General features: G+C 45.6%; 67 protein-coding genes and 3 pseudogenes (1 of these 70 only partly in view). 44 read left to right on the forward strand and 26 right to left on the reverse strand.

Annotated features, from left to right (window positions below; genetic code table 11):
- The 29 genes and pseudogenes from FKQ60_RS17815 to rplQ all read left to right on the forward strand — a co-directional run.
- Positions 1-88 (forward strand): annotated as a pseudogene (locus FKQ60_RS17815) (RNA-directed DNA polymerase); the annotation flags it as partial.
- Positions 89-435: 347 nt separating this feature from the next.
- Positions 436-747 carry a 30S ribosomal protein S10 gene (gene rpsJ / locus FKQ60_RS13585; protein ID WP_001181007.1) on the forward strand — a complete coding sequence of 104 codons (312 nt, stop codon included), beginning with the start codon at positions 436-438 and terminating at the stop codon, positions 745-747.
- Positions 748-761: 14 nt separating this feature from the next.
- Positions 762-1391 carry a 50S ribosomal protein L3 gene (gene rplC, locus FKQ60_RS13590; RefSeq protein WP_004394520.1) on the forward strand — a complete coding sequence of 210 codons (630 nt, stop codon included), beginning with the start codon at positions 762-764 and terminating at the stop codon, positions 1389-1391.
- Positions 1392-1407: 16 nt separating this feature from the next.
- Positions 1408-2010 (forward strand): 50S ribosomal protein L4, encoded by a 603-nt coding sequence (gene rplD, locus FKQ60_RS13595; protein ID WP_004394521.1) that lies wholly within the window; start codon positions 1408-1410, stop codon positions 2008-2010.
- Positions 2007-2309, forward strand: a complete 303-nt coding sequence (gene rplW / locus FKQ60_RS13600) for a 50S ribosomal protein L23 (protein WP_004394523.1) — start codon at positions 2007-2009, stop codon at positions 2307-2309. The genes rplD and rplW overlap by 4 nt, the downstream gene beginning before the upstream one ends.
- 16 nt (positions 2310-2325) lie before the next feature.
- The gene (gene rplB / locus FKQ60_RS13605; protein WP_004394524.1) at positions 2326-3150 is read left to right on the forward strand and encodes a 50S ribosomal protein L2; all 825 of its coding nucleotides are present in this window, start codon (positions 2326-2328) and stop codon (positions 3148-3150) included.
- A 21-nt stretch (positions 3151-3171) separates the two neighbouring features.
- Positions 3172-3450, forward strand: a complete 279-nt coding sequence (rpsS, locus tag FKQ60_RS13610; RefSeq protein ID WP_004394525.1) for a 30S ribosomal protein S19 — start codon at positions 3172-3174, stop codon at positions 3448-3450.
- Between the two features lie 10 nt (positions 3451-3460).
- A complete protein-coding gene (gene rplV / locus FKQ60_RS13615) occupies positions 3461-3793 on the forward strand; it encodes a 50S ribosomal protein L22 (protein WP_004394526.1) in 333 nt (110 codons plus the stop codon).
- 19 nt (positions 3794-3812) lie between these two features.
- Positions 3813-4511 carry a 30S ribosomal protein S3 gene (gene rpsC, locus FKQ60_RS13620; protein WP_004394527.1) on the forward strand — a complete coding sequence of 233 codons (699 nt, stop codon included), beginning with the start codon at positions 3813-3815 and terminating at the stop codon, positions 4509-4511.
- 11 nt (positions 4512-4522) lie between these two features.
- Positions 4523-4933, forward strand: coding sequence for a 50S ribosomal protein L16 (rplP, locus tag FKQ60_RS13625; RefSeq protein WP_004394529.1), 411 nt, complete (start codon positions 4523-4525; stop codon positions 4931-4933).
- A complete protein-coding gene (gene rpmC / locus FKQ60_RS13630) occupies positions 4933-5124 on the forward strand; it encodes a 50S ribosomal protein L29 (protein WP_072670434.1) in 192 nt (63 codons plus the stop codon). Before rplP ends, rpmC begins: the two co-directional genes overlap by 1 nt.
- Positions 5124-5378, forward strand: a complete 255-nt coding sequence (rpsQ, locus tag FKQ60_RS13635; RefSeq protein ID WP_072670433.1) for a 30S ribosomal protein S17 — start codon at positions 5124-5126, stop codon at positions 5376-5378. Before rpmC ends, rpsQ begins: the two co-directional genes overlap by 1 nt.
- Positions 5379-5538: 160 nt before the next feature.
- Entirely contained in the window at positions 5539-5910 is a 372-nt protein-coding gene (rplN, locus tag FKQ60_RS13640) for a 50S ribosomal protein L14 (protein WP_004394532.1), read from the forward strand.
- A gap of 13 nt (positions 5911-5923) precedes the next feature.
- On the forward strand, positions 5924-6241 hold the full coding sequence (gene rplX, locus FKQ60_RS13645; RefSeq protein WP_004394533.1) for a 50S ribosomal protein L24: 318 nt from the start codon (positions 5924-5926) through the stop codon (positions 6239-6241).
- Positions 6242-6263: 22 nt separating this feature from the next.
- Complete coding sequence (rplE, locus tag FKQ60_RS13650; protein WP_004394534.1) at positions 6264-6803, forward strand: 50S ribosomal protein L5; 540 nt, start codon at positions 6264-6266, stop codon at positions 6801-6803.
- Between the two features lie 17 nt (positions 6804-6820).
- A complete protein-coding gene (gene rpsN, locus FKQ60_RS13655) occupies positions 6821-7126 on the forward strand; it encodes a 30S ribosomal protein S14 (protein ID WP_004394535.1) in 306 nt (101 codons plus the stop codon).
- Positions 7127-7155: 29 nt separating this feature from the next.
- Positions 7156-7548, forward strand: coding sequence for a 30S ribosomal protein S8 (rpsH, locus tag FKQ60_RS13660; protein WP_004394536.1), 393 nt, complete (start codon positions 7156-7158; stop codon positions 7546-7548).
- 16 nt (positions 7549-7564) lie between these two features.
- Complete coding sequence (gene rplF, locus FKQ60_RS13665; protein WP_004394537.1) at positions 7565-8098, forward strand: 50S ribosomal protein L6; 534 nt, start codon at positions 7565-7567, stop codon at positions 8096-8098.
- 9 nt (positions 8099-8107) lie between these two features.
- Positions 8108-8461: a 50S ribosomal protein L18 gene (rplR, locus tag FKQ60_RS13670; protein WP_004394538.1), complete on the forward strand. Its 354-nt coding sequence runs from the start codon at positions 8108-8110 to the stop codon at positions 8459-8461.
- 14 nt (positions 8462-8475) lie between these two features.
- Positions 8476-8979 (forward strand): 30S ribosomal protein S5, encoded by a 504-nt coding sequence (rpsE, locus tag FKQ60_RS13675; protein ID WP_004394539.1) that lies wholly within the window; start codon positions 8476-8478, stop codon positions 8977-8979.
- Between the two features lie 6 nt (positions 8980-8985).
- Positions 8986-9162 carry a 50S ribosomal protein L30 gene (gene rpmD, locus FKQ60_RS13680; RefSeq protein ID WP_000201159.1) on the forward strand — a complete coding sequence of 59 codons (177 nt, stop codon included), beginning with the start codon at positions 8986-8988 and terminating at the stop codon, positions 9160-9162.
- A gap of 5 nt (positions 9163-9167) precedes the next feature.
- Positions 9168-9602 (forward strand): 50S ribosomal protein L15, encoded by a 435-nt coding sequence (gene rplO / locus FKQ60_RS13685; protein WP_004394540.1) that lies wholly within the window; start codon positions 9168-9170, stop codon positions 9600-9602.
- Positions 9603-9622: 20 nt separating this feature from the next.
- Positions 9623-10957 carry a preprotein translocase subunit SecY gene (secY, locus tag FKQ60_RS13690; protein WP_004394541.1) on the forward strand — a complete coding sequence of 445 codons (1335 nt, stop codon included), beginning with the start codon at positions 9623-9625 and terminating at the stop codon, positions 10955-10957.
- A 38-nt stretch (positions 10958-10995) separates the two neighbouring features.
- The gene (gene rpmJ / locus FKQ60_RS13695) at positions 10996-11109 is read left to right on the forward strand and encodes a 50S ribosomal protein L36 (protein ID WP_000868186.1); all 114 of its coding nucleotides are present in this window, start codon (positions 10996-10998) and stop codon (positions 11107-11109) included.
- Between the two features lie 149 nt (positions 11110-11258).
- On the forward strand, positions 11259-11615 hold the full coding sequence (gene rpsM, locus FKQ60_RS13700) for a 30S ribosomal protein S13 (protein WP_004394544.1): 357 nt from the start codon (positions 11259-11261) through the stop codon (positions 11613-11615).
- 19 nt (positions 11616-11634) lie between these two features.
- Positions 11635-12024, forward strand: a complete 390-nt coding sequence (rpsK, locus tag FKQ60_RS13705; RefSeq protein ID WP_001118870.1) for a 30S ribosomal protein S11 — start codon at positions 11635-11637, stop codon at positions 12022-12024.
- Positions 12025-12051: 27 nt separating this feature from the next.
- Complete coding sequence (gene rpsD, locus FKQ60_RS13710) at positions 12052-12672, forward strand: 30S ribosomal protein S4 (RefSeq protein WP_040903976.1); 621 nt, start codon at positions 12052-12054, stop codon at positions 12670-12672.
- A 24-nt stretch (positions 12673-12696) separates the two neighbouring features.
- Positions 12697-13689: a DNA-directed RNA polymerase subunit alpha gene (gene rpoA, locus FKQ60_RS13715; protein WP_004394549.1), complete on the forward strand. Its 993-nt coding sequence runs from the start codon at positions 12697-12699 to the stop codon at positions 13687-13689.
- Positions 13690-13715: 26 nt separating this feature from the next.
- On the forward strand, positions 13716-14102 hold the full coding sequence (gene rplQ / locus FKQ60_RS13720) for a 50S ribosomal protein L17 (RefSeq protein ID WP_001216361.1): 387 nt from the start codon (positions 13716-13718) through the stop codon (positions 14100-14102).
- A 151-nt stretch (positions 14103-14253) separates the two neighbouring features.
- Here rplQ and FKQ60_RS13725 read toward each other — a convergent pair whose 3' ends face one another.
- Positions 14254-14745 carry a DUF2780 domain-containing protein gene (locus FKQ60_RS13725; protein ID WP_154170020.1) on the reverse strand — a complete coding sequence of 164 codons (492 nt, stop codon included), beginning with the start codon at positions 14743-14745 and terminating at the stop codon, positions 14254-14256.
- A gap of 179 nt (positions 14746-14924) precedes the next feature.
- Positions 14925-15545: an FKBP-type peptidyl-prolyl cis-trans isomerase gene (locus tag FKQ60_RS13730; protein ID WP_072670429.1), complete on the reverse strand. Its 621-nt coding sequence runs from the start codon at positions 15543-15545 to the stop codon at positions 14925-14927.
- Positions 15546-15775: 230 nt separating this feature from the next.
- On the opposite strand from FKQ60_RS13730, the gene FKQ60_RS13735 reads away from it, so the two are divergent.
- Positions 15776-16402, forward strand: coding sequence for a LysM-like peptidoglycan-binding domain-containing protein (locus FKQ60_RS13735; protein WP_004394552.1), 627 nt, complete (start codon positions 15776-15778; stop codon positions 16400-16402).
- A gap of 18 nt (positions 16403-16420) precedes the next feature.
- Here the strand turns inward: FKQ60_RS13735 and FKQ60_RS13740 are convergent, their stop codons facing one another.
- Positions 16421-16873 (reverse strand): GNAT family N-acetyltransferase, encoded by a 453-nt coding sequence (locus FKQ60_RS13740; RefSeq protein WP_040903979.1) that lies wholly within the window; start codon positions 16871-16873, stop codon positions 16421-16423.
- 299 nt (positions 16874-17172) lie between these two features.
- Between FKQ60_RS13740 and dbpA the strand changes: the two genes are divergently transcribed.
- The gene (gene dbpA, locus FKQ60_RS13745) at positions 17173-18558 is read left to right on the forward strand and encodes an ATP-dependent RNA helicase DbpA (RefSeq protein WP_158144645.1); all 1386 of its coding nucleotides are present in this window, start codon (positions 17173-17175) and stop codon (positions 18556-18558) included.
- A gap of 33 nt (positions 18559-18591) precedes the next feature.
- On the opposite strand, the gene FKQ60_RS13750 is transcribed toward dbpA, so the two are convergent.
- Together FKQ60_RS13750 and cpdB are read right to left on the reverse strand one after the other, a co-directional pair.
- Positions 18592-19167, reverse strand: coding sequence for a Crp/Fnr family transcriptional regulator (locus FKQ60_RS13750; RefSeq protein ID WP_040903982.1), 576 nt, complete (start codon positions 19165-19167; stop codon positions 18592-18594).
- A gap of 237 nt (positions 19168-19404) precedes the next feature.
- Entirely contained in the window at positions 19405-21366 is a 1962-nt protein-coding gene (gene cpdB, locus FKQ60_RS13755; protein ID WP_170904263.1) for a 2',3'-cyclic-nucleotide 2'-phosphodiesterase, read from the reverse strand.
- 351 nt (positions 21367-21717) lie between these two features.
- Here cpdB and cobA point away from each other — a divergent pair.
- The 4 genes and pseudogenes from cobA to cysC form a co-directional block, all read left to right on the forward strand.
- Positions 21718-22503 (forward strand): annotated as a pseudogene (gene cobA / locus FKQ60_RS13760) (uroporphyrinogen-III C-methyltransferase); the annotation flags it as partial.
- Positions 22504-22569: 66 nt separating this feature from the next.
- Positions 22570-23481 (forward strand): annotated as a pseudogene (gene cysD, locus FKQ60_RS13765) (sulfate adenylyltransferase subunit CysD); the annotation flags it as partial.
- 17 nt (positions 23482-23498) lie between these two features.
- Entirely contained in the window at positions 23499-24932 is a 1434-nt protein-coding gene (gene cysN, locus FKQ60_RS13770; RefSeq protein WP_154170026.1) for a sulfate adenylyltransferase subunit CysN, read from the forward strand.
- On the forward strand, positions 24932-25549 hold the full coding sequence (cysC, locus tag FKQ60_RS13775) for an adenylyl-sulfate kinase (protein WP_154170028.1): 618 nt from the start codon (positions 24932-24934) through the stop codon (positions 25547-25549). Before cysN ends, cysC begins: the two co-directional genes overlap by 1 nt.
- Before the next feature lie 70 nt (positions 25550-25619).
- Here cysC and FKQ60_RS13780 read toward each other — a convergent pair whose 3' ends face one another.
- From FKQ60_RS13780 to msrA, 9 genes are all read right to left on the reverse strand, one after another.
- Positions 25620-26516, reverse strand: a complete 897-nt coding sequence (locus FKQ60_RS13780) for a TIGR03899 family protein (protein ID WP_154170030.1) — start codon at positions 26514-26516, stop codon at positions 25620-25622.
- Positions 26517-26823: 307 nt separating this feature from the next.
- Positions 26824-27324 (reverse strand): DUF3299 domain-containing protein, encoded by a 501-nt coding sequence (locus tag FKQ60_RS13785; protein ID WP_158144649.1) that lies wholly within the window; start codon positions 27322-27324, stop codon positions 26824-26826.
- A gap of 13 nt (positions 27325-27337) precedes the next feature.
- Complete coding sequence (locus FKQ60_RS13790) at positions 27338-28597, reverse strand: FtsX-like permease family protein (protein ID WP_154170034.1); 1260 nt, start codon at positions 28595-28597, stop codon at positions 27338-27340.
- Complete coding sequence (locus FKQ60_RS13795; RefSeq protein ID WP_158144650.1) at positions 28594-29310, reverse strand: ABC transporter ATP-binding protein; 717 nt, start codon at positions 29308-29310, stop codon at positions 28594-28596. Before FKQ60_RS13795 ends, FKQ60_RS13790 begins: the two co-directional genes overlap by 4 nt.
- Before the next feature lie 80 nt (positions 29311-29390).
- Positions 29391-30005, reverse strand: a complete 615-nt coding sequence (locus FKQ60_RS13800) for a DUF2796 domain-containing protein (protein WP_170904262.1) — start codon at positions 30003-30005, stop codon at positions 29391-29393.
- Between the two features lie 59 nt (positions 30006-30064).
- Positions 30065-30358: a DUF2607 family protein gene (locus FKQ60_RS13805; protein WP_233268182.1), complete on the reverse strand. Its 294-nt coding sequence runs from the start codon at positions 30356-30358 to the stop codon at positions 30065-30067.
- A gap of 66 nt (positions 30359-30424) precedes the next feature.
- The gene (locus FKQ60_RS13810) at positions 30425-30982 is read right to left on the reverse strand and encodes a YtfJ family protein (RefSeq protein ID WP_170904261.1); all 558 of its coding nucleotides are present in this window, start codon (positions 30980-30982) and stop codon (positions 30425-30427) included.
- A complete protein-coding gene (locus tag FKQ60_RS13815) occupies positions 30979-31656 on the reverse strand; it encodes a hypothetical protein (protein WP_154170043.1) in 678 nt (225 codons plus the stop codon). The genes FKQ60_RS13810 and FKQ60_RS13815 overlap by 4 nt, the downstream gene beginning before the upstream one ends.
- Positions 31657-31751: 95 nt before the next feature.
- Positions 31752-32375 (reverse strand): peptide-methionine (S)-S-oxide reductase MsrA, encoded by a 624-nt coding sequence (msrA, locus tag FKQ60_RS13820; RefSeq protein ID WP_154170045.1) that lies wholly within the window; start codon positions 32373-32375, stop codon positions 31752-31754.
- A 295-nt stretch (positions 32376-32670) separates the two neighbouring features.
- Between msrA and FKQ60_RS13825 the strand changes: the two genes are divergently transcribed.
- Genes FKQ60_RS13825 through FKQ60_RS13835 form a run of 3 tightly spaced genes read left to right on the forward strand, consistent with a single transcriptional unit; the run spans position 32671 to position 38503 of the window.
- Positions 32671-34389: an autotransporter assembly complex family protein gene (locus tag FKQ60_RS13825; RefSeq protein ID WP_170904260.1), complete on the forward strand. Its 1719-nt coding sequence runs from the start codon at positions 32671-32673 to the stop codon at positions 34387-34389.
- Entirely contained in the window at positions 34386-38144 is a 3759-nt protein-coding gene (locus FKQ60_RS13830) for a translocation/assembly module TamB domain-containing protein (RefSeq protein ID WP_170904259.1), read from the forward strand. The genes FKQ60_RS13825 and FKQ60_RS13830 overlap by 4 nt, the downstream gene beginning before the upstream one ends.
- An 11-nt stretch (positions 38145-38155) precedes the next feature.
- Entirely contained in the window at positions 38156-38503 is a 348-nt protein-coding gene (locus FKQ60_RS13835; RefSeq protein WP_154170047.1) for a gamma-glutamylcyclotransferase, read from the forward strand.
- An 80-nt stretch (positions 38504-38583) separates the two neighbouring features.
- On the opposite strand, the gene ppa is transcribed toward FKQ60_RS13835, so the two are convergent.
- Entirely contained in the window at positions 38584-39114 is a 531-nt protein-coding gene (gene ppa, locus FKQ60_RS13840; RefSeq protein WP_004394570.1) for an inorganic diphosphatase, read from the reverse strand.
- A 254-nt stretch (positions 39115-39368) separates the two neighbouring features.
- Complete coding sequence (fbp, locus tag FKQ60_RS13845; RefSeq protein WP_004394571.1) at positions 39369-40382, reverse strand: class 1 fructose-bisphosphatase; 1014 nt, start codon at positions 40380-40382, stop codon at positions 39369-39371.
- Positions 40383-40683: 301 nt separating this feature from the next.
- On the opposite strand from fbp, the gene mpl reads away from it, so the two are divergent.
- From mpl to thiQ, 5 genes are all read left to right on the forward strand, one after another.
- Positions 40684-42045, forward strand: coding sequence for a UDP-N-acetylmuramate:L-alanyl-gamma-D-glutamyl-meso-diaminopimelate ligase (gene mpl / locus FKQ60_RS13850; protein ID WP_170904258.1), 1362 nt, complete (start codon positions 40684-40686; stop codon positions 42043-42045).
- Between the two features lie 31 nt (positions 42046-42076).
- The gene (locus FKQ60_RS13855) at positions 42077-42697 is read left to right on the forward strand and encodes a flavin prenyltransferase UbiX (RefSeq protein ID WP_170904257.1); all 621 of its coding nucleotides are present in this window, start codon (positions 42077-42079) and stop codon (positions 42695-42697) included.
- A gap of 253 nt (positions 42698-42950) precedes the next feature.
- Positions 42951-43964 (forward strand): thiamine ABC transporter substrate binding subunit, encoded by a 1014-nt coding sequence (thiB, locus tag FKQ60_RS13860; RefSeq protein WP_170904256.1) that lies wholly within the window; start codon positions 42951-42953, stop codon positions 43962-43964.
- 3 nt (positions 43965-43967) lie between these two features.
- Positions 43968-45560: a thiamine/thiamine pyrophosphate ABC transporter permease ThiP gene (gene thiP, locus FKQ60_RS13865; RefSeq protein ID WP_161438759.1), complete on the forward strand. Its 1593-nt coding sequence runs from the start codon at positions 43968-43970 to the stop codon at positions 45558-45560.
- Between the two features lie 3 nt (positions 45561-45563).
- Complete coding sequence (thiQ, locus tag FKQ60_RS13870) at positions 45564-46277, forward strand: thiamine ABC transporter ATP-binding protein (protein ID WP_004394576.1); 714 nt, start codon at positions 45564-45566, stop codon at positions 46275-46277.
- A 113-nt stretch (positions 46278-46390) separates the two neighbouring features.
- Here the strand turns inward: thiQ and yjgA are convergent, their stop codons facing one another.
- Positions 46391-46918: a ribosome biogenesis factor YjgA gene (gene yjgA / locus FKQ60_RS13875; protein ID WP_154170055.1), complete on the reverse strand. Its 528-nt coding sequence runs from the start codon at positions 46916-46918 to the stop codon at positions 46391-46393.
- 111 nt (positions 46919-47029) lie between these two features.
- On the opposite strand from yjgA, the gene pmbA reads away from it, so the two are divergent.
- Positions 47030-48373 carry a metalloprotease PmbA gene (gene pmbA / locus FKQ60_RS13880; RefSeq protein ID WP_170906661.1) on the forward strand — a complete coding sequence of 448 codons (1344 nt, stop codon included), beginning with the start codon at positions 47030-47032 and terminating at the stop codon, positions 48371-48373.
- Positions 48374-48444: 71 nt separating this feature from the next.
- Here pmbA and mgtE read toward each other — a convergent pair whose 3' ends face one another.
- The 9 genes from mgtE to lptC form a co-directional block, all read right to left on the reverse strand.
- The gene (mgtE, locus tag FKQ60_RS13885) at positions 48445-49800 is read right to left on the reverse strand and encodes a magnesium transporter (protein ID WP_004394579.1); all 1356 of its coding nucleotides are present in this window, start codon (positions 49798-49800) and stop codon (positions 48445-48447) included.
- A 158-nt stretch (positions 49801-49958) separates the two neighbouring features.
- Complete coding sequence (locus FKQ60_RS13890; protein WP_154170059.1) at positions 49959-50237, reverse strand: HPr family phosphocarrier protein; 279 nt, start codon at positions 50235-50237, stop codon at positions 49959-49961.
- Positions 50238-50243: 6 nt separating this feature from the next.
- Positions 50244-51104 (reverse strand): RNase adapter RapZ, encoded by an 861-nt coding sequence (gene rapZ / locus FKQ60_RS13895; RefSeq protein WP_154170061.1) that lies wholly within the window; start codon positions 51102-51104, stop codon positions 50244-50246.
- Positions 51105-51112: 8 nt separating this feature from the next.
- A complete protein-coding gene (ptsN, locus tag FKQ60_RS13900) occupies positions 51113-51565 on the reverse strand; it encodes a PTS IIA-like nitrogen regulatory protein PtsN (protein ID WP_004394582.1) in 453 nt (150 codons plus the stop codon).
- A 1-nt stretch (position 51566) separates the two neighbouring features.
- On the reverse strand, positions 51567-51854 hold the full coding sequence (gene hpf / locus FKQ60_RS13905; protein WP_004394583.1) for a ribosome hibernation promoting factor: 288 nt from the start codon (positions 51852-51854) through the stop codon (positions 51567-51569).
- Positions 51855-51877: 23 nt separating this feature from the next.
- The gene (locus FKQ60_RS13910; RefSeq protein WP_161438763.1) at positions 51878-53332 is read right to left on the reverse strand and encodes an RNA polymerase factor sigma-54; all 1455 of its coding nucleotides are present in this window, start codon (positions 53330-53332) and stop codon (positions 51878-51880) included.
- Between the two features lie 99 nt (positions 53333-53431).
- Positions 53432-54157, reverse strand: coding sequence for an LPS export ABC transporter ATP-binding protein (gene lptB / locus FKQ60_RS13915; RefSeq protein ID WP_004394585.1), 726 nt, complete (start codon positions 54155-54157; stop codon positions 53432-53434).
- 2 nt (positions 54158-54159) lie between these two features.
- Positions 54160-54657 carry a lipopolysaccharide transport periplasmic protein LptA gene (lptA, locus tag FKQ60_RS13920; protein WP_040904005.1) on the reverse strand — a complete coding sequence of 166 codons (498 nt, stop codon included), beginning with the start codon at positions 54655-54657 and terminating at the stop codon, positions 54160-54162.
- Positions 54638-55194 carry the 3' portion of an LPS export ABC transporter periplasmic protein LptC gene (gene lptC / locus FKQ60_RS13925; protein ID WP_040904008.1) on the reverse strand. Its footprint extends 7 nt past the window's final position, so only the last 557 of its 564 coding nucleotides appear in the window; its start codon lies beyond the right edge, outside the window; its stop codon occupies positions 54638-54640. Before lptC ends, lptA begins: the two co-directional genes overlap by 20 nt.

The following is a 55194-nucleotide window of genomic DNA, read 5'->3' on the forward strand; positions in this document are numbered from 1 at the left end:
GGGGTTATACTCATTGTTGGAAGGGTATGAAACATTGAAAATCTATTCGGAACCGCCGTATGCGATCCACGCTTGTACGGTGGTGTGAGAGGACGGCGGGAGTGATCCCGCCTCCTACTCGATTTCGCCTCATTCGTTTATTTTTCCAACACCCCCTTGCAAGTCAATCTGTGATCTGTATAATGCACCCCCACTGGTTAAGCCAGTTGTGAACCAATGAGCAGCGAGGAGCAAGCTTGTGGCAACACAGGTGAGGTAACGTATACTCAGCTTATGTTCGCAGTTAATAGGATTAGCTTTAGTTAATTTAATTAGCTGACAATGTGCCCAATCGGGGTACTACGGTTTCACATAAATCAATCGACATTCACCCGCCATGGCAGGTTCGAATGGCGATATTGTTTGTGTAATTTTTACTTATTGGAGCTCTGTCTCATGCAGAACCAACGCATCCGTATCCGCCTTAAAGCTTTCGATTACAAACTAATCGATGCTTCTACAGCGGAAATCGTTGAAACAGCTAAGCGTACCGGCGCACAGGTTCGTGGTCCAATTCCACTGCCTACTCGTAAAGAGCGTTTCACTGTTCTTATCTCTCCACACGTAAACAAAGATGCACGTGACCAGTACGAAATTCGTACTCACAAGCGTCTGATCGACATCGTTGAACCAACTGACAAGACTGTTGATGCACTTATGCGTCTTGATCTTGCTGCTGGTGTTGATGTTCAAATCAGCCTAGGTTAAGGGAGATTAGAAGAATGATTGGTCTAGTCGGACGTAAAGTGGGTATGACCCGCGTATTTACTGAAGAAGGCGTTTCTATCCCAGTAACTGTTGTTGAGGTTGAAGCGAACCGTGTTTCTCAAGTGAAAACTCTTGAGACTGACGGCTATGCTGCTATTCAAGTAACAGCTGGAACTAAGAAAGCTAACCGCGTAACTAAGCCAGAAGCTGGTCACTTTGCGAAAGCAGGTGTAGAAGCTGGTCGCGGTCTTTGGGAATTCCGTTTAGAAAACGGCGAAGAGTTCGAAGTTGGTGCTGAACTGACTGTTGAACTGTTCAACGAAATTAAGAAAGTAGACGTTACTGGTACATCGAAAGGTAAAGGCTTCCAAGGTGCTGTTAAGCGCTGGAACTTCCGTACTCAAGATATGACTCACGGTAACTCTTTGTCTCACCGTGCTCCTGGTTCAATTGGCCAATGTCAAACTCCAGGTCGCGTATTTAAAGGCAAAAAAATGGCAGGTCACATGGGTGCTGAGCGTGTAACGACTCAAAACCTAGAGATCGTACGTGTTGACGCTGAGCGCAATCTGCTTCTTATTAAAGGTGCAGTCCCAGGTGCAACTGGCGCTAACGTGATCGTCAAACCAGCTATTAAAGCATAACGTCTAGGAGTAAGTAATGGAATTGATGGTTAAAGGTGCTAACGCACTAACTGTTTCCGAAACTACTTTCGGACGTGAGTTCAACGAAGCTCTTGTACATCAAGTAGTTGTTGCGTATGCAGCAGGTGCTCGTCAAGGTACTCGTGCTCAAAAGACACGTTCAGAAGTTTCTGGCGGTGGCGCTAAGCCATGGCGTCAAAAAGGTACTGGCCGTGCACGTGCTGGTACAATCCGTAGCCCAATCTGGCGTACAGGTGGTGTTACTTTTGCTGCGAAACCACAAGATCACAGCGTTAAAGTAAACAAAAAAATGTACCGCGGCGCTATGAAAAGCATTCTTTCTGAGTTAGTTCGTCAAGAGCGTTTAATCGTTGTTGATAACTTCTCGGTTGAAGCACCAAAAACGAAAGAGCTAGCGGCTAAGTTGAAAGAACTTGAGCTGAACGATGTTCTTATCGTGACTGGCGAAGTAGACGAGAATCTATTCTTAGCTGCTCGTAACCTGTACAAAGTTGACGTGCGTGATGTAACTGGTATTGATCCAGTGAGCCTAATCGCATTTGACAAGGTTCTAATGACTGCTGCTGCAGTTAAGCAAGTTGAGGAGATGCTGGCATGATCCGTGAAGAGCGTCTACTAAAAGTTCTACGTGCACCGCACATCTCTGAAAAAGCCACTATGGCTGCTGAAAAAGCGAACACGATCGTTTTCAAAGTAGCAAAAGATGCAACTAAGAAAGAGATCAAAGCAGCTGTAGAAAAGCTATTTGAAGTTGAAGTTAAGTCTGTAAATACTCTTATTCTTAAGGGTAAGACCAAACGTCAAGGTCTACGCCAAGGTCGCCGCAGCGACGTTAAAAAAGCGTATGTGACTTTGAAAGAAGGTCAAGATCTTGACTTTGTTGGCGGCGCGGAATAACAGGAGTAGTTGAATAATGGCTATTGTTAAATGTAAGCCGACTTCCCCTGGTCGTCGTCACGTTGTTAAAGTTGTTAACGCTGACCTCCACAAGGGTAAGCCATACGCACCTCTTCTAGAGAAAAACTCTAAGAATGGTGGTCGTAACAACAACGGTCGTATCACAGTACGTCATATCGGTGGTGGTCATAAACAACACTATCGTTTGATTGACTTCAAACGTACTAAAGACGGTATCCCAGCGAAAGTTGAACGTCTAGAATACGATCCAAACCGTAGCGCAAACATCGCTCTCGTATTATACGCAGATGGTGAACGTCGTTACATTATTGCACCTAAAGGCCTCCAAGCTGGTGATACTATCCAGTCTGGTGTTGATGCGCCAATCAAAGCAGGTAACACCCTGCCATTGCGCAACATCCCTGTTGGTTCAACGATTCATAACGTTGAGTTAACTCCGGGTAAAGGTGCACAGCTAGCTCGTTCTGCTGGTGCGTATGCTCAACTTGTCGCTCGCGACGGTGCATACGTTACTATCCGTCTACGTTCTGGCGAAATGCGCAAAGTACTTTCTGAAGGCCGTGCAACAATCGGTGAAGTTGGTAACTCTGAGCACATGCTACGTGAGCTTGGTAAAGCGGGTGCTTCACGCTGGCGCGGCGTACGTCCAACCGTACGTGGTGTAGTAATGAACCCTGTTGATCACCCACATGGTGGTGGTGAAGGCCGTACTTCTGGTGGTCGTCATCCTGTATCTCCATGGGGCGTACCAACGAAAGGCTACAAAACTCGTAGCAACAAACGCACTGACAAGTACATCGTACGTCGTCGTAATAAGTAATCTATTTAAAGAGGAATCGCCATGCCACGTTCTCTCAAGAAAGGTCCATTTATTGACCTACACTTGCTGAAGAAGGTAGAGAAAGCGGTGGAAAGCGGAGACAAAAAGCCTATTAAGACTTGGTCCCGTCGTTCAATGATCATTCCAACAATGATCGGTTTGACCATCGCTGTCCATAATGGTCGTCAACACGTTCCAGTTTTTGTAACTGACGAGATGATCGGTCACAAACTGGGTGAATTTGCCCCAACTCGCACTTACCGCGGCCATGCTGCGGATAAGAAAGCTAAGAAGCGTTAAGGAGTAGATGATGGAAGCATTCGCTAAACATAACTTTGCTCGCATTTCGCCTCAGAAAGCTCGCTTAGTTGCAGATCAAATTCGTGGTAAGTCAGTTGACCAAGCTCTAGAAACGTTAACGTTCAGCAACAAAAAAGCGGCTGAACTTATTAAGAAAGTTCTAGAGTCAGCAATCGCTAACGCGGAGCACAACGAAGGTGCTGACATTGACGACCTACGTGTCGCTAAAATCTTCGTAGATGAGGGCCCAACCATGAAGCGTATTATGCCTCGTGCAAAAGGTCGTGCGGATCGTATCTTGAAGCGTTCAAGCCACATCACTATTGTTGTCGCAGACCGCTAAAAGACTAGGAGAGTAAGCAATGGGTCAGAAAGTACATCCTAATGGTATTCGTCTAGGCATCGTTAAGCCTTGGAATGCTACATGGTTTGCTAATACCAAAGATTTCGCTGACAACCTAGACGGCGACTTCAAGGTACGTCAATACCTCACTAAGGAATTGGCAAAAGCGTCTCTATCACGCATCGTTATCGAGCGTCCTGCTAAGAGCATCCGTGTGACTATTCACACTGCTCGCCCAGGCGTTGTTATCGGTAAGAAAGGTGAAGACGTTGAGAAGCTACGCGCAGCAGTAGCGAAGATTGCAGGTGTACCAGCTCAGATTAATATTTCTGAGGTACGTAAACCTGAGCTAGACGGTCAGCTAGTGGCTGATAGCATCGCGTCTCAACTAGAGCGTCGTGTTATGTTCCGTCGTGCTATGAAGCGCGCGGTACAAAACGCTATGCGTCTAGGCGCTAAAGGTATCAAAGTGGAAGTAAGTGGCCGTTTAGGCGGCGCTGAAATTGCACGTTCTGAGTGGTATCGTGAAGGCCGTGTGCCTCTACACACTCTACGTGCTGACATTGATTACGCAACTTCTTCGGCTCACACTACCTATGGTGTGATTGGTGTTAAAGTCTGGATCTTCAAAGGTGAAATCCTAGGCGGTATGCCAGCTGCTAACGCAGTAGAGCCAAAGGCTGACAAGCCTAAGAAGCAGCGCAAAGGCCGTAAGTAAGGAGTCGACAGATGCTACAACCTAAACGTACCAAGTTCCGTAAGGTTCATACAGGTCGTAACCGTGGTCTAGCAAAAGGTACTGAAGTAAGCTTCGGCACCTTTGGTTTGAAAGCTGTAGGCCGTGGTCGTCTAACTGCTCGTCAAATCGAAGCGGCACGTCGTGCTATGACACGTCACATTAAGCGTCAAGGTAAAATCTGGATCCGTGTTTTCCCAGACAAACCAATCACAGAAAAACCACTTGAAGTTCGTCAAGGTAAGGGTAAAGGTAACGTTGAGTACTGGGTAGCCCAAATCCAACCTGGCAAGGTGATGTACGAAGTTGATGGTGTACCTGAAGAATTGGCTCGTGAAGCGTTCCGCCTAGCGGCACGTAAACTGCCATTCAAGACTACATTTGTAACTAAGCAGGTGATGTGATGAAAGCACAAGATCTACGCGAGAAAAACGTTGAAGAGCTTAATGCAGAGCTACTAGGTTTATTGAAAGAGCAGTTCAACTTGCGCATGCAAGCGGCGACTGGTCAACTTCAGCAAACTCATACTCTGAAAGCTGTCCGTCGTGATATCGCACGTGTGAAAACTGTTTTGACTGAGAAGGCAGGCGCATAATGAGCGATAAAATTCGTACCCAACAAGGTCGTGTTATCAGTGACAAGATGGACAAATCTATCGTTGTTGCTATCGAACGTTTCGTGAAGCACCCAATTTACGGTAAATTCGTTCGTCGCACGACTAAAGTACACGCACATGATGAAAACAACGAGTGTGGCGCAGGCGATACCGTTGAAATCCGTGAGTGTCGTCCATTGTCTAAGACTAAGTCTTGGACTTTGGTAAAAGTAGTAGAAAAAGCGAAAATTTAATTGAGCTTTTAATGCGAATACAGCGGCCCCGATTATTTTTGGGGCCGCTTGTTTTTTGACTACCCAATCACAAAAAAGGGTGGTACAATTCGCGTCCCTTTAAAGAGGCAGCCCGACCCGAGATGGGTCTAGTTTTTTTAATATTTAGCGGAGCACTAACATGATCCAAATGCAAAGTATGCTGGACGCAGCTGATAACTCAGGCGCTCGCAGCGTAATGTGTATTAAGGTTCTGGGTGGCTCTCACCGTCGTTACGCCCATGTTGGCGACATCATCAAAGTTACTGTGAAAGAAGCAATTCCTCGCGGTAAAGTGAAAAAAGGTGATGTATTGAAGGCGGTGGTAGTTCGCACCCGTAAAGGCGTACGTCGTCCAGACGGTTCTGTCATTCGCTTCGACCGTAATGCTTGCGTATTGCTAAACAACAATACCGAGCAACCAATCGGTACACGTATCTTTGGTCCAGTGACTCGTGAGCTTCGTAACGCGAAATTCATGAAGATTGTGTCACTAGCACCTGAAGTTCTGTAAGGAGCGGCAAAAAATGGCAGCTAAAATCCGTCGTAATGACGAAGTGATCGTTCTTGCTGGGAAAGACAAAGGCAAGAAAGGTAAAGTAACTAAGGTTCTAACAACTGGTAAAGTTATCGTTGAAGGTATCAATCTAGTTAAGAAACATCAAAAGCCAGTTCCTGCGCTTGGTATCCAAGGTGGTATCGTAGAGCAAGAAGCAGCGATTGATGCATCTAACATTGCGATCTTTAATGCAGCAACCGGTAAAGCGGACCGTATCGGTTTCCGTTTCGAAGATGGTAAGAAAGTTCGTTTCTTTAAGTCTAACAACGAAATCGTTTCTAACTAATAGAGTAATTTGGAGTTCTACTATGGCGAAACTGCATGATTACTACAAGTCGTCTGTAGTCGCTGAACTGGCCAAACAGTTCGGTTACACAAGCGTCATGCAAGTCCCTAGAATTGAGAAAATCACCCTCAATATGGGCGTTGGTGAAGCAATCAACGATAAGAAACTACTAGAAAACGCAGCTTCTGATATGGCGACCATCTCTGGTCAAAAGCCACTTATCACTAAAGCTCGCAAATCTGTAGCTGGTTTCAAAATCCGTGAAGGCTACCCAATTGGTTGTAAAGTAACCTTGCGTGGCGAGCGCATGTGGGATTTCTTAGAGCGTTTGATTTTTATCGCTCTACCACGTGTACGAGATTTCCGTGGTGTTAGCGCTAAGTCTTTTGACGGACGCGGTAACTACAGCATGGGCGTTCGCGAGCAAATCATCTTTCCGGAAATCGACTACGATAAAGTCGATCGTGTACGCGGTCTTGATATCACTATCACGACGTCTGCTGGTACCGATGAGGAAGGCCGTGCTCTGCTGGCTGCCTTTAACTTCCCATTCCGTAAGTAAGGTGAAGGGTTACTGTTATGGCTAAACAATCAATGAAAGCACGTGAAGTAAAACGTGCCAAGCTAGTAGTTCAGTACGCAGAAAAGCGTGCAACACTTAAAGCTATCATCAGCGATGTAAACGCATCTGAAGAAGATCGTTGGAATGCAGTTCTTAAACTGCAATCACTTCCACGTGATTCGAGTGCATCACGTAAGCGCAACCGTTGCAACCAAACTGGTCGTCCACACGGTTTCCTACGTAAATTCGGTCTGAGCCGTATTAAAGTTCGTGAAGCTTGCATGAAAGGCGAGATTCCTGGACTTCGTAAGGCCAGCTGGTAATTGCCACTTAATCATTTGGAGTAAAGTTTATGAGCATGCAAGATCCGATTTCGGATATGCTGACCCGTATTCGTAACGGTCAGGCAGCAAACAAAGTTGCTGTTAAAATGCCTTCTTCAAAGCTTAAAGTTGCAATTGCTGCACTACTTAAAGCTGAAGGTTATATCGCAGACTTCGCTGTTGAAGGCGAAGCAAAACCTGAGCTAGAAGTTACTCTTAAGTACTTCCAAGCTAAACCAGTAATCGAGCAAATCAAGCGCGTGTCTCGTCCAGGTCTTCGTGTTTATAAGAAGAAAGACGAACTACCATCAGTGATGGGCGGTCTTGGTGTTGCTGTTGTTTCCACTTCCAAGGGTCTCATGTCAGACCGCGCTGCACGTAAAGCAGGTCTTGGCGGTGAAATCATTTGCTACGTAGCTTAATAAATAGGAGTAGAACATGTCTCGTGTTGCTAAAGCACCTGTCGCTATTCCAGCTGGCGTAGAGGTGAAACTAAACGGCCAAGAGATCACGGTTAAAGGTCCTAAAGGTGAACTATCTCGTGTAGTTCATACTGGCGTCGTGATCGCACAGGAAGAAAACAACCTAACGTTCGGTCCTCGTGAGGGAATCGCAAACGCTTGGGCTCAAGCAGGTACTGCTCGTGCTCTAGTGAACAATATGGTTGTTGGTGTTACTGAAGGCTTTACTAAGAAGCTCGTTCTTAAGGGTGTAGGTTACCGTGCTGCTATGAAAGGCAACGCTGTAGGTCTAACTCTAGGCTTCTCTCACCCAGTTGAGCACGAGTTGCCAGCGGGTGTTAAAGCCGAATGTCCAAGCCAAACTGAAATTGTCCTAACTGGTTGTGATAAGCAAGAAGTTGGTCAAGTTGCGGCTGACATTCGTTCTTACCGCGCGCCTGAGCCTTATAAAGGTAAAGGTATTCGTTACGCAGATGAAAATGTGCGTACTAAAGAAGCTAAGAAGAAGTAAGGTAACACTATGGATAAGAAAGCATCTCGCATCCGTCGTGCTACACGCGCACGTCGTAAGATTGCAGAACTGGGTGCAACTCGCCTAGTAGTACACCGTACTCCTCGTCACGTGTACGCTCAAGTGATTGCAGCTAATGGCTCTGAGGTTATCGCCGCAGCTTCTACTGTAGAAAAAGCGATCCGTGAGCAAGTGAAGAATACTGGTAACATCGATGCAGCAAAAGCAGTAGGTAAAACTGTTGCTGAGCGTGCGCTTGAAAAAGGCGTATCGTCAGTTGCGTTTGATCGTTCTGGTTTCCAATACCACGGTCGAGTAGCCGCGCTAGCAGAATCTGCTCGCGAAGCTGGTCTGAAATTCTAAGGTAGGGTTGGAAGATGGCTAAAGAACAACAAGTTCAAGCGAATGATTTGCAAGAAAAATTAATCGCAGTTAACCGTGTTTCTAAAACGGTTAAAGGTGGTCGAATCATGAGCTTCACTGCACTAACAGTTGTTGGTGACGGTAATGGTCGTGTAGGTTTCGGTTACGGCAAAGCACGTGAAGTACCTGCAGCGATTCAAAAAGCAATGGAAAAAGCGCGTCGTAACATGTTTACTATCGCACTTAACGAAGGCACTCTTCACCATCCAGTGAAAGGTCGCCACTCGGGCTCTAAAGTTTACATGCAGCCAGCTGCAGAAGGTACAGGTGTTATCGCCGGTGGTGCGATGCGTGCTGTACTTGAAGTTGCCGGTGTACATAACGTTCTATCTAAAGCATACGGTTCTACGAACCCTATCAACATCGTTCGTGCTACGATCGATGCTCTAGTAGATGTTAAGTCACCAGAAATGGTTGCAGCTAAACGTGGTCTAACTGTTGAAGCGATTTCGGAGTAAGAACACATGGCAACGATTAAAGTAACTCAAACTAAAAGCTCAATTGGTCGCCTACCAAAGCATAAAGCTACTTTGCGCGGTTTAGGTCTTCGTAAAATCAACCATACAGTAGAACTTGAAGATACACCGTGTGTACGCGGTATGATCAACAAGGTTTACTACATGGTTAAAGTTGAGGAGTAATCAGAATGCATTTGAATACTCTATCGCCGGCTGCGGGTTCTAAGCCTTCTAAGAAGCGTTTAGGTCGTGGTATCGGTTCTGGCCTTGGTAAAACTGGTGGCCGTGGTCACAAAGGTCAAAAGTCACGTTCTGGTGGCGGTGTTCGTCCAGGTTTTGAAGGCGGTCAGATGCCTCTGAAACAACGTCTACCTAAATTCGGTTTCACTTCTCGTAAGAGCCTTGTGACTGCTGAAATTCGTCTAGCTGAGCTAGCGAAAGTAACGGGTGATGTTATTGATCTAAACAGCTTGAAAGCAGCAAACCTTGTAACGAAGAATATTGAATTCGTTAAAGTTGTTCTTTCTGGCGAGATCAATAAAGCAGTGACTGTTAAAGGTCTACGCGTGACTAAAGGCGCTAAAGCTGCAATCGAAGCTGCAGGCGGTAAAATCGAGGAATAATCTCGAGGATTGAGGTACAGATGGCTAAGAAACCAGGACAAGATTTTCGTAGTGCTCAGAGCGGCTTAGGTGAGTTAAAGTCGCGCTTATTATTCGTAATTGGTGCACTTTTAGTATTCCGAGCGGGCTCTTTTGTGCCGATTCCTGGTATTGACGCTGCTGTACTTGCCGATTTGTTCGAACAGCAAAAAGGTACCATCATAGAAATGTTTAACATGTTCTCTGGTGGTGCTCTTGAGCGTGCATCTATATTAGCACTGGGCATCATGCCGTATATTTCGGCGTCAATTGTTGTCCAGTTGCTAACTGTAGTTCATCCAGCGTTAGCCGAGCTCAAAAAAGAGGGTGAAGCAGGCCGTCGTAAGATAAGCCAATATACACGCTACGGCACGCTTGTACTTGCAACATTCCAAGCGATAGGTATTGCAACAGGCCTACCAAACATGGTCAACAATCTGGTTGTTATTGACCAAACCATGTTTACCCTGATTGCGACCGTGAGTTTAGTAACCGGTACCATGTTCTTGATGTGGTTAGGTGAACAGATTACAGAGCGAGGGATTGGGAATGGTATCTCCATTCTTATATTTGCAGGTATTGTTGCTGGATTGCCATCGGCAATAGGACATACTATCGAGCAAGCGCGTCAAGGTGAACTGCATGTGCTTCTTCTGTTGTTGATTGCGGTATTAGCTTTTGCTGTTATCTACTTTGTTGTTTTCATGGAGCGTGGTCAACGTCGTATCGTTGTTAACTACGCAAAACGTCAACAAGGTCGTAAAGTTTTTGCAGCGCAAAGTACTCACTTGCCATTAAAAATCAATATGGCTGGTGTTATACCTGCAATTTTTGCATCAAGCATTATTTTGTTCCCAGGAACACTCGCTCAGTGGTTTGGTCAAAATGGTGAGAGCCAATGGTTCGGTTGGTTAACCGACGTATCATTAGCGCTTAGCCCTGGTCAACCATTGTATGTAATGCTTTATGCCGCAGCGATTATTTTCTTCTGTTTCTTTTATACGGCGTTGGTTTTCAACCCACGTGAAACAGCTGATAACCTGAAGAAGTCAGGTGCATTCGTACCCGGTATCCGCCCAGGCGAACAGACAGCAAGATACATTGATAAAGTAATGACTCGTTTAACCCTAGCCGGTGCGTTATACATTACCTTTATCTGTCTGATCCCTGAGTTCATGATGGTCGCGTGGAACGTACGTTTCTACTTCGGCGGTACATCATTACTGATTGTAGTAGTGGTTATTATGGACTTTATGGCACAGGTACAGACTCATTTGATGTCAAATCAATATGACTCTGTGTTGAAAAAGGCAAATTTAAAAGGCTATGGCCGCTAATACGGTCGCCATTTAAGTTAGATTTACGGAGTTTAGCAATGAAAGTTCGTGCTTCCGTTAAAAAAATCTGCCGTAACTGTAAAGTTATCAAGCGTAACGGTGTCGTTCGCGTGATTTGCAGTGAGCCAAAGCACAAGCAGCGCCAAGGCTAATAAGCAGAAATTTTTACTTGAAAATTAAAGGGTGGTCGAGTATATTTCTCGGCCTACCTTTTGCGTGCAAAAGAAGTAGTATCCCGCAGCGTATCCTCGACGGGCTTTGCTGCGGATAATTCTTTTATAGAAAGTACTAGGAGTGAATAGTGGCCCGTATAGCAGGCATTAACATTCCTGATCAAAAGCATGCTGTGATCGCATTAACTGCAATCTACGGCATCGGTAAAACCCGTTCAAAAGCTATCCTAGCTGACGTGGGTATTGCTGAAAGTGTTAAGATCAGTGAACTAACTGAAGAGCAGATCGATCAACTGCGTGATGGTGTAGCTAAATACACTGTAGAGGGTGATCTTCGTCGTGAAGTTTCCATGAACATCAAGCGTCTTATGGACCTTGGTTGTTACCGTGGTCTTCGTCATCGTCGCAGTCTACCACTACGTGGACAGCGTACTAAAACCAACGCTCGCACCCGCAAGGGTCCGCGTAAGCCGATCAAGAAATAATCGGGAAGGGTAGAGTACAATGGCTAAACAACCAACTCGCGCACGTAAGCGTGTACGCAAGCAAGTTGCTGATGGCGTAGCGCATATCCACGCATCTTTCAACAACACAATCGTAACCATCACTGACCGTCAAGGTAACGCATTAGCTTGGGCTACTGCTGGTGGTTCAGGTTTCCGCGGTTCTCGTAAATCAACACCGTTTGCTGCACAGGTTGCTGCTGAACGTTGTGCTGAAATGGCTAAAGAATATGGCCTAAAGAACCTAGAGGTTATGGTTAAGGGTCCAGGTCCAGGTCGTGAATCTACAGTTCGCGCACTGAATGCTGCTGGTTTCCGTATCACAAACATCGTTGATGCGACACCAATCCCTCATAACGGTTGTCGTCCACCTAAGAAACGTCGCGTTTAACGTTTCTGGGAACATTGGAGAAAGATCATGGCAAGATATTTGGGTCCTAAGCTGAAGCTTAGCCGCCGCGAAGGTACTGACTTGTTCCTTAAGTCAGGCGTTCGTGCGATTGATACCAAGTGTAAAATTGATAACGCACCAGGTGTACACGGCGCTCGTCGCGGTCGTCTATCTGAGTATGGCGTTCAGCTTCGTGAGAAGCAAAAAGTTCGTCGTATCTATGGCGTTCTAGAAAAACAATTCCGTAACTACTACAAAGAAGCTGCTCGCCTAAAAGGTAACACAGGTGAAAACTTACTTCAGCTTCTTGAAGGCCGTTTGGACAACGTAGTTTACCGTATGGGTTTTGGTGCGACTCGCGCTGAAGCTCGTCAGCTAGTTAGCCATAAAGCTATCCTAGTAAACGGTAGCGTTGTAAACGTACCTTCTTTCAATGTTGCGGCTAACGACGTTGTTGCAATCCGTGAGAAAGCGAAAAAGCAATCTCGCATTAAAGCAGCTCTAGAAGTTGCAGAACAACGCGAAAAACCAACTTGGATTGAAGTAGATGCAAGCCAGATGGAAGGTACATTCAAGCGTAAGCCTGAACGTTCAGACCTATCTGCTGACATCAACGAACAATTGATCGTCGAGCTTTACTCTAAGTAAGGTTTAAACTAAAGAGAGGACACAATGCAGGGTTCTGTAACAGAATTTCTTAAGCCACGTCTTGTTGATATCGAACAGGTCAGCACGACACACGCAAAAGTAACTCTTGAGCCATTAGAGCGTGGTTTCGGCCATACTCTTGGTAATGCACTTCGCCGAATTCTTTTATCATCTATGCCGGGTTGTGCCGTAACAGAGGTAGAAATTGAAGGCGTACTTCATGAGTACAGTACCAAAGAAGGTGTACAAGAAGATATCCTTGAGATTCTTCTTAACCTGAAAGGACTGGCTGTTCGCTTAGGCGAAAATAAAGATGAAGTGTTCATTACATTAAATAAATCAGGCTCGGGCCCTGTGGTTGCAGGTGACATCACCCATGATGGTGATGTAGAGATCGTAAACCCTGAACACGTTATTTGTCATCTCACTGATGACAACGCTGAGATCGCTATGCGTATCAAAGTAGAACGTGGACGTGGTTATGTTCCTGCTTCTGCTCGTATTCATACTGAAGAAGATGAACGTCCAATCGGTCGTTTGCTTGTCGACGCAACATTCAGCCCAGTAGACAAAATTGCCTACTCTGTTGATGCTGCTCGTGTTGAGCAACGTACAGACTTAGACAAACTCGTCATCGATATGGAAACGAACGGTACTCTAGAACCTGAGGAAGCTATCCGCCGTGCAGCAACGATTCTTGCTGAACAGTTGGATGCGTTCGTAGATCTTCGTGATGTACGCGTTCCTGAGGAGAAGGAAGAGAAGCCAGAATTCGATCCGATCCTACTGCGTCCTGTAGACGATCTTGAACTAACAGTTCGCTCTGCTAACTGTTTGAAAGCAGAAGCGATTCACTACATCGGTGATCTAGTACAGCGCACTGAGGTTGAGCTACTGAAAACGCCTAACCTTGGTAAGAAATCTCTTACTGAGATTAAAGACGTGCTTGCATCACGTGGTCTTTCTCTGGGCATGCGCCTAGAAAACTGGCCGCCAGCGTCAATCGCTGAAGATTAATCGATATTAGTTAGAAGGATTTGGTCATGCGCCATCGTAAGAGTGGTCGTCAACTCAACCGCAACAGCAGTCATCGCAAAGCGATGTTCAGCAACATGGCTAGCTCTTTAGTACGTCATGAAGTTATCAAGACTACTTTGCCAAAAGCGAAAGAGCTGCGTCGCGTCGTTGAGCCTTTGATTACACTAGCTAAGACTGACAGTGTTGCTAACCGTCGTCTTGCATTTGCACGTACTCGTGATAACGAAGTTGTTGCAAAACTATTTAACGAATTAGGTCCACGTTTTGCTGCACGTCAAGGTGGCTACACTCGTATTCTTAAGTGTGGTTTCCGTGCTGGCGATAAAGCTCCAATGGCTTACATTGAGCTTGTTGACCGCCCAGAAGTAGCTGTTGAAGCTGCTGCTGAGTAATCAGTTCGCGAATAAAAGGCCGAGCATTAGCTCGGCTTTTTTATTACCCTATCGGGGTATCTTATCTATAGCTCACGTGAAACATAATCTTGTCTTCCGATCCTCTGCTTGGATTTTCTTTGTCCTTTAATATTGGACCGTTCTCTTATTGTTATTTCCAGAGACCTTGCAACGCACCAACTAAACTGCTTCCAGCGCCCTGACTTGTTAAATACTGAATAATAATTGGTGTAAATTGTCCGATCATATTGGCATCCAAACCTAATTGGTTAAAGACATGAGTAACGTCGCTGAGATTAGCCATCCTTGCTGGCGATAAACCGGTTGTCGATAAGCCTAATTGAGTGAGTTGCTCAAGATTAGGGATTAATCCGTTAAGTTCAGTTTGATGTTGATCCGCTAATTGATTCTCGGCGAGGGCTAATAATGCTGCTATTCCACCACCAGCCTGTTGGTCTGAGATTGGAAGTTGACTTTTTACTTGGTTAATCAGTGTGGTATGTTGCTTGGTTTCCAATAAGCCACTACCAACTAATGTGGCTAGGTCTTGATTTGATTGTCCACCAATTTTGATAAAAGCCATGCTAGGTGTACTACTGAGTAACGTTGAGATCAGTAGTGTACGGAATAAGGTTTTGTTCATGGGGGGATAGGCTCCTAAAATGCTATTGATCACTTTTTGTCGTAAATAGAGGTTATGTGTCTGAACAGTGTAGCAAACCTATGATGACTGATTCATCTCTGGCGATTAATCTCAGAAAATTCGTATAAAAAAAGCGGTGCATTGCACCGCTTAACAATAGAATAGCGTATTAATGATGATTAAAGAATATCGAGCAATTCTACTTCAAACACGAGTGCGGCAAAGGGTGGAATTGCTGCGCCAGCGCCACGTTCACCGTATGCGAGATCATGTGGAATATACAGTTTCCACTTTGAGCCTACAGGCATCAATTGTAGGGCTTCGACCCAGCCTTTAATAACGCCAGTTACAGGGAACTCTGCAGGCTGGCCACGAGAAACTGAACTATCAAAAACGGTACCATCCGTCAGCTCACCATGATAATGGACACGGACAGATTTGTCAGACGTCGGAATTTCACCAGAACCTTGAGTGATCACTTCATACTGTAAGCCTGAGTCAAGCACGGTAACTTCTGAGCGTAGAGCATTATCTTTAAGGAACGTTTCACCTTCTGCAGCAGCGACTTTAGCGGCCGCTTGCATTGCTTCTTCAGCACGCATATGCATCGCTTGTAAGGCTTGGTTAATTTCGTCGATTTCAATTGCCGGCATATCACCGACAAGCGCTGTCGCGATACCAGCAGCAATGGCATCCACATTTAGCCCTTCAAGGCCGCTGCCCGCTAGTTGTTGGCCCATTTGTAGACCAATGCCGTAGCTGGCTTTTTGTTCTACGGTTTCAAATTTTACGTCAGACATACACGTCACTCTTTGTCACAAAAAGAAAGCCCACAGAATACCAGCTTCAGCGCTATGAGGAAATGCTTGACGAAGATTCATGTTATAAAGGTGCCAAGGTGTGATTCAGATCGAGACTTCAAGCTTTAATCTTCAAGATTGTGTCAACCTTTGGTTGAAGCAGGGTCATGCTCTATACTCTTAGCGCATGAGTTTTTATACTGTACCAAGTCAATGAAGGGCGGATAAAAATGAATCGTCGACACAGAAAAAAGCAACAGCCCCATTCTCTGGGGAAAATAAAACAACAATGGTTGCATCAGTGGGCGGCTATTGATTGGCGATCTTATGCTAAGCGGCTGGCTCAGTATCCTATCTGGTTACGTCTTAAGCTTCTTTGGGGGCAACTGCCTGTTTATCATCAACGCGGCTTAATGGTTTTGATTCCGGTTGTGATCTTGTTGTTATTTTTCCCTTCCTCACCGAAACAGGATGCTCCAACTCGTACTCCCGCACCAGCCAGTACTCGAGTCTCGATTGCTCTTAATACCCAAGGTTTAAGTGAACAAAGCGTCGAGCAACCTACAGCGGTGACAATCTCTGCTACTCCTCAGGAAAAGGTATGGCAAGAATATATTATTAAGCAAGGGGATACTTTGTCACAGGTGTTTAGAAGCAACAACTTGCCCTTAGCTGATCTTAATGCGTTAGTGAGAATTGAAGGTAGTGATAAGCCCTTGAGTCAAATACAGCAAGGGCAACGGATCCGTTTTAAGTTAGCCGCAGATGGGCAACTGGATATTTTACAGTTAGAACGTAATAATCAGTCAGTGATGTTTTTCCGATTATCGGATGGCGGTTTTGGGCGCAGTCAATAATCGAGAGTGATAAACACGCTACTTAACCAGCTTCATATCGATGTGAGGAATACCATCTTCTAAGTAGACAGCAGAGGTTGGTTGGAAACCATAGCTCTGATAAAAATTCTCTAGATAATGCTGTGCACCGATTTCTATGTCCTTATCTGGCCATTGATGTTGGCACTCGACCAATGCTTGATCTAGCAATTGACGTCCAAGGCCGTTTCCCCTTGCTTGTTGTTGGGTGGCGACTCTGCCAATACTTGCAGAAGGGTAGCTGATTCCCGGAGCGAGTAGTCTTGCATAAGCAATCAAGGATTGATCTTGATAGCCTAACAAATGCCATACGTCAGACTGAATATCTTTATCATCGAGTTCCGGATAAGCGCAGGCTTGTTCGACGACAAACACATCCACTCGCAGTTTGAGTAATTCATACAATTGTTGAGTGGTTAAACCCGTAAAGGGAAGGCATTGCCAAGTGATCATCGTGAGCTTCCTTTGAAAATGAAAACTTGACTCTAGCAAGCTTAACAACAGGATTCATTAACAAAGGTTAATATTGATGAAGAATTTCACCGCTATCCCCTTTCTACTTGAAGCTGCGGGGTGTTGGCTACGTTCGTTCACCCCAATCATAGAGTCTTTCTATGTTCATGGAGATGAACTCACTTGCCGCCCATCTGCAACTCCACGTTGTTTGGGTATAGATCATTAAAGATTCACTAGCCACACGAGGTTAAATAACGATAATAGACGTTTAATTTCGTCTAACCAAAGGACGCCCCTTGAGTAATTGTGCATTTTCGACCGTACCACTAAAACCTGAACTACTTTCTAACCTTGAGACGTTGGGATACACCCAAATGACTCCCATTCAGGCATTAAGTTTACCGACCATTTTAGCGGGCAGGGACGTTATCGGCCAAGGAAAGACAGGCTCAGGGAAAACGGCCGCTTTTGGATTAGGCGTTTTATCCAATCTTGATGTCAAACGCTTTCGCGTGCAAGCGCTAGTGCTCTGTCCTACTCGTGAGTTAGCCGATCAAGTGGCGACTGAAATCCGTACGTTAGGTCGCGCTATCCATAATATTAAAATTCTCACCTTGTGCGGTGGTATGCCGATGGGGCCGCAAATCGGTTCATTAGAGCATGGCGCGCATATTCTGGTTGGCACACCAGGACGTATTTTGGATCATCTTGAAAAAGGACGGATTGATCTTTCCGAGCTGAACACTTTAGTACTCGATGAAGCAGATCGAATGTTGGAGATGGGCTTTCAAGATGCATTAGATGCGATTATTGCTCAAGCGCCAACAGTCAGACAAACCTTACTATTCAGTGCCACTTTTCCTGCACAAATCAAGCAGGTGGCTGAGCGGATCATGCGTAATCCGGAAATGGTTAAAGTTGAATCTACCCATAGCTCAACCACAATTAAACAATACTTTTATAAACTTGAAGGTGCGGAGGCGCGAGATAAAGCGTTAGCCCAGTTGTTATTGCATCATCAACCAGAATCAGCGGTGGTATTTTGTAATACCAAAAAGGAAGTCACTCATGTTGCCGAGCAGTTAAAGCATAAAGGGTTCAGTGTGATTGAGCTACACGGTGATTTAGAGCAGCGCGATCGTGACCAAGCCTTGGTGCAGTTTGCCAATAAAAGTATCTCGATTTTGGTCGCTACCGATGTGGCCGCTCGTGGACTGGATGTCGATAACTTAGATGCCGTGTTTAACTTTGAGTTGTCCCGCGATCCTGAAGTGCATGTGCATCGTATTGGTCGTACGGGGCGCGCTGGTAGTCAAGGATTAGCGATCAGTTTCTTTAGCGACAATGAGATGCATCGCGTGGCGATGATTGATGAATACATGGATATGCCGATTGAGCCAGCTCAATTGCCAGACATGAGTGGACAGAATGCCGCGCCTTATCAAGCGAATATGGTGACGATCCAGATCGATGGTGGTAAAAAACAAAAAGTTCGTCCAGGTGATATTTTAGGCGCTTTAACCAGTGATGATGGGATCGATGGCCAGTTCGTCGGTAAGATTAATGTTTTGCCGATGCGCGCTTATGTTGCCGTGCATAAGTCGGTGGCTAAACGAGCGTTGCAGAAAATGGAAACCGGGAAAATGAAAGGCCGCCAATTTCGCGCTCGTTTATTGAAATAAAGCCGCCCTGCGGTGTTGCGACAAGGCCAGCGTTTAATCGCTGGCTTTTGCGTTTATGCGGGCTTTAATTCGACTTAAGCTGATGGGAGTGATCCCTAAGTAGGCGGCAATCTGACCATTGGTCAACTGTTTTTTAAGGGCTGAAAAATGGTCATTAAAAAGTTGATAACGTTCTTCGGGGCTATAAAGCAGCATAAAGCGTTCTTTATTTTCTTTATGCATCAACTGAGTTTCCAGTAGTTTGAGGTAGAGAGAGTGACGAGTTGCGCGCCAAGAATGTAAGATGTGGATCGGCAATTCAATTAAACGCACCGGGGTTAACGTTTCTAATAAATAGGGAGAAGCTTGATGCTTGATGAGACTTTCAAAACCAATTACCCAGTCTTGAGCCCAATAAAATTCTTTACTGAACGACTTACCTTGCTCGGTTAGATAGCAAGCATGACACACGCCCTCTAACACGAAATAGATCTGTTGGGGGATGTCGCCTTGGTGAATTAAAATATGTCGCGTCGGTAGTTCAAGTGGTTGGCTGCATGAAATTAATTGATTGATCTCATGTGGTTCAAATCCATCACTTGAGAGTTGTTGTTCAAACTCAACATACATATCAGGCTGTCCAATTGAAATAAGAAATTGATATCGCCATATTACCTGAAATTGTAGCGGTATTGGTTAGCTTCGTTCGCTCAATGACATCGTTATTGATACTGATAGAGATAGCTTTATTTAGCGTCGACTGGCAATGTCATGTTGTGTGGTGAGACGAGACGAACTTGAAGGTCAGTTAACATCATCAAAACCCATGAACCTCATTATTCGGTTCATGGGTAAGCGATAAAAAACTTATTGGGTGAGATCAATCCGGTAAATAGCAAAGCCGAGTGGATCGCGAGCGACTTTTTGCATGGGGTACTGGCCTTTGGCCTCAATAAATTGTGCCGCCTTGTCGCTAGGCGAGGTTTCAAAACGCACATCTAAGCGAGCATTGGTTTTGATAGGCGCAAATGACCAATTGTTATCAGCACTAGGGGTAACGTGGCCTTTTTCTGCGCTGATGCGCGAAATATAGCTTGCTACCACGGTGCGGTTTTCATCCGGTGAATCAAAGGCAACAAACTCACTGCCCGTACCAGCAAATTTATTACTGTAGGCGCGATAGTTATTGGTAGCAACCAAAAAGGTTTGCTTAAGATCCAGCGGTTGACCTTGATAAGTTAAACCGACAATACGCTCAGCCTCTTTATTGATTAGCTTACAATCACCGTCGTATTTTGCCGGTTGAGTGATATCAATTTGATAATTGACCCCATCGATGACATCAAAATTATAAGTACGGAAACCCTGCCAATTAATCAGACTTTGTGGCTCTGCACTGTGTGGGTCAATCTGATTAAATTGACCAGCACTGCACTCTAACCACTCTTTGACCTCTTTACCGGTCATTTTCAGCGCCACCAGTGTGTTAGGGTAGAGATAAAGATCCGCCGCGTTACGGAAGGTCAGTTGTCCAGCTTCGACTTCAGTGAAGCCATTAGGATCATCTTTGCGACCCCCGACTTTAAAAGGGGCAGCTGCTGATAAAACGGGTAATCCAGCCAGATTAGCATCGCCTTGAATAAAGCGCTCGATATAATCTTTTTGGGCTAAGTTGACGATTTGTATGGTTGGGTCATCTTGCACTAGAGCTAAAAAGCTGTACATCACATCATCGGCTTTACCGATGGGTTGATTGACAAACTCTCGTGTTGCTTGATGGTCATTAGCTAAGGCTTTGACGATATTCTTATCTGCCGACACCAGTGCTTGTTGCGTTTTACGATCGAAAATTGGCCGTGCTTCTGCACGTCCATTGACCACTTGCCATTGGCCATGTTCATTTTTTAAGGTTAAATCCATCACGCCGACATGGCTACCCCAACGACCGGGCATCACAGCAGGAATGCCATTGATAGTACCTTGATTAATATCAGCACCTGGTAAGTTGGCATAGTCTGCACTTGGGAATACCGCGTGTGAGTGTCCAAAGGCGATTGCATCAATACCTTTGACTTGGGTGAGATAATAAACCGAGTTTTCCGCCCCAGCTTGATAAGGATCGGTCGAGATCCCTGAATGAGGAATCGCGATGATCACCTCGGCGCCTTGCTGTTTCATTTGTGGAATGAGCGTTTCTGCGGTTTGCTTAATGTCTTTAGCAAACACTTTGCCTTCAAGATTTTTCTTATCCCAGACCATGATCTGCGGAGGGACAAAGCCAATGTAACCCACCTTCACGGTTTGAGATTGACCACTTTGATCAGTAAAAGTATGGGTTTTAATCAAATAGGGTTGGAAATAGTGCTTGCCAGTGTGTTGATCAAACACATTGGCATTAATGTAAGGAAAGTCCGCTCCCTTGATCGCCTGCTGGAGAAAATCTAAACCGTAATTAAACTCGTGGTTACCAATATTGCCCACATCGTAGCCGAGTTGATTCATTGCTTTATAAGCCGGGTGAATCTCGCCTGGAGTGATGCCTTTTGCCGCCATATAGTCACCCATAGGGCTACCTTGCAGTAAATCACCGTTATCGACCAGTACCGAGTTGGTCACTTCTTGCTGAGCTTGCTTGACTAAGCTTGCCGCACGAGCCAACCCTAATTGTTTGGATGGCATATCTTTGTAGTAATCATAATCCATTAAATTGGTATGAATATCAGTAGTTTCAATAATCCTGAGTTGGAGTGTTTCCGCCATTGCTGGTCCTGCCATGCTTAAAAGACCCGTTAACACGGCGATGGATAAAGAGTGATGTACTGATGGCATAGGTAATTTCCTGTTGATTATCTGGGGTACGGTTTGAGTTACCTCATTGGCAATGGCTGCAAATGTAACAAATTGTGATGCAATGTGTCGGACTGAACATCACAAAGTGTGAGTTATTCCGGGTCTTTTACCGCTTAAAAGTCAGGTGAGTGACTGCTTATCAGCTTTTAGTATAAAAAATGAAATTTTAGAATTTCGAGTAATAACATCCACCGCTCATAATGACGTCATCAATTTGAGTTAAGGATGACAACGATGGCGGGTTTTCAACACGTTACGACCACAAAGGTCAAACAGGCAACGCTGGTGGCATTGGATGGAGGGGCAACATCGAGCCCTTATACTCGCCTGTCTCGTAGTCAATTGCGCGCCGGCGAAGTGGCGTTGATTGGTGCCGGTCCTGGCGATCCTGAACTGCTGACGGTCAAAGCGCTCAATTATCTACAACAAGCGGATGTTGTGCTCTATGACTATTTGGTCTCAGAGGACATTATGGCGCTGATCCCCAGCACAACCATTTTAGTTTGTGTGGGGAAACGGGCTGGTCATCATAGTGTTCCACAAGAAAAAACCAATCAACTGCTGGTCGATTTTGCCCAATTGGGTCATCGCGTGGTGAGGATCAAAGGCGGTGATCCTTTTATGTTTGGTCGTGGTGGTGAAGAGTTGGAAGTGTTGGCGGATGCTGGCATCGCATTTCAAGTGATCCCTGGTATTACTGCAGCAGCAGGAGCGACCGCGTACGCTGGTATTCCATTAACCCACCGTGATTATGCACAATCGGCTTTATTTATTACCGGACACTTAAAAAATGACACCATTGATGAGATGGAGTGGCCGACCTTAGCGCGCGGTCATCAAACCTTAGTCATCTATATGGGATTGATGAATGCCACGATGATCACGCAACAACTCCTCCTACATGGACGTCAAGCCTCGACGCCGATTGCGATCATCGAGCGCGGTACTCAACAAGCCCAAAAAGTCTTTCGAGGCGTTTTGCAAGATTTACCCCAATTAGCGACTCAAGCGCAATCACCGGCCTTAATTGTGATTGGTGAGGTGGTCGCGTTAGCCGATAAATTGGCTTGGTTTGGAGAGCAAACTGAGCGTCCCACTCACTACCACTATGCCTAATTGATTATTTTACTCTTGCCATTTTCTTGTTCGAGACAATGACGAGGCAGCGAAAAGGAAACCGACAGAATGGATCCACAACGTTTAACCCATTTACAGCAGCTTGAGGCGGAGAGTATTCATATTCTTCGCGAGGTGGCAGCAGAATTTGCGAACCCAGTGATGATGTACTCGATAGGTAAAGACTCCTCCGTGATGTTGCATCTGGCTCGCAAAGCATTTTATCCGGGAAAAATTCCTTTTCCTTTACTGCATGTGGATACGGATTGGAAATTTCGCGAGATGATCGAGTTTCGTGATGCGGCAGCTGAAAAGTATGGCTTTGAGCTTTTGGTACATAAAAACCCAGAAGGATTGGCGATGGGGATTAATCCTTTTGTGCATGGCTCCTCGAAACACACCGACATCATGAAAACTCAGGGGCTTAAACAAGCGCTGAACCATTATGGGTTTGATGCCGCTTTTGGTGGTGCTCGTCGTGATGAAGAAAAATCCCGAGCTAAAGAGCGAGTGTATTCGTTTCGAGATCAAAACCACACTTGGGATCCGAAAAACCAACGTCCAGAGCTATGGAAAACCTATAACGGGCAAATTAATAAAGGGGAAAGTATTCGCGTATTCCCTTTATCGAACTGGACGGAATTGGATATTTGGCAATACATCTATCTAGAAAACATCGATATTGTGCCGCTGTATCTTGCTGATGTCCGCCCGGTAGTTGAACGAAATGGCATGTTAATTATGGTCGATGATCAGCGGATGCCATTGCAACCGGGTGAAGAGGTTCAATACAAGCGAGTTCGGTTCAGAACCCTCGGCTGCTATCCCCTAACCGGAGCCGTAGAATCTGAAGCCGATACGTTGACCGGGATTATTGAAGAGATGTTGGTGGCAACGTCCAGTGAGCGACAGGGGCGGGCGATCGATCACGATCAGTCTGGATCGATGGAACTGAAAAAACGCCAGGGTTACTTCTAAGGATTTGAGGAAAGAAAATGAACAGTGCAGTGCATGCTCAACTTGCTGAGCTGGGTATTGAAGGATACCTCAGCCAACATCAACATAAATCATTATTACGCTTTCTAACCTGCGGCTCGGTTGATGATGGAAAAAGTACGTTAATTGGTCGTCTGTTGCATGATTCTAAGCAGATCTATGAAGATCAGCTCGCCGCGGTTCATTCGGACAGTCAGCGCGTGGGAACCACCGGAGAGCGGCCCGATCTTGCGCTATTGGTCGATGGCTTACAAGCCGAGCGTGAGCAAGGAATCACTATCGACGTCGCTTATCGCTATTTTTCCACTCAAAAACGCAAATTTATCATTGCCGATACCCCAGGGCATGAACAGTATACGCGTAATATGGCTACCGGGGCGTCGACCTGCGACTTAGCGATTATCTTGATTGATGCTCGTAAAGGGGTATTAGATCAAACCCGCCGACATTCGTTTATTGCCCATTTATTGGGGATCAAACACTTTATCGTCGCGATCAATAAGATGGATTTAGTGGATTATTCCCAAGCGCGATTTGAAGAAATTGCTCAGCAATACGCTGATTTTTCAAAGCATCTTGCCCAAGATATTGCTATTCAGTTGATTCCTATCTCTGCGCTAGAAGGTGACAATGTCGTCGAGAAAAGCCAATTTATGTCTTGGTATCAAGGTGAATCACTGCTCGAGCGACTAGAAAACGTGCAGATTAAGCCACCGAGTCTCAACGCAGATTTTCGTTTTCCCGTTCAGTATGTCAATCGTCCCCATTTAGATTTTCGTGGTTTTGCTGGTACGGTTGCCGCGGGCACAATTCATGTTGGTGATAAGGTCAAAGTGTTACCGTCTGGAAAAACCTCTGCGATTACGCGGATTGTTACTTTTGACGGAGACTTAAGCCATGCCAATGCTGGACAAGCGGTCACCTTGACGTTACAAGATGAGATCGATATCAGTCGTGGTGATCTGTTAGTGTTGGCCGATGCTGATGTTTCGCTAACCTCGCAACTCGTCGCGGATGTGGTATGGATGACAGAGCAGCCACTACAACTTGATCGTGAATACGACATTAAAATCGCAGGTAAGAAAACTCTGGGTCGAGTGACCAACATTGAGCATCAATACGATATTAATCAGCTAAGCACCTTCAATACTGAACAGCTACCACTGAATGGTATTGCCCGTTGTCAATGGCGCTTTACCCATCAACTGGCGGTGGATAACTATCAAGATTGTGCGGATACTGGCGGTTTTATTATTATTGATCGTTTGACTAACGTCACGGTCGGAGCGGGTTTGATTCGCGAGTCGCTGCAAGCCGTAGATTTACCAACTGCAACGGGATTGTCGGCTTTTGAGTTAGAATTTAATGCGTTGGTCCGAAAACATTTCCCTCATTGGGATGCGAAAGATCTCAGCCAGTTCAAGGGGCAATAATGCACACTATCGATAATGTCACTGAACCGACGATCGTTTGGCATGAGCATCATGTTGATAAAGCCCATCGAGCACGATTGAAACAACAGCGCCCAGCGGTATTGTGGTTCACTGGGCTATCTGGAGCTGGAAAGTCAACCATTGCGGGAGCTCTAGAACAACGCCTTGCTGAGCTTGGTTACCATACCTATTTATTGGATGGCGATAATGTGCGTCACGGATTGTGCGCAGATTTAGGTTTTTCAGAGCAAGATCGCCGGGAGAACATTCGCCGCATCGGTGAGCTTGCCAAGTTAATGGCCGATGCAGGATTGATTGTGTTAACGGCTTTTATCTCACCGCATCGTGCTGAAAGGCAACGAGTTCGAGCATTAATGCCTGAAGGTGAATTTTTGGAAGTGTTTGTGAATACTCACTTAGCGGTGTGTGAGCAGCGTGATCCAAAAGGGTTGTATAAGAAAGCACGAGCGGGTGAACTGACTCAGTTTACTGGGATTGATTCGGTGTATGAAGCGCCGCTGGAGGCAGAGATTGATTTGCCCGCTGGTGAAGAGCCGGTCGAGGCATTGGTTGAGCGCTGCATTGTGGCGTTACAGCAACGAGGGATTATTGGTTAAAGCGATACCACTCACCCTTTGATCGTGAAAGCCATTCATCCTGATGAGTGGCTTTTTTTATGTGTGCGATTTATACCGTGTGATGAATGGTACTGCTGGCGTCACTATGGACAATAAATTTTTGTCCTAACAGAGCGATCAGTTGATCATAGTAACCACTATTGGGTTTATTGCCTAATAGTCGGCAGAGTTCATTGCCGGTAGGAGTGAAGCGATAGTACAGCAAGTGCACCCCTTTGGCAGTGACGTTTAATGTGAGCTGTTTACCTTGGTAGCTTAGCGTTAGCGGCGGATCAAATTCAATTGCCCCCGATTCTAATTCTGTGGCATGCAGTAAGCCAAGTTCGATTAATACCAGTAAGCTGGAATAAGGTAATTGGTGACTACCAATATTTAATGTTGAGGTGATATTGCGTTTGCCTAAACTAAAAATACTGTTTTGTACTTTAAGACCAAACAGTAATTTTAAACTCGGATCGCTGCCGAAACTGCAACTCAAACCGGCGGCACGTTGTAAAATTTGCGCTTCTTTGGGAGTCATGTTTTGCAAAATACTCAGTGCTTTCATTGAAGTAAACCCTGGGTTGGTCACTTCACGTTTCAGAACTTGCGCCCACAGACGCTGCATTGATGAGTTATGAATATCTTGCGCCATATCGAAGAAACGGTATAGCCAGTCTTGGTCAGGGTCTCCCGCCGTTTCGTTATGACACGAGAGATGTGCAAGACGTACGATTTGCTCCAGATTTTTTTGTCGCTGCTCTTTTCTCTCTCGCTCACGTTTTAACGCTCTATCTAACGGCGTTTTTTGCGGCTTCTCATCCAGTAATAAGGCATCTAACCCATGTTGCTGAGCAATCGATGAGATACGACTCGCGCTATCTTTTAGATAACTGGATTTTTTCTCTGTATTGGAATGGGTTGTGGTTGGATGCTCAATCACAACCGAGGATTTCAGCTCAGCCATGGGTTACCAAATTTTACCATTGAATCATACTCTAAAATGTACCGTGGATTGGCTAAGGTAACCAGTGAAACTCTTGGTGATAGCGCACAAATTTGCGCTATCATAAATGATAATAACTTGTTAAAATTGTTATCAACAACTGTGGGGGCACACTGACGCAATGAAGTACGATAAAGAAAATCGCTGGTTTAAGCATATATCGACCACTTTACTGTTTTTGATCTATTTGGGGTTATTAAGTTATTTAGCCAAATACATGATGTAACGAGTAAGGTGGTCTTTGAGTTAGCAATTATTTAACAAATGGTTACATGTCATCGTAATCTTCGATCGCGGTTCCTTCAATCAGATAGGCGGTTTCCGCCAGCTCAGCACTAACCACTTCGGTTTTCAATGTTCCTATCACATACACCACATCCCATAACTGTTGAATCGGAGCCCCTTGAGGGTACTTGACGTAAATGATCTGATTCGGTGGCGGTGGGGGGACATGAATACAGGCCCCAAAATAGGGAACCAGTAAAAACTCGGTGATGGAGTTTTCGTCTCCCTCAAGAGGAATGACAAAACCTGGGATTTTTACCTGACTGCCATTGAGCTCACTGCGTACACTGCCCACTTTGATTTGTTGGGCGGGTAGATCGAGGTTGTGATCGATCATTGGCATGCCCATCGCGTTAAATTGGTTGCGCTCATTTTCTGGAATGAGATCAATCCAGTCTAATTGCAGCGGTTCACCATTGGCGTAGACGTTAAAGCTTATCGCCGTAAGTAGTGGCACCAATAAGCTCAGTAACCATTTATACATCTTATTGTTTCTCCTAGAGTCGTATCGTCATACCATCACTGAGTGATTGACGGTAAGCACGCAGTGCAGGAATAAAGCCTATCATGGTGCCAGCCACTTGCACATAGCCCAGCAGTTGCCACTCATAATGAGTCAGGGCCTGGAGTTGCAGTTGAATACCATATTGACTCGCGACGATAGGGGAAGCGACCGCAAGAACAAGATATAAGCCGATTAAACCGGTGACAATGCCTAATAAGGTTAAAACACTCGCTTCGCTGATCAGTAAGGCAAAAATGTGTTTTGGTTGTGCCCCCATCGCACGTAAAATCGACATTTCGCGACGACGTTCTTGCAGGCTAGTCAGTAAGCTACTTAGCATGCCGAGTAACCCGGCAATAACGACAAAAACCGACACCGTCATTAACGCTTGCTCTGCAACGGACATCATTCCCCACAGTTCATGCAGTGCTACACCGGGTAGAATGGCACTTAATGGTTCCGCTCGGTATTGGTTAATTTGTCTTTGTAGCGCAAAGGTCTGAATTTTTGAATGCAAACCGAGTAGCATCGCCGTGATTTGCTGCGGTTCAAATTCACGCTGCTTTAACTCTTCTTTGCTCGGGGTATTGCCTAAATTAGCCCCAGACTCCCAGCCAACATGGATAGCTTCAATGGCTTCAAGAGAGACGTGGACGGTTTTATCTACCGGCGTGCCGGTTGGCGCTAAAATACCGACGACAGTAAAAGGCAGATTATCGTGCCGACTGAAGCCGACATCGCTGATGCCATGAGCGATAATGATCTCACTGCCTAAGTGATAACCGAGTTGTTTGGCGACGTCGGCACCGAGTACAGTCTCAAATAAGCCGGAAAACTCTCTGCCTTGAGAAAAAGTAAGTGGTTGCTTACTTCCATAGCGAAAGTGTTCAAAGTAGTTATGGTTGGTGCCCATGACACGAAAACCACGGTGCGAATCGCCCAGTGAAATCGGGATAGCCCATTTTACGGCGCGATGCTGGCTAAATTCTTGATAGCTTTTCCAATCAATATTATTGGTCGCATTGCCAATCCGAAATACCGAATAAAGCAGAAGATTCACTTGTCCTGAACGCCCTCCGACAATCAGATCGGTACCTGAAATGGTATTAGCAAAACTGCTCTTTGCTTGGGTGCGAATGCGCTCAACGCCCATTAATAAAATGACGGAAATCGCTACGGTAAGAATGGTTAATAAAGCGGTAGTTTTGCGATTCAGTAAGCTTTTCCACGCTAACTTGGTGACTACGCTCATGCAACACCTCGTGCTTGATTAATAGTAGGTAAGTACACACTTCGTTCAAACAGTTTCTCTAAAGTTGGATCGTGGCTAACAAAAACCAGGGTTGTGCCGACACGATTGGCTTCATCTAATAACAGTTCGATAAAGGCACTGCGGTTATCGTAATCGAGTGCGGAAGTGGGCTCATCGGCAATCAGTAGTGGCGGATCGCCAATCAATGCCCTTGCCGCGGCGACGCGTTGTTGTTGACCGATACTTAATTCCGTCACCGGCTTATTAAGCAGTGTGTCACTGAGCTTCAGTTGAGCGAGTAACTGTTTGGCTCGCTCGCGAATATCTCCAGAGACGTTCGCGCGGCGATGAGCTGAAAATTGACAGGGTAGGATGACGTTATCAATCACTGATAAGTAAGGTAATAAGTTAAATTGTTGGAAAATATAACCAATATTGTCAGCGCGAAATTTATCTCGTTGGCGAGATTTGAGTTTAGCTAAGTCATGACCGAGTAAGTGGACATGGCCTTGAGTGGCGGTATTAATTCCGGTCAGTAAGCTTAGTAAGGTCGATTTACCACAACCACTTGGCCCCTTTACAAACAGATGTTGCTTGGCAAGCACGCTCAAAGCATCAATATGGAGGGTCGGTTGAGGATTATTTGGCCACTGAAATTGTACATCGATAAGGTCAATTACGGGAGTGGCGCTTGGCAGCGGTTGGCTGTTCATCACTTATCCTTATTTGATGGAAAATCGGGTAAGCCAGGCTTACCCGATTGGGGCGTGAACGCTTACATCGGTTGATGCATTTACAGTGACAGACGAGTTTGTTGCTTGGTCAGCTCAACGGCAGTTTGTGTACGCTCGGTGAGTAAATTGACCAGCATTTTTTCCGTGCTTGGGAATAAGGCGAACCATTCTGTGTTGATCTGAGTGAGCGCGCCAACATTTTCACATTGATAGTGATATTGCGCAGTAAATTCACCGTGTTGATGCTTGTGATCGTGATGCTTATGATGGTCATGGTCATGGTCATGCTTATGATCATGTCCGTGATCATGATGAGCATGATCGCTATGATCATGGTTATCTTTGTCGCCACTTAGGGTGTGGCTAACATGGGTTTCTTCCAATTGACATTTCGCTGCCGAGCTTAAGGTAAACAGTGATTCTGCTTGTCCTAAGATATCTAATGCGCGATTAAGTGCTTGAACTTGGGTTTCGTTGTGTGGTGCGTGCTCAAAACCCACCACATCTGCGCCCGGAGCAGTGATCTCAATCAGCAAATCCGTGCCATCTTGAGCGATGTTAAGCTCAACTTGTCCATGAACATGAGCATCGTGTTGACGAAATTCTTGATGGGCAAACGCGGCGGTTGATAATACGGCAGAAATACTTAAGGCAAGCAAAGGTTTAGTTAGCATAGTGTTGATTCCATAACATAGGGATAGTAAATATTGTGTTGGTTAATGTATTGAACGGTTCAACGTTTTGGTGGTGAACGTGCTACATAAGTAATGTAGTCGAGTACCAAACAAAATGGGCTAACGATGGCTGGTATAAAACCCTGTGCTGGCCAAATAGGGATGATCAGAGTGGCATGCTCAAGGCCGTGTTTCATTACGGAAAACAGTTGGCAATGATGATCGGTATGTTGAGTTGGATGAATGTCTAATTGATGATTTATCACGGCGATATTGAGCCACAGCACCAACAATACGGCCAGTATACTGACAGTGTTGGTCGATAGACGTAAAGGCTGTGGTTTGACCATCATCTTATACCCAATACAACAAGAAGATTGTTATAGTATAACAATCTTCTTGTCTGGCAAGCCTTAAGGTTATTTTTCTAGCTGTTGTTGAATGAGCGATAGTACGTTTTGAATAGCATCGTCATTTAAAGCTCCTTCTTGGACAAATTGCACGATACCCTGTTTATCGAGCACGATGATCGCTGATGAGCGGTTTTGTAACTGCCAACTTTGTGCCACGATACCCGCTTGGTCAAGGACAATCGACGACCAAGGGAAATCGGTTTTGCTGCTTTGAGCCGATGATTTTACAAACGAGCCCGTTCCCCATACCGCATCATTTTGATTAATGATCGTTGTAGTTTGGTATGCATCACGAGGAAACTCTGCTGCGGTGAGTGCGGCCATGAGAGGGGCGTTCATTTCCTTGGCGGCGCTTCGACCAGCAATAGCTTGAATCACTCGAACCTTACCTGGGAGTTGAGTGCTACTCCATGGTACAAACTGAGTGTCTTTACCCTCCAATATCACTTCGCCATATTTTGCGACGTCGACGGCTGGGAGTGGCTGACCGAGTACTAGATTGTGTGCTGACGCAACGAGACTATGAGTGGCGATCAATAGAGTGAGTAGTATTTTTTTTATCATGGTAAGTCCGTTTTAGTAAATAAGTGGTTTAAGTTGATGGTGTATCGGTATGCAAGGACCGCATTGTGTTCTTGAAATTGGTAATTACTGTTATTGACGTAGGGACTAAAATTATAGAGCAAGAACGCATGTTTGCCTTTTTTGATCTCTAAATAAACCCCGACCGCCTGACCAAACTCACTAAGTTTGATGTTTTTTGTCTCGCCAAACTCGGGATGTAGGGGCTGAGTAATTTGATAATTACCACTCAGATTAAGATAACCTAGCCCAATACCAATCCCCGTTTTTACTTGCCATTTCTCTGGCTGGTGGCGATTAAAATGGTAAAAAAATAATGGCATCGCATACAGCGCATAGCCAGATATTTTGGTATCAAGATTGGTTAGCTGATTGTTTTGATGAAGCGTTTGTCGATTAACTTTGACGAGATTGCCATCCAGTTGAAATTGTACGCCCAACGAGCTTTGCTCTGAAAGATAATAGCCTTTTGATAAGAGAGAGACCGTTGGAGAAAGAGCGAGCTTATTATTCATTTGTGCAATGTTTTGATCGGATTCGTCGCGCACATCAATGTTGTTGGTGGTTAACTGTAGACCCAGATTGAGCTCAATAGCGCAAATTGGGAGGCTATAGCAAAGAGTAAAAATAACGCTCGTTCTTAAATAATTGATCATAACAGAATGCTCTTTCATCATTTAATGAGCCATTAATCAGCTCGCTTCGTTGATATTGCTGAAGCGAGCGTTATATTAGTGAGCTCGATTATTACTCACAAAAAGCACACCCCTGTGCCACCAAGGCCACAATATCCTTGCGGGTTTTTAGCGAGGTATTGCTGGTGAGAACTTTCCGCAAAATAATAAGCGCCAGCAGGAGTAATTTCGGTGGTGATCTCCGTTTTATGGTGTTCGTTTAGCAAAGCTTGATATTCTGCGCGGCTTTGCTCTGCTAGCGTTTGCTGTTCATCGGTGTAAGTGTAGATCACAGAACGATATTGAGTTCCTAAATCATTGCCTTGGCGCATACCTTGGGTTGGATCGTGATTTTCCCAGAAGGCTTGCAACAGTGTTCTCAAGGGTAACACCTTAGGATCGTAGATCACTCGGACGACTTCCGCATGGCCAGTTTTACCCGTACAAACTTCTTGATAGGTTGGGTTTGGAGTAAAGCCGCCAGCATAGCCGACAGAAGTAGAAACGACACCGTCTAAACGCCAAAATAAACGTTCCGCTCCCCAAAAACAGCCCATTCCAATCAGTAATTGCTCTTGTCCCGCGCTAGGTTTGCTGCTTAGGGGGGTATGATGGATAAAATGTTTGTCTTCAAACTCGATGGGAGTAGCACGGCCTGGTAAGGCTTGATCCGCTGAAATAAGCGAAGATTTGTTGAGCATAGCAATTCCTTATTAGTCATAGTCAATGGAACGTTGAGTGAAATTCTGTGTCTCACTGATACAATTTTTATTCAACATCGGATGCGATTGATCCAGAGTATTGTTCTGGAATATCAGCATTGATGATGTGATGACGTTCGTTGTTCGTCTTACGTGCCGAGATCGCTTTATCGCCACATCTGCGTGTAATCTATTGGCGCGTGAGCGATTATCCTACAGACTTCTTATCCTATAGTCGGTATGATTTAAAGTCTATTAACCTGAATTGCGGTAAGGCGCTTAACCACTATTTAACATGAGATCACTCCAATTCTATGTACTATTCGCGACGTTATTCTTCTCCTGCACTGTGTTGGCGAAAGTCGATTTAACCATTCGAGGATTAAGCGGCGATCTAAAAGATAACGTCGATGCCTATCTGTCCTCAATATCGACCAGCGATTACTCGACCCAGTTACGTTTTCAGTCGCGTCTAGAACAAAGGATAACCGCTGCATTAAATGCGCTAGGTTATTATCACCCGACGTTTGTTTTTGAAGTCACGGAACCGGATCGAGCGATGACGGTGCATGTTTCTCCCGGAGAAGTGGTACGTTTGGCGGTGGTTGAGATCGTGATTGAGGGAGAAGCGCAGCAAGATGCGGATTTTGCTCGCGTGATTGAACGTAGTGGCTTAAAGGTTGGTGAGACACTGAATCATAGCCAATACGATAGCCTTAAATCCTCCTTGCGTAACTTAGCGCTCCAAAAGGGGTATTTCGATGGCGATTTTCAGTTAAGTCGTTTGGAAGTGGTTCCCGATCGGCATCAAGCATTTGTTCGTTTACACTTTGACAGTGGCATTCGCTATCATTTTGGCGCCACGTCGATCTCTGGGAGTCAAATTGAAGAGGTTCGTGTTCGTTCACTGCAACCGTTTAAACAAGGCGATCCTTATTTAGTCTCACAAGTTGGTCAATTTAACCTTAACCTAGCCAATACGGATTGGTTTTCATCGGTATTCGTCAAACCCGATTTGGAACAGTTAAATCCTGATCAGCGTGAATTACCTATGGTGGTTGCTTTAGCGCCCAAAGCGCGTAATCAACTAGAAACGGGTATTGGTTATTCAACCGATGTTGGCGTAAGAGGCTCATTAAAATGGAAGAAGCCGTGGTTAAATGAATATGGCCACAGTTTTGATAGTAGTCTATCGATATCGGGTCCTGAACAGAGTATTACCGCAGGGTATAAAATTCCTCTCGAAGATGTACTTCGGCAGTATTACCGTATCCAATATGGGATGAAGCATGTCGATAATCGAGATACTGAAAGTCTTGAATCTAATCTCGTGCTAGAGCGTCATTGGTTGCTCGATAGTGGCTGGCATCGAACGGTGTTTTTGCGCTATCTAATTGAAAGTTATGAGCAGGGTTTACAAGATGATGGAGCGCAATTTTTAATGCCAGGCATTACTTATACCCGTACTCGTACAAGGCTGAATCGCTCGTTATTAACTTGGGGCGATAAGCAAACCATCACCTTAGAATACGCCGATCCCTCAGTAATTTCGGAAACGCGAGCCACTCGAGTCCAAGCTGGTAGCTCTTGGGTCAGAAGCTTAGGTGAGCGTCATCGTGGTCTATTCAGAATTGACGGTAGTGCCAACTTTGCCGACGAGTTCGATAAGCTCTCCCCTTCGCTGCGTTTTTTTGCAGGTGGAGACAACAACCTACGTGGTTATGGTTATCAATCTATTTCGCCGCGGGATGCCAGTGGCTCGTTAACGGGGGCTAAATACATGGCCACCAGCTCATTAGAATATCAATATCGAATTGGTGGTAATTGGTGGGCTGCGCTGTTTGTCGATTATGGTGACGCCTTTAATGACACCCCTGATTGGAAAACAGGGACCGGATTTGGTTTGCGTTGGGTTTCACCCGTGGGGCCGCTGCGACTTGATTTTGCATGGGGATTAGATTCTGAACCCGGCGATCGATTCAAACTGCATTTTACGTTAGGGCCTGAATTATGATTAAGCGAGCGATGAAATGGACCGGTTGGTTATCCGCAAGCTTGGCTGGCATTGTCACGCTTTTGTTGCTGTTGTTTGCTGGGTTATTTTTTACCAACAGTGGCTTAAATGTCTTAGTCTGGGGTGCTCAAAAAGCGTTACCCGATTTCTCGGTTCAATCGACCCAAGGGGCTATTTTCCCCCGTTTCACTCTTTATGGCATTGAATATCAAGAGCCATCATCCGCTATTGATCTGCAGCTTGAGCAGTTAACGCTCGCGGTAAATGCGAACTGCTTACTCGAACCGATGATCTGTATTAATGAGGTGATTGTCTCGGGATTGCAGTTTAATTTTGAATCTATTGCCGATTCAACGAATGAGTCGGCAGAGGTGGCATCAGTTCCAGTGACCGCGATTTCTACACCCGTGCCAATCAAATTGGGCCGATTAACCTTGAATAATATTCAGCTTAATCTGCTTGGTAATCAGATTGACTGGCAGCACTTTACGACCAGTGGCTCACTACAAGGCGATCGATTAACGATTGATCGCACGTTATGGCGAGGCGTACGCATTGCATTGGCTGAAGAACAGACGGAGCCGTCGGCTGCGACGAGCGCTTCTTCATCCGATGCGCTGCCGATAAGCTTACCTGAGGTTATTATTCCATTGCGAATCGAGCTGAGTCGCTTTGAATTGCGCGATTTTCTCCTCGAGCAAGCATCACCGATCGCCATTAATCACTTGGTGCTACAAGCTCAAGCCTTTCAGTCTCAAATTGACGTAAAAAACATAACCCTTGATATGCCAGAGCTGGACGCCTCTCTAACGGGGCGGGCGACTTTGCGAGGTGATTATCCTCTGAATCTCACTTTTCAGTCATTGCTGAAGTTACCAGAAGCGAAGGGACAAACTTTACAATTAAAGGCCTCAGGCAGTATGGCCGATCTCGCTTTGGAGGCGCAACTTGCCGGACTGGCACAGGCCCAGTTGCAAGCGAAATTAAAACCGCTACAACCCGATATGCCTTTTGATATCAAGGTGCAGCAGCTAAAAGCCCAGTGGCCGCTGGTCGGTGAAGGCGATTATGTTGTGCAAGCCCCTTTGCTTAACGCAAAGGGGAAGCTCAATGATTATCAGCTAGCCATCGAAGCAACACTAGCAGGACTGGATCTCCCTGAGATGAGCTTGGCAGTTCAAGGACAGGGTTCATTGACCCAGATAGCCTTGCATTCACTGCTTTTGAAGACCCTAAATGGTGAGATTGAGGGCGAACTGCAAGCCAACTGGCAACCAAACATTGATTGGCAAGCCAAGCTCAACGTTAAGCAGATTAATCCCGGTTTGCAATGGCCTGAAGCACCAGGGATGATCAGCGGCCAGTTAATCACTTCTGGCAAGTTGACCGAGCAAGGCGGCTTTGAGATTGGCCTGCCATTACTGGCTATTAATGGTGATTTTCGTGGCTATCCGTTGGATATTAAAGGGCAACTCAACGCCGCCGATCCGCGAGGTCAAGGGGAGTATCGCATCTCTACCTCTGGGTTAACGTTCGCGCACGGACCGAATCTCTTGACCGCCAAAGGTCAATTAGACCAACAGTGGCAAATGGATGTGGCTTTATCGTTAAAAGATTTAGCGAAAACAGTGCCGGATCTATCGGGGCAAGTAGCAGGTCACGTAACGCTACGTGGGCAACTGACAGAGCCAGATATTCAGCTGGATTTGCGCGCAGATCAGCTGGCTTGGTTAAACGAGGCAACGATTCGCGAATTATCGTTAGTTGGCCAGTTAACACCGCTGCCCTTACCACAAGCAGATTTACATCTCTCGATGACGGATGTCCGTTACCAAGAGCAGAACATAGAATCACTGCTATTGTCGTTGAATGGTCAGCAAGAGCAACATCATTTGACGTTAGAGGTTAAATCTCCCCTTGTGTCTAGCCAACTGGCGATATCAGGACGGCTTACCGAGTCGACCGCTTGGCGTTGGGATGGCCAGCTTGAGCGTATGAATATCGAGTCCATACAAGGGCCATGGCAGTTGAGTCATGCTACGGATATCAATGTTGACCTCGACCAAGCTCGTGCGATGATAGCGCCGCACTGTTGGTTACAAGCGGATGCCTCTCTGTGTCTTGAAGAAAGCGCCAGTGTAGGGGATAGCGGTGCAGTTCAACTCGCTATCAACCATTTCCAATTCAGTCAAATTCAAGGATTACTGCCATCAGAAACCCAGATAAAGGGGGAACTGAATGGTCAGTTATCGGCTCAGTGGTCAGCACAGGCGGCACCACAAGTTAAGCTTTCCGTTACCTTACCAGCCGGCGAAGTGGAGCAAAATTTGTCACAACCGATTATTTTGGGATGGGATGCGATGCAGCTTAATGCTGAATTAGCCAATAATTCCTTACAAGCGGACTGGTCGTTGCAAGTGACAAATAATGGTCAGTTTTCTGGTCATGTACAGATCCCCGATGTCACTGCAGAAGAAAAACAGTGGCAGGCCGGACTAAAACTGACCCCCTTTCATCTTGATTTTCTACAGCCATTAGTCGGTGAGTTTAGTCAAGCGGATGCGACGATAACGGCTGATTTAAGTTTGCAAGGGGCCATGCTTCATCCTCAAGTGCTGGGTAATATTGAGTTGACGGGGTTGCAGCTCAAAGGTGATATCTCTCCGGTTGATATGGATTCGGGCCAAGTTACGCTAGACTTTTCTGGTTACCAAGCGGCGCTGCATGCACAAATTGGTACGCCCGAGGGCTTACTGAATGTCACTGGTGATGCTGATTGGCACAACATGGCTGAGTGGCGAGTGAACAGTCGAGTGTTTGCCGATTCGCTGTTGGTGGATATGCCACCGATTGTAAAAATGAAGGTGATCCCTGATTTAACCTTAACCATGCAACCAGATGTGGCACAAGTCACCGGTTCTATCCATCTTCCTTGGGGACGGATTACGGTCGAAGAGCTACCTCCGAGCGCCATCGAAGTGTCTAAAGATCAAGTCATACTGAGTAAAGATTTACAGCCTTTAAGTGAGCAGAGCCGTTTACCACTGCGCATTGAAACGGATGTTGAGATCGTAATTGGTGACGATGTTCGTCTGAGTGCTTTTGGCTTAGAAGGCGGGCTACGAGGCCGATTGAATGTCACGCAGCGCGATCGTGGGCCATTGGTGATTGGTGAAGTTAATATTTTGCAGGGTCAGTATCGATCGTTTGGTCAGGATTTACAGATCCAAGAAGGTAAAATTTTAATGAATGGCCCAGTCGATCAGCCTTTTGTGTCGATTAAAGCGATTCGTAATCCAAATAATACTCAAGATGGTGTGATTGCCGGTATCCAAGTAACAGGGTCCGCTGATGAGCCGATGATCACCATTTTCTCTGAGCCAGCGATGCCACAAGCGAATGCTTTATCTTATTTATTACGTGGACAAGATATTGATGGTGAAGCTGGCGGTAATGCGATGACCATGACGCTGATTGGGCTAAGCTTAGCGCAAAGCGGTAAAGTGGTGGGTCGAATTGGCGAGGAGTTTGGCGTACAAGATCTGCAATTGGATACTGCCGGTTCGGGGGATGATGCACAAATTACTGTGAGTGGCTATATTTTACCTGGTTTACAAGTTAAATATGGGGTGGGAATTTTCAACTCTGTCGGTCAATTTACCATTCGTTATCGTTTAATGAGGGACCTCTATTTGGAAGCGGTCTCTGGAGTCGATAGTGCGATTGATTTGCTCTATCGCTTTGAATTTAACTAAGGAGGGTTATATTGCTGTCTCTAGTGTTTGTTTATGGCACCTTACGACAAGGGCAAAGCCATCACGATTATTTAAGCGCAAGTAAGCTTTTGGGTTATTTTGAAACACCGCCAAGCTATGCGTTGCATGATCTTGGTCCGTATCCGGGATTGATTGCTGGTCAGCAATCAATCAAAGGGGAAGTGTATCAAGTCGATGAGCGCACATTGGCAAAACTTGATGTATTAGAAGATGTCCCCGTTGAATATCGACGTGAAACGATTGATACTCCTTACGGTCTGGCTTGGATATACATTTATCAAGAGGCGTCGCGGCTTGATTCTGAAATTGAATCTGGCGATTGGTGCCAACGTATTTAAGCCGTGTTTTCTCAATGAAAAAAGCCAGCAATGCTGGCTTTTTGAGCTTATTCACCCTGACTTAATCAGGGGAAAGAGCCTTATTTTTGCTGTGCACGCTCGTAAGAAGAGAGGATTTCAGCACGCGCAGAAGCGGCATCTTCCCAACCTTCTACTTTTACCCATTTACCGCTTTCTAGCTCTTTATAACGCTCGAAGAAATGCGTGATCTGAGCTTTCAGCAGTGCTGGAATATCATTCACATCTTGAATGTGGTCGTACTCTTTAGACAGCTTAGAGTGTGGAACGGCGATGACTTTGGCATCTTCACCTGACTCATCACTCATCTTCAGAACACCCACTGGACGACAACGAATCACAGAACCCGGGATTAATGGGTAGGGTGTTGGAACCAATACATCAACTGGGTCACCATCAAGAGATAGTGTGTGGTTCACATAACCGTAGTTACATGGGTAGAACATAGGCGCAGACATAAAACGGTCAACGAATACAGCACCAGAATCTTTATCTACTTCGTATTTGATTGGATCAGCGTTCGCTGGGATCTCAATCACTACATAGATATCATCTGGCAGAGATTTTCCTGCTGGCACATTATTTAAGCTCATTACGGTTTCCTTTTGGTTAGCCGGATTTTAAAAAGTGTCGCTCATTATTATGCAAACTGCACGTCGGTGCAAAACCGACGTGCAGAAAAAGGCGAAGTTTACCTGTAAAAAGCCGGATACCCAAGTAGCAGTGCTCAACTCGATGGGCTTTTAGCTCCTGCTAACTTTAAGGATCAGCGCTATGGGTTAGATTTGTTCTATAGTTGTTCGATATTGATCGACAACGCTCAGTCAGTTGAGTCCCGTTCAGATGACTATTCATCTGGGTAGGTTTCAAGGAACTGAGAGACTTTTTCAACCATCTGTTTTGAACCGACAAAAAACGGCACACGCTGGTGTAACTCGGTAGGTTTGATATCAAGGATACGTTGTCTGCCATCTGTCGCTAAGCCCCCCGCTTGCTCAATCAATAGCGCCATCGGGTTGCATTCATACAGCAAACGCAGCTTACCGTTGGGGTGACTTTGAGTGCTTGGATAAAGATAGATGCCGCCTTTGAGTAAGTTGCGGTGAAAATCGGCAACTAATGAACCAATATAACGTGAGGTGTAAGGGCGGTTATCTTCCGGTACGCTCTCTTGACAGTATTTAATGTATTTTTTAACGCCGGTTGGAAAACGAATGTAGTTACCTTCGTTGATGGAGTAAATTTTGCCCTGCTCTGGGATGCGCATATTTTCATGAGAGAGACAAAATGAACCAATCGACGGGTCGTAAGTAAAGCCATTGACGCCATTGCCGGTGGTGTACACCAACATAGTCGAGGAGCCATAAATCACATAGCCAGCGGCTACTTGTTTATGGCCGGGCTGAAGGAAATCTTCTGCGGTTGGTGGTCCGCCAACGGGAGAGATGCGGCGATAAATCGAGAAAATGGTCCCCACTGAAACGTTGACATCAATATTCGATGAGCCATCGAGCGGATCCATTAACACGACATATTTCGCATTTTGGTTGAGCTCTTTATTGAAGGCGACCGCCTCGTCTTCTTCTTCACTAGCCACACCGCAGACTTGATCGCGCGCTTCTAAAGCCGCTTTAAACTTATCGTTAGCGTAGACATCCAGTTTTTGTTGCTCTTCACCTTGAATATTATCGTTACCCGATGCGCCAGTAATATCAGCTAATCCAGCTTTATTGATTTCTCGGTTAACGATTTTAGCGGCAAGACGAATGGACGCAAGTAGAGAGGAGAGTTCACCGCTTGCATGGGGGAAGTCGTGTTGTTTTTCAACAATAAACTCACCAAGGGTGCGCATCTTCGACATGTTATTTCCTTAACACTTATTGGTTCTGGGGGAGAAAGGTAACGCGAAAGAGTAGGGTCATCAGCGTTGGTGTTCTTACTCCTTGAGAAGAAAGCAAATTTAGCTACCTTTTCAAGGTGTTTCGTTATAGCGGTGATTTTAAATCCTAGAACTTTTTACGAGTAATAAACTAACTGCCGAAGATCTCAATTTAGATGTCGACTTTCGATAAATTACATTATGGCGATTTGCGGTACTCGCTTTTATGGTATGGATCAGGATAATGGTCAGGCAGACAAACAGCACAAGTGAGATCAGGTTGATGCATATTCATATTTTAGGGATTTGTGGCACTTTTATGGGCGGATTGGCGATCCTCGCTCGTCAGTTAGGTCATCAAGTGACGGGCAGTGATGTGAATGTCTATCCACCAATGAGTACGATGTTATCATCACAAGGCATTGAAATTATTGAGGGTTTCAATCCTGATCAGCTAAACCCACGTCCTGATCTGGTGGTGATTGGTAACGCGATGAGTCGTGGCAATCCTTGTGTTGAGTATGTCTTAAACCATAATTTACGCTATACCTCTGGGCCGCAATGGTTACATGATTTCTTATTGCAAGATCGTTGGGTTCTGGCTGTGGCGGGAACGCATGGTAAAACGACCACCGCGAGCATGTTGACGTGGATTTTAGAACAGTGTGGCTATCAGCCTGGTTTTCTTGTCGGTGGCGTATTAGGGAACTTTGATCTCTCTGCCCGTTTGGGAGAAAGCATGTTTTTTGTGGTTGAAGCCGATGAATATGACAGTGCTTTTTTCGATAAGCGTTCTAAGTTTGTTCATTATCACCCACGAACCTTGATCCTGAATAACTTAGAGTTTGATCATGCGGATATTTTTGATGATCTTGAAGCGATCAAGCGTCAGTTCCATCACTTAATCCGCACTTTACCGGGTAATGGGCGAGTGTTTGCTCCGCAGCAAGACTCGGCCTTAGCCGATGTGTTGAGTCGAGGATGCTGGAGTGAACGAGAATTTATTGGTCAGCAGGGGCAATGGCAGGCTAAAAAACACAACCCGCAAGGCTCACAATTTGCGGTCTATTTTCAAGATCAGCGAGTGGGTGACGTTGAGTGGTCATTGATTGGTGATCACAATGTAAATAATGCCTTAATGGCGATTGCCGCGGCGCGTCATGTGGGAGTCACGCCAGATTTAGCCTGTCAGGCATTAGCAAGCTTTATCAATACTAAGCGCCGTTTAGAGCAAAAAGGTCAGGAAAATGGCGTTACTGTTTATGATGATTTTGCTCATCATCCGACGGCGATTGAACTAACTTTGTCTGGCTTACGTAACAAGGTCGGCAGTGAGAAGATCATTGCTGTCGTCGAACCTCGCTCTGCAACCATGAAATTAGGTGTGCACAAAGGCACGCTGGCGGCATCACTCGCGCAAGCTGATTCAGTCTATCTTTTTCAGCCTAACGAATTAGCGTGGTCGGTTGATGAGGTGGCTCAGCAATGCTCCTCACCCGCTTATGTGAGCAATAATATCGACGACTTAGTTGAGAAAATTGGCGCAGCAGCCAAACCGGGCACGCACATTTTAGTGATGAGTAATGGTGGCTTTGGCGGCATACATAACAAGTTACTTGCCACGCTTAAAAAGCGCGCTCAGTAACACTTTAGGCATTAAATAAAAAGTGACCGACATGACAACACATAACCAAGCCATTACATTAGCCTGGACCGGAGCCTCTGGCGCACCCTATGGACTGCGTCTTTTAGAATGTTTACTCGCTAGTGATCACACCGTGTATTTGCTTATCTCATCGGCCGCCAGAGTGGTATTAGCGACGGAACATGGTTTGCAATTGTCTAGTCAACCCCAAGCGGCGCAGCAGCAGTTGGTTAAGCAGTTTAATTGCGATCCGAGTAAACTGATCGTCTGTGGCAAAGAAGAGTGGTTTTCCCCCGTGGCTTCAGGCTCTGCGGCACCGAAAAAAATGGTGGTTTGTCCTTGTTCAACAGGCAGCGTTGCTGCTATCGCTCATGGTATGTCGGACAACTTGATTGAGCGCGCTGCAGATGTGGTGCTCAAAGAGCGAGGACAGTTACTGCTGGTGGTTCGCGAAACCCCGTTCTCTACCCTGCATTTAGAGAATATGCATAAATTATCGCAAATGGGCGTTACCATTATGCCGGCAGCGCCCGGTTTTTATCATCAGCCTAAATCGATCGATGATTTGGTTGATTTTATGGTAGCTCGAATTCTCGACCATCTAGGGATTGAACAGGGACTTGTGCCGCGCTGGGGTTATGATCAGCGTTAAGTAGCTTCTTTCATGTTTTAGCATTACAATCTTATTCACTCATCGGGGAGCCAACCATTCATCATCGAATGGCGCTGAGATCAAGCCATGCTTGGGACCCGCATTAGTCATCGTCTTGACCGTCAAGCGATACTGACTAAACACCTGAACCAGATAATACTGGCGTAGGAATTGAGCAGGAGATTCGACACAGACTCATGGACGCTGTCTCACTCTTTCTCAAGCCTGTGCCGCTCACCATGGAGCGCAAGCCTTGAAAAATCAATACTCTATCATCGCATTAACTAGCCTATTCTGTTCTTCCCTCGCGCTTGCCGCGCCACCCACGACAACCGATAAACCAACCTTGACGGTGTATACCTATAGTTCATTTATCGCGGATTGGGGGCCGGGTCCGGTGATTAAAAAAGCGTTTGAAGCTGAGTGCAACTGTCAACTGAACTTGGTTGGTTTGGATGACGGCGTATCGATTTTAAATCGCTTACGTCTTGAAGGTCGCCATACTAAAGCGGATGTTTTGTTGGGTTTGGATAACAACTTGATGACCGAAGCAGAACAAACAGGACTGTTAGCCCCTCATTCTGTCGATTTATCAGCACTGACTCTGCCGAATGGTTGGAGTGATGAGACCTTTATCCCTTACGATTATGGCTATTTTGCGTTTGTGTATAACCAGCAAACCTTAACTCATCCACCGCAGAGCCTGAAAGAACTGGTCGAACAGCGCGATGACTTGACGATTATTTATCAAGATCCGCGGACCTCAACTCCAGGTCAAGGGTTGCTACTATGGATGAAGTCGGTCTACGGTGATCAAGTCGCCACCGCATGGCAGCAACTGGCGAAAAAAACTGTCACGGTGACCAAAGGGTGGTCGGAAGCTTATTCAATGTTTTTAAAAGGGGAGGCCGATATGGTGCTCTCTTATACGACTTCTCCTGCTTACCATAAGATGGCTGAAAATGACCATCGTTATACCACGGCTAACTTTGCTGAAGGTCACTACATGCAGGTTGAAGTTGCGGCTAAGGTGAAAAGTAGTCCTAACCAAGCATTAGCGGCTCAATTTATGCAATTTATCGTCAGTGATGCCTTCCAATCGGCTATCCCAACCACCAACTGGATGTATCCTGTAACCAATGTAGCTTTGCCTGACGCTTTCTCTGAATTACAACAACCCAGCCAATCATTGACCTTTAGTGCCAACGAAGTAGCGGCACAGCGTCGTCATTGGATTCGTGAGTGGCAACACGCATTGACTTTTTAATCGATGATCTTATCAACGACGCCTAAATTAGGTATAGGGGTCGCAGCATTAGTTGCGGCTCTAGTTATTAGTGCATTGGCCGCTTTATTGTGGCAAGCCCCTTCTTTTGCGATTAGTCAATTATGGCATGACGCTTATTACCGTCATGTTACTTGGTTTAGTTTCTATCAAGCATTTTTTTCTACGTTACTGAGTGTGGGCTTTGCTATTCCAGTCGCTCACGCTTTAAGTCGTCGCCGCTTTAAAGGTAAAGAACTTCTCCTCAAGCTGTTTGCGATGACCTTGGTGTTACCCGTTTTAGTCGGGGTATTTGGTTTACTCGCGATTTACGGTAATCAAGGATTAGTCGCCAAGATACTTGGCTATTGGCACATCCGTCTGCCTTTTTCGATTTATGGTTTAAACGGAATTTTATTGGCTCATGTGTTTTTTAATTTACCTTACGCAAGTCGATTATTGTTGCAAAGCTTAGTGGCTATTCCACTTGAGCAGCACAAGTTATGCGCCCATTTAGGCATGAGCAGTTGGCAAAAATTTAAATGGGTTGAGTGGCCAAGACTGCGCCAACAATTACCTCATGTCGCTAGCCTAGTATTCATGCTCTGTTTTACCAGCTTTGCTACGGTTATGGCATTAGGCGGAGGACCGAAAGCCACAACGATTGAGCTAGCGATTTATCAAGCGATTAAGTTTGATTTTGATTTGGCTACGGGGGCACTGTTAGCCATTTGGCAGATGTTGTTGTGTGGATTGTTATACTTTTCGATGCAATGGTTTAGTCGTTGTTTGCCCGCAACTCAAGGGGGAAATTATCCTGTCCAAGTTTGGGGGGGGGACACTCGACTAAAACAACTCTGGGATGGAATGTGGATTGGTGTGGTGATCTTATTAGTCATTCCTCCTTTACTGATGGTGGTCTTAAGTGGTTTAAATAGCTACCTGTGGCAAGTGTTGAGTAGTCAGGAATTTTGGCTTGCTACCGCAGCCTCTTTTCAAGTGGCCAGTGTTACCGGTGCGATAGCGTTACTCGCAGGATGTGCGATTGTTATAACGAGTCGTCATTGGCGAATCAATCAACAACCTATTAAAGCCAATAGTATTGAATGGATTGGCACCATTATTCTGGTTACGCCCGGCTTAGTGATCAGTACTGGGTTATTTTTGTTGCTGCGTCAAATGGTCGATATCTTTAGCATGGCTTATTGGTTGGTGGTCGTCGTCAATAGTGTTATGGCGTTACCTTATGTGATTAAAACCTTATCGCAACCGATGCTGCATATTGCTCAGCAGTACCATTTATTGTGTGCCAGCCTTGGTTTAAGGGGTTGGCAGCGTTTGCGACTGATTGAGTGGCGAGCGCTGAAAAAGCCGTTTGCCCACGCTTTCATCATTAGTTTTTTAGTCTCCATGGGGGACCTGAGTGCGGTAGCGCTATTTGGTAGTCAGCAGTTTCGCACCCTCCCGCTGTACTTATACCAACTCATGGGTAGCTATCAGATGCAGGCTGCCGCAGTAGTGTCATTGGCTTTATTGGTCTTTAGCGTGGGTCTTTATTACGGCGTTGAACGGCTATTGCAGATTAAACAGAGAGAGTAAATCATGCTAAATATTGCAAAGCTTACTTATCAATATCAAGATGAGAGTTTCATGTTTGATTTAACGATCAAGCAAGGCAGTATCATGGCGTTGATGGGACCCAGTGGGGCAGGTAAGTCAACGTTGCTCAGTTTAATTGCCGGTTTTATCGACCCTCAAAGTGGTCAGGTTGAGGTTGAGGGGCACTCTGTGCTCGGTCAACCGCCGCATCAGCGACCTTTTGCAATGTTGTTTCAAGACCACAATTTATTTCATCATCTCACCGTCTGGGAAAATATTGCACTCGGGCTAAATCCAAGTCTTAAATTAACTGATAGCCAGCGACAACAAGTGGTTGAGGCCGCACGGCAAGTCGGGCTTGAAGCGTTACTAACGCGTTTGCCTGAGCAACTCTCCGGCGGCCAAAAACAACGGGTAGCCTTGGCGCGATGTTTTGTACAAGCTCATCCTATTTGGTTGTTGGATGAACCTTTCTCGGCTCTTGACCCGTTATTACGTGAAGAAATGTTGGAATTAGTTAAATCATTAGCTAAAGCGCGATCAGTGACGGTATTGATGGTCACGCATCATCTTAACGATACTCAAACCATTGCTAGTCACTTTGCGTTTTTAGCTCAAGGTCAAGTTCAGGTGACCGGCGAGATTGAGCAGTTGCACGAGCGCAACGCTCACCCATTATTTAGCGAGTTTGTTCGAGCAGGAAGTCATCGTAGCTAATGGTCACGATGACCAGTTGATCTGCTCGTTAACCTTTGCTCCGTTTTGCCCTCAATCCCCCCGTGAGTGAAGGTTATTGAAGGCGAACGTTTTTATTCCTACGGCTGAGAAGTTTAGCTATCTTGCCCATAAAGGGTTTTGATCATTTGATAAATTTCTCGTGCCGCTTTGGGCGGCTTTTGACCTTGTTTCTCTTTACTGGCTTGACGAGCCAACTGGCGTAAACGCTGTCTATCGGCTTCAGGATAGTGCTCCATCAAAGCTTCAATCGCGCTATCACCTTGTTCAACAATTTTATCCCGCCATTGCTCTATCTTATGCAAGATAGCGGTAGTTTGAGCGTGTTTATTGCGCAATTTATCCAAAGCGATTTGAATCGGCTCCGGATCAACGTGGCGCATCATTTTACCAATGTACTGTAATTGACGGCGACGTGCCTCGTTTTTAAAGCGTTGTGCATCTTTCACCGCTTCGGCTAACTCTTCCGGTAGCGGGACTTTTTGCAAGGCAGATGGTTTTAACTCCACCAACTCTTCACCGAGTTTTTGTAAGACAATCATGTCATTTTTCAGCTCAGTCTTACTGACTAAGATGATCTCTTCTTCCTCTTCCCAAGGGGCTTTCTGGTTTTTACGCGCCATAGTCTTCACTAATTAGTTATTTATCTCTGCTATTTTAGCAAGAATCGTGGGGAGAAAGCGAAATTCTTGTTATCCTAAGACGATAAAAGCTCAATTAGTTGTGGATGAGAGATGGATATTAGACAGCAAGTGATGATCCAACGTGCCGAACTTGAAGCGGCGGTAGCTAAAGCACTCGATATGGCCTCTGCTCAAGCGGATGCCGCCGAAGTAGCAATCAGCAAAAGTACCGGGTTAAGTGTTTCCACTCATATGTGTGAAGTGGAAAATGTTGAATTTAATAGCGATGGTGCCTTGGGGATTACCGTCTATCGAGGTCAACGTAAAGGCAGTGCATCAACCTCTGATTTGAGTGAGAAAGCCATTCATCAGACCGTATTAGCGGCTTTAGATATTGCTCACTATACCTCAGAAGATCCGTATGCTGGCCCAGCGCCCAAAGCGTTAATGGTTAAAGATATTCCAGATTTAGATTTGTTTCATCCTGATGAGCCAAACCCTGATCGCGCTGCTTCTATCGCGATTGCTGCAGAGCGTGAAGCTCTCAACTACAGCAGTAAAATCAAACAAAGCGATGGGGCGAGCTACGACAGTCATTACGGCGTCAAAGTTTATGGTAATAGCCACGGTTTATTAGCCAGTTATGCTTCGAGTCGTCACAGCATCAGTTGTAGCGTCATCGGTGAAGGCAAAAATGGCGAGATGGAGCGTGACTATAGCTATACGGTGGCACGTCATCGGGATGACTTATGGACACCCCAGCGTGTTGGTCAACAAGCGGCAGAAAAAACCATTCAACGTTTGGATGCTCGCCAACTGAAAACGGGTCAATATCCGGTGATGTTTGCTGCCGATGTCGCGACTGGCTTAATGGGCCATTTAGTGACGGCGATCAGTGGTGGCAGTCTGTATCGTAAATCCTCTTTTTTGTTGGATCATTTAGGTCAGCAAATTTTGCCTAGTTGGTTCACGATTAATGAGCGTCCACACTTATTGCGCGGCCTTGCTTCGACCCCTTTCGATAGTGAAGGGGTGGCGACGATTGACCGAGAGATCATCACCGATGGTGTTCTAGCAACATACTTATTAACCAGCTACGCCGCACGGAAGATGAACATGCAGCCAACAGGCCATGCCGGTGGGATCCATAACTGGTTTATAACCTCTACAGGACAAGACTTTGATCAATTACTCAAAACAATGGGCAGTGGTTTGTTGGTTACTGAGGTGATGGGGCAAGGTGTGAATACGGTGACTGGGGATTATTCTCGCGGCGCAGCAGGATTTTGGGTGGAAGATGGCCAAATTCAGTATCCCGTTTCTGGTGTGACCATTGCTGGTAACTTAAAAACCATGTTTAAGCAATTGCTGGCGGTCGGAACTGATGTCGAAACTCGTTCACAAATTCAAACGGGTTCGATGTTGATCGAATCAATGAAAGTTGCTGGCGAATAACGCTAACGGCTAGGCCACAAAGCGCTGAATACCATCAGCGCTTTGAGTCATCCGACATTAAAACGATGTCGCTAAATCAGTAGTGTCGCTAAACCCAAAAAAACCGATAAACCGACTACATCGGTCACGGTGGTTAATGCCATACCACCAGCTAATGCGGGATCGATATTCATTTTTTTGAGTAGGATAGGAATCGTCACACCCGCGACGCCCGCAATGAATAGGTTGGCCATCATGGCGGCAGAAATAATCCCACCCAACAGCCATTCTCCTTTCCATAACACGACGATGGCACCAATGATCAGCGCCCATAATATGCCATTAAAAAAGCCGATCGCGGCCTCTTTAAGCAACAGTTCGCGTTTATTACTATCACCAATGTGGCCAAGAGCCAATCCACGGATCACCAACGCTACGGTTTGATTACCGGCTACCCCCCCCATAGAGGGGACTATGGTCATTAATACCGCAATGGCAGCCATTTGCTCCAATGTTGCTTCAAACATATTCGACACCGAAGCCGCGGTCAGTGCCGCTAAGACGTTGGCACCCAGCCAAATACTGCGCTTACGAGTTGATTTTAACACGGGGGCAAAGGTATCTTCATCGTCGTTCATACCCGCCATACTCATCATTGAGTGCTCGGCATCTTCACGAATTACATCCACCACATCATCGATGGTAATTCGACCTACTAAATGTTGGTGCTCATCGACCACTGGAGCAGAGACCCAGTTACGTCGCTCAAACAGACTAGCGACATCCGAGTCTTTGGCATCGACCTTAATCGCTTCATCGGCATCTTCCATCACTTCACTGACTTGAATGTCAGGCTGAGTGGTGATGAGGGTGGCTAAAGGTAGGTAACCAATCAGTTTGCTCTCTTCGTCAATGACGTACAGTGAGTCTGTGGCATAGGGCAGTTGGCCTTTCATCCGTAAATAACGCAGCACAACATCAACATCAACGTCACCACGAATAGTGATGACGTCAGTATTCATCAGACCGCCAGCGGTATCTTCTGGATAAGACATCGCTGTTTCGACACGTTGACGCTCGGCGGCATCCATTTGTGCCAATACTTCACGAGAGACGTCATCTGGTAAGCTACGCAGTACATAAGCTAAATCGTCACTGTGCATCCCTTCGGTTGCTTCGATGAGCATCTCTGGGGCCATCTTCGAGACTAACGCATCTTTGACGTCTTCGTTGAGCTCTTCAAGGATCTCGCCGTAATCTTCAGGGTCGGTCAATTGCCACAAAACATCACGAGCTTTGCGGGGAGAGGCTTCTAACAGGTGGGCGATATCTTCCGGTTCCATGTCCTGCAGTTGCCTGCGCACATGAACAAAGCGACCATTTTCTAGCGCTTCGGTAATTTCTTGGAGGGTGTTATGAGCTTGGTCAAATTCAATCGGTTCGGCCATGCTTCCTCCTCACGGTTATTAAGTTTTTGACAATAGACAGAATAGTAACTTAATTTACGAATCAAGTAACCTGAAGATATTGGAGCGGTCAATGTCAATGGGATTAACAACGAATTAACATTCGACGGTAGGGATAGGTGAAGAAGATTCGATAACGCTTATTCGCTCTCATCAAATTTACTTTCAATCAGTTGGCATACCGCATCCAGAGCAGTGCTGGCATCGTCACCATCGGCACAAATAGAGATTCTCTGTCCTTGAGCCGATTCGAGCATCAGTAAGCCCATCACACTGTCGGCGGTGGCTTGCTTCTCATCTTCGCCTTTAATGGTAATCACAGCTTGAAAAGATTGAGCAAGCTCGACCAGTTTAACGGCAGCTCGCGCATGTAGCCCCAGTTTATTTTGAATGAAGACTGTACGATGCTCGTGTGCCATAAGGGATTATCCTTGATGTTTCTCTAATGAATGATGGCGTATCTGGACTTGATGACCCAGTTGGGCGAAGTACTCACCGAGCTGTTGAGTGAGATACACCGAGCGATGTTTGCCGCCTGTACAGCCAATCGCAATGGTTAAATAACTGCGATTGTTTTTTTCCAGTAGCGGTAACCAATATTCAAAAAAACGTTGAATATGCAGTTTTAATTCAATGACATCGCTGTGACTTTCAAGAAACGATTTGATCGGTGCATCCAGTCCAGTGAGAGGGCGTAAATCTGGCTCCCAGTGAGGGTTGGGTAAAAAACGCACATCAAATACGTAATCCGCGTCGCTTGGTATACCATATTTAAAGCCAAAGGATTGGAAGACCATCACTAAATCACGCCGTTCACGCCCTTCGACTCGCATACGTACGGTCTCACTCAGCTCATGCAAAGATTGATTGCTGCTGTCTAGTAACAGATCCGCCTGCTCTTTTAATGGCGCTAATAGACACTTTTCCCGCTCGATGGCTTGAGCTAAGGTCGGTTTATCATCTTGTAATGATAATGGATGAATGCGGCGTGTTTCACTGTAGCGTTTGAGCAGTGTCTCTTTACTGGCGTCCAGAAAGAGTACACTGACATCATTATTTTTTTTGAGTTGGTCTAAGACATCTTCCACCAAACTCGGTTCTTTCGGTAAGTTACGGATATCAATACTCACCGCGACATTTTGTTTGCTGTCTTGCACCGATTGTATGAAGGCATCTAATAAGCTAACGGGCAGGTTATCGACACAATAGTAACCTAAGTCTTCAAGGACTCGTAAGGCGACACTTTTCCCCGCGCCAGATTGACCACTCACTACAATTAAACGCATCACAAGACCTATTGAGGTTGATTGAGCATAATATCGTATAGCTCTTGGTCGCTTTCGGCGTGTCTGAGCTGCTTAAGAATTTGCTTGTCGTTGAGGCGTTCGGCCATGCAAGATAAGGTTTTCAAGTGTTCTTTACACTGCTCTTCTGGAACCAGTAAAGCAAACAAAAGATCAACCGGTCGGTTATCAATGGCATCAAACTCAATCGGTTCAGCACACTGAATCAATACGGCGACCGCCTTTTCACTGTCAGTCATTCGGGCATGGGGAATCGCAATACCATTGCCGATGCCAGTACTGCCCATTTTTTCACGACTGAGCATGCATTCAAACAGCTCAGTGGCATTTTGACCAGTATGTTGAGCGGCGATTTCACTGATGATTTCTAATGCTCGTTTCTTGCTAGAACATTGGACTGCACTTTTGGTGCAGTCCAATGAGAGTACTTCGCTTAATTGCATGTTAATGGCTACTTAGCTTTTCTTTATGCTTGTTGAGTTGACGAGAGAGTTTATCCACTAAACTGTCGATCGCGGCGTACATATTTTCATCGTCTGCCGTCGCGTGGATTTCTCCCTGGTTTACGTGGAGCGTAGCTTCGGCGATCTGGCGAAGTTTTTCAACCCGTAAAATCACTTGAGTGGTATTGATATGCTCGAAAAAGCGCTCAAGCTTTTGAAACTTCGAATGAACATAGTCTTGCATTGCATCGGTAAGATCAATGTGGTGGCCTTGGATATTGATTTGCATAGACATTCCTTCTCTGTTGGGCCTTATAACAGGCGTTTCCGCTGACTCGAGGGCGCAATCGCCAAGGATTCACGGTATTTCGCAATGGTCCGTCTTGCTACCTGAATCCCTTGATCAGCGAGTAGGGCTGCGATTTTGCTATCACTTAATGGTTTCGCTGGGTTTTCTGCCGCCACCAATTTTTTAATCAGGGCGCGAATCGCAGTCGATGAACACTCTCCGCCATTATCGGTACTGACATGACTTGAGAAAAAGTACTTTAATTCAAAAATACCCCGTGGGGTGTGCATGTATTTCTGGGTCGTCACTCGAGAAATGGTTGATTCATGCATTTCCACGATCTGTGCCACGTCATTTAACACCATCGGTTTCATGGCTTCTTCGCCATATTCGAAGAAATCGCGTTGATGTTCAACTATGCACTTGGCAACTTTGAGCAAGGTCTCGTTTCGGCTTTCTAGGCTCTTAATTAACCACTTTGCCTCTTGCAAATTCGACCGAATGTAGTTGCTGTCAGGATTATTACCGCGGGCAAGACTAGCGTATTGCTGATTGATCTTTAATTTCGGGACGCTATCGGGATTAATGCTGACTTGCCATTTACCTCGGTCTTTATAAACCGAGACATCGGGAACGACATATTCTGCTTGTTCTTGAGAGATTCGATTACCTGGACGAGGATCTAACTGTTGAATCAGTTGTAGCGCGTCACGTAAGACCTCTTCTTTGAGTTTGCTCTCTTTAACAATCAATTTAAAGTCACGATTACCCAACAGGTCGATGTAATCAGTGAGTAGCAGTTTGGCTTCGCTTAACCAAGGTGTCTCACTCGGATAGGTTGCCAATTGCAGTAATAAGCAATCTTGCAGATTGATCGACGCGACGCCAAGGGGATCAAACTGTTGGATACGTTTGCGAACCGCTTCTACTTCATCGAGTTCGATCTCTTGTTCTGCGAAGTTTTCTAAAATCTCACTCAGCGGGACAGTGAGGTAACCGTGATCGTCGATCGCGTCGATTAACGCTCGGGCGATGGTACGATCGGTATCACTAAAAGGGGTCAGATCCAGTTGCCACAATAAATAATCTTGTAGCGTTTCGGTGGTCTCTCCTTGATAAACCGGTAAGTCATCGTCGAAGGCTAACCCCGTACTGCCACTGTTAGCGCTGTAGACATCATCCCAAGTGGCGTCCATTTCTAGTTCGGCACTGATTTCTGATTTTTCGATTAATTGTGAACTGTCTTCTGGTTCGCTCGCCTCTGCACTGGGAGCTGGGTCTTCATTGCGCGCAGAGTTGTCGTTAGCGGAGAACTCTTCAATGGTCTCTTCAACATCCAGTAGCGGGTTAGAGATCAAAGCTTCTTGGATCTCTTGTTGTAGATCCAAGGTAGAGAGTTGCAGCAAACGGATGGCTTGCTGCAACTGGGGAGTCATGGCTAACTGTTGACCAAGCTTGAGCTGTAATGAAGGTTTCATTCAGTATTAACTACCTTGTCTAGGTGATGCCTTACTTGATGTTTATCCTGCGACGTTAATGCCTATCCTACTGATCATCGATAAGTAGTCGTACTGTAATCATAGACGGAATTGTTCACCAAGATAAACCTGTTTTACTTGTTCATTATTCAGGACTTCGTGTGGTGTACCTTCGGCAATCAAACGTCCTTGACTGACAATATAGGCTTTTTCACACACGTCGAGGGTTTCTCGTACGTTATGGTCGGTGATCAGCACACCCAGTCCACGATCGCGCAAGTGCTCAATGATTTTCTTAATATCAATGACTGAAATAGGATCGACGCCAGCAAATGGCTCATCGAGTAAGATAAATTTCGGATTGGCAGCCAATGCGCGGGCAATTTCTACTCGGCGGCGTTCACCGCCTGACAGTGCCATGCCGGCACTATGACGAATATGTTGGATATGAAACTCTTCGAGAAGATCTTCAAGTTTATCTTGTCGCTCTTCATGGGTCATTTCTTCACGCGTTTGTAAGACCGCCATGATGTTATCCTCGACCGATAATTTGCGAAAAATCGAGGCTTCTTGCGGTAGATAACCAATGCCTAGTCGTGATCGGCTGTGCATCGGCAAAATGCTAATGTCTTTATCGTCGATCATGATCGAACCTTCATCGCGCGCGACCAAGCCAACAATCATATAGAATGAGGTGGTTTTACCGGCACCATTGGGGCCAAGTAAACCGACGATCTGCCCAGATTCAACTTGTAGGCTCACATCGGAGACAACTTTACGTTTTTTATAGCTTTTGGCTAAATGTTCTGCTTTGAGTATCGACATAATTAATCTTGCTGCACGGCTTGAGGTTGAAGAATGGTAGAGACGCGTTCCGATCCCTGTCCATCAGCAATCAGTTTTTGTGATGAGATCTGATAGCGAATTTGCTGACCCCGGATCTCGCTGTCATCTTGAGCTAACATCGCTTGACCAATCATCAGCAGTTCGTCGTCAGCCATTTTGTAATACAGCTGCTTTGCTTGACCGTGCAAGGTTTTTCCCTCATCGGTCAACTGGGAAAAGGTAGCAGGATTGCCATAACCTTCAATTTGTTCGATTTTGCCGTTTTCCGGATTACGAATCACGACCAGTCGTTCAGCATTGATATTAATACTGCCCTGAACCAGTTTAACATTAGAAATATAGGTCACTCGGTTGTTCTTCATATCCAACTGCAGGCTATCTGAGTTGATATGAATGGGCTGTTGGGTATCAGTAGACAGAGCCAATGTCGGTGCCGAAGCAAATAAACAAGCCAAAAGACTAAGGTGTGAAAGTTTCATATCTACCTTGTACATGGTTATAGAGAACCGCCGAATGGTCAGACAAATTACCCTTCATCGCCTGCCCGTGAGTTTCAAACTGTGGCCCGATCAACGTGACTTGGCTATCAGACCAAAAGTCACGATTATCAAGTTGAATGCTAAATTTACTGGTTGTGAGTCGTTCAAAGCCAGAATCGGCCAATAAATTATGGGCCACAACGTCATCATAAAGGATCAACACTTGCTGTTTAGTGAGAATTCCGCGTTTTGCCGTTAATTGCCACTCTTGGGTTGTTCCATCTCGATACACTTTAAGGACGGGATACTCAAACGTCGTGTTGCCACTTTCCGCATAAAAATCTAAGTGTTGTGAGATAATCTCATAATTCCGTACACCTTGTTGATTGTAGGTGACGTTGTTGAGATGTTTGCCGCTGAACATCGGCAGCTCAAAATTTGGGGTAACTTGAATCGCCGTCGATTGATCTTTATCCAGCAGATAATACCCCGACCAAGCAGCAACAAAAAATAAACAAAGATAAAGGATACGAGTCA

The sequence above is a fragment of the Vibrio sp. A11 genome, assembly GCF_013048705.1.
Lineage (GTDB): Bacteria > Pseudomonadota > Gammaproteobacteria > Enterobacterales > Vibrionaceae > Vibrio > Vibrio metschnikovii.

Coding starts and splice junctions, on each gene's coding strand:
- FKQ60_RS13790 (WP_154170034.1), bottom strand. CDS start 28,597: ATGAGCGTAGTCACCAAGTTAGCGTGGAAAAGCTTACTGAATCGCAAA.
- rplC (WP_004394520.1), top strand. CDS start 762: ATGATTGGTCTAGTCGGACGTAAAGTGGGTATGACCCGCGTATTTACT.
- ppa (WP_004394570.1), bottom strand. CDS start 39,114: ATGAGCTTAAATAATGTGCCAGCAGGAAAATCTCTGCCAGATGATATC.
- FKQ60_RS13785 (WP_158144649.1), bottom strand. CDS start 27,324: ATGTATAAATGGTTACTGAGCTTATTGGTGCCACTACTTACGGCGATA.
- FKQ60_RS13730 (WP_072670429.1), bottom strand. CDS start 15,545: ATGTCTGACGTAAAATTTGAAACCGTAGAACAAAAAGCCAGCTACGGC.
- rpsS (WP_004394525.1), top strand. CDS start 3,172: ATGCCACGTTCTCTCAAGAAAGGTCCATTTATTGACCTACACTTGCTG.
- thiP (WP_161438759.1), top strand. CDS start 43,968: ATGATCTTATCAACGACGCCTAAATTAGGTATAGGGGTCGCAGCATTA.
- rpsQ (WP_072670433.1), top strand. CDS start 5,124: ATGAGCGATAAAATTCGTACCCAACAAGGTCGTGTTATCAGTGACAAG.
- FKQ60_RS13890 (WP_154170059.1), bottom strand. CDS start 50,237: ATGGCACACGAGCATCGTACAGTCTTCATTCAAAATAAACTGGGGCTA.
- secY (WP_004394541.1), top strand. CDS start 9,623: ATGGCTAAGAAACCAGGACAAGATTTTCGTAGTGCTCAGAGCGGCTTA.
- FKQ60_RS13805 (WP_233268182.1), bottom strand. CDS start 30,358: ATGATGGTCAAACCACAGCCTTTACGTCTATCGACCAACACTGTCAGT.
- FKQ60_RS13815 (WP_154170043.1), bottom strand. CDS start 31,656: ATGATCAATTATTTAAGAACGAGCGTTATTTTTACTCTTTGCTATAGC.
- rplB (WP_004394524.1), top strand. CDS start 2,326: ATGGCTATTGTTAAATGTAAGCCGACTTCCCCTGGTCGTCGTCACGTT.
- FKQ60_RS13740 (WP_040903979.1), bottom strand. CDS start 16,873: ATGATCACTTGGCAATGCCTTCCCTTTACGGGTTTAACCACTCAACAA.
- rpmC (WP_072670434.1), top strand. CDS start 4,933: ATGAAAGCACAAGATCTACGCGAGAAAAACGTTGAAGAGCTTAATGCA.
- rpmD (WP_000201159.1), top strand. CDS start 8,986: ATGGCAACGATTAAAGTAACTCAAACTAAAAGCTCAATTGGTCGCCTA.
- rpsK (WP_001118870.1), top strand. CDS start 11,635: ATGGCTAAACAACCAACTCGCGCACGTAAGCGTGTACGCAAGCAAGTT.
- rpsE (WP_004394539.1), top strand. CDS start 8,476: ATGGCTAAAGAACAACAAGTTCAAGCGAATGATTTGCAAGAAAAATTA.
- rplO (WP_004394540.1), top strand. CDS start 9,168: ATGCATTTGAATACTCTATCGCCGGCTGCGGGTTCTAAGCCTTCTAAG.
- rpsN (WP_004394535.1), top strand. CDS start 6,821: ATGGCTAAACAATCAATGAAAGCACGTGAAGTAAAACGTGCCAAGCTA.
- rpsD (WP_040903976.1), top strand. CDS start 12,052: ATGGCAAGATATTTGGGTCCTAAGCTGAAGCTTAGCCGCCGCGAAGGT.
- yjgA (WP_154170055.1), bottom strand. CDS start 46,918: ATGGCGCGTAAAAACCAGAAAGCCCCTTGGGAAGAGGAAGAAGAGATC.
- FKQ60_RS13800 (WP_170904262.1), bottom strand. CDS start 30,005: ATGCTAACTAAACCTTTGCTTGCCTTAAGTATTTCTGCCGTATTATCA.
- FKQ60_RS13810 (WP_170904261.1), bottom strand. CDS start 30,982: ATGATAAAAAAAATACTACTCACTCTATTGATCGCCACTCATAGTCTC.
- thiQ (WP_004394576.1), top strand. CDS start 45,564: ATGCTAAATATTGCAAAGCTTACTTATCAATATCAAGATGAGAGTTTC.
- mpl (WP_170904258.1), top strand. CDS start 40,684: ATGCATATTCATATTTTAGGGATTTGTGGCACTTTTATGGGCGGATTG.
- rpmJ (WP_000868186.1), top strand. CDS start 10,996: ATGAAAGTTCGTGCTTCCGTTAAAAAAATCTGCCGTAACTGTAAAGTT.
- FKQ60_RS13830 (WP_170904259.1), top strand. CDS start 34,386: ATGATTAAGCGAGCGATGAAATGGACCGGTTGGTTATCCGCAAGCTTG.
- ptsN (WP_004394582.1), bottom strand. CDS start 51,565: ATGCAATTAAGCGAAGTACTCTCATTGGACTGCACCAAAAGTGCAGTC.
- rpsJ (WP_001181007.1), top strand. CDS start 436: ATGCAGAACCAACGCATCCGTATCCGCCTTAAAGCTTTCGATTACAAA.
- hpf (WP_004394583.1), bottom strand. CDS start 51,854: ATGCAAATCAATATCCAAGGCCACCACATTGATCTTACCGATGCAATG.
- FKQ60_RS13735 (WP_004394552.1), top strand. CDS start 15,776: ATGAATCGTCGACACAGAAAAAAGCAACAGCCCCATTCTCTGGGGAAA.
- rplW (WP_004394523.1), top strand. CDS start 2,007: ATGATCCGTGAAGAGCGTCTACTAAAAGTTCTACGTGCACCGCACATC.
- rplN (WP_004394532.1), top strand. CDS start 5,539: ATGATCCAAATGCAAAGTATGCTGGACGCAGCTGATAACTCAGGCGCT.
- FKQ60_RS13750 (WP_040903982.1), bottom strand. CDS start 19,167: ATGTATGTTGAGTTTGAACAACAACTCTCAAGTGATGGATTTGAACCA.
- cysN (WP_154170026.1), top strand. CDS start 23,499: ATGAACAGTGCAGTGCATGCTCAACTTGCTGAGCTGGGTATTGAAGGA.
- lptA (WP_040904005.1), bottom strand. CDS start 54,657: ATGAAACTTTCACACCTTAGTCTTTTGGCTTGTTTATTTGCTTCGGCA.
- rpoA (WP_004394549.1), top strand. CDS start 12,697: ATGCAGGGTTCTGTAACAGAATTTCTTAAGCCACGTCTTGTTGATATC.
- rapZ (WP_154170061.1), bottom strand. CDS start 51,104: ATGCGTTTAATTGTAGTGAGTGGTCAATCTGGCGCGGGGAAAAGTGTC.
- rplE (WP_004394534.1), top strand. CDS start 6,264: ATGGCGAAACTGCATGATTACTACAAGTCGTCTGTAGTCGCTGAACTG.
- rplV (WP_004394526.1), top strand. CDS start 3,461: ATGGAAGCATTCGCTAAACATAACTTTGCTCGCATTTCGCCTCAGAAA.
- pmbA (WP_170906661.1), top strand. CDS start 47,030: ATGGATATTAGACAGCAAGTGATGATCCAACGTGCCGAACTTGAAGCG.
- rplD (WP_004394521.1), top strand. CDS start 1,408: ATGGAATTGATGGTTAAAGGTGCTAACGCACTAACTGTTTCCGAAACT.
- rpsH (WP_004394536.1), top strand. CDS start 7,156: ATGAGCATGCAAGATCCGATTTCGGATATGCTGACCCGTATTCGTAAC.
- mgtE (WP_004394579.1), bottom strand. CDS start 49,800: ATGGCCGAACCGATTGAATTTGACCAAGCTCATAACACCCTCCAAGAA.
- rplF (WP_004394537.1), top strand. CDS start 7,565: ATGTCTCGTGTTGCTAAAGCACCTGTCGCTATTCCAGCTGGCGTAGAG.
- FKQ60_RS13825 (WP_170904260.1), top strand. CDS start 32,671: ATGAGATCACTCCAATTCTATGTACTATTCGCGACGTTATTCTTCTCC.
- rplP (WP_004394529.1), top strand. CDS start 4,523: ATGCTACAACCTAAACGTACCAAGTTCCGTAAGGTTCATACAGGTCGT.
- FKQ60_RS13780 (WP_154170030.1), bottom strand. CDS start 26,516: ATGGCTGAGCTGAAATCCTCGGTTGTGATTGAGCATCCAACCACAACC.
- rpsC (WP_004394527.1), top strand. CDS start 3,813: ATGGGTCAGAAAGTACATCCTAATGGTATTCGTCTAGGCATCGTTAAG.
- fbp (WP_004394571.1), bottom strand. CDS start 40,382: ATGTCGAAGATGCGCACCCTTGGTGAGTTTATTGTTGAAAAACAACAC.
- rplX (WP_004394533.1), top strand. CDS start 5,924: ATGGCAGCTAAAATCCGTCGTAATGACGAAGTGATCGTTCTTGCTGGG.
- msrA (WP_154170045.1), bottom strand. CDS start 32,375: ATGCTCAACAAATCTTCGCTTATTTCAGCGGATCAAGCCTTACCAGGC.
- cysC (WP_154170028.1), top strand. CDS start 24,932: ATGCACACTATCGATAATGTCACTGAACCGACGATCGTTTGGCATGAG.
- FKQ60_RS13795 (WP_158144650.1), bottom strand. CDS start 29,310: ATGAACAGCCAACCGCTGCCAAGCGCCACTCCCGTAATTGACCTTATC.
- rplQ (WP_001216361.1), top strand. CDS start 13,716: ATGCGCCATCGTAAGAGTGGTCGTCAACTCAACCGCAACAGCAGTCAT.
- FKQ60_RS13725 (WP_154170020.1), bottom strand. CDS start 14,745: ATGAACAAAACCTTATTCCGTACACTACTGATCTCAACGTTACTCAGT.
- rplR (WP_004394538.1), top strand. CDS start 8,108: ATGGATAAGAAAGCATCTCGCATCCGTCGTGCTACACGCGCACGTCGT.
- cpdB (WP_170904263.1), bottom strand. CDS start 21,366: ATGCCATCAGTACATCACTCTTTATCCATCGCCGTGTTAACGGGTCTT.
- FKQ60_RS13855 (WP_170904257.1), top strand. CDS start 42,077: ATGACAACACATAACCAAGCCATTACATTAGCCTGGACCGGAGCCTCT.
- lptB (WP_004394585.1), bottom strand. CDS start 54,157: ATGTCGATACTCAAAGCAGAACATTTAGCCAAAAGCTATAAAAAACGT.
- FKQ60_RS13910 (WP_161438763.1), bottom strand. CDS start 53,332: ATGAAACCTTCATTACAGCTCAAGCTTGGTCAACAGTTAGCCATGACT.